General features: G+C 66.3%; 41 protein-coding genes and 2 pseudogenes. 29 read left to right on the forward strand and 14 right to left on the reverse strand.

Annotation, left to right across the window (positions count from 1 at the left end; genetic code table 11):
- Together F1599_RS18255 and F1599_RS18260 are read right to left on the reverse strand one after the other, a co-directional pair.
- Positions 1 to 355: pseudogene (locus tag F1599_RS18255) on the reverse strand (ATP-binding protein); the annotation flags it as partial.
- Between the two features lie 3 nt (positions 356 to 358).
- Positions 359 to 2,389, reverse strand: coding sequence for a hypothetical protein (locus F1599_RS18260; protein WP_190286402.1), 2,031 nt, complete (start codon positions 2,387 to 2,389; stop codon positions 359 to 361).
- A 298-nt stretch (positions 2,390 to 2,687) separates the two neighbouring features.
- Between F1599_RS18260 and F1599_RS18265 the strand changes: the two genes are divergently transcribed.
- The gene (locus F1599_RS18265) at positions 2,688 to 3,092 is read left to right on the forward strand and encodes an alpha/beta fold hydrolase (RefSeq protein ID WP_190286403.1); all 405 of its coding nucleotides are present in this window, start codon (positions 2,688 to 2,690) and stop codon (positions 3,090 to 3,092) included.
- A 150-nt stretch (positions 3,093 to 3,242) separates the two neighbouring features.
- Positions 3,243 to 3,605, forward strand: coding sequence for a cation:proton antiporter (locus F1599_RS18270; RefSeq protein ID WP_150084056.1), 363 nt, complete (start codon positions 3,243 to 3,245; stop codon positions 3,603 to 3,605).
- A 315-nt stretch (positions 3,606 to 3,920) separates the two neighbouring features.
- Here F1599_RS18270 and F1599_RS18275 read toward each other — a convergent pair whose 3' ends face one another.
- Positions 3,921 to 4,496 (reverse strand): TetR/AcrR family transcriptional regulator, encoded by a 576-nt coding sequence (locus tag F1599_RS18275; RefSeq protein WP_150084084.1) that lies wholly within the window; start codon positions 4,494 to 4,496, stop codon positions 3,921 to 3,923.
- Positions 4,497 to 4,693: 197 nt separating this feature from the next.
- Here F1599_RS18275 and F1599_RS18280 point away from each other — a divergent pair, with 197 nt between their 5' ends.
- From F1599_RS18280 to F1599_RS18310, 7 genes are all read left to right on the forward strand, one after another.
- Positions 4,694 to 5,398, forward strand: coding sequence for a glutathione S-transferase (locus F1599_RS18280; RefSeq protein ID WP_150084085.1), 705 nt, complete (start codon positions 4,694 to 4,696; stop codon positions 5,396 to 5,398).
- A 140-nt stretch (positions 5,399 to 5,538) separates the two neighbouring features.
- Positions 5,539 to 5,961, forward strand: coding sequence for a hypothetical protein (locus tag F1599_RS18285; protein ID WP_223819743.1), 423 nt, complete (start codon positions 5,539 to 5,541; stop codon positions 5,959 to 5,961).
- A gap of 92 nt (positions 5,962 to 6,053) precedes the next feature.
- The gene (locus F1599_RS18290) at positions 6,054 to 7,520 is read left to right on the forward strand and encodes an LVIVD repeat-containing protein (protein WP_150084058.1); all 1,467 of its coding nucleotides are present in this window, start codon (positions 6,054 to 6,056) and stop codon (positions 7,518 to 7,520) included.
- 22 nt (positions 7,521 to 7,542) lie between these two features.
- Positions 7,543 to 9,057 carry a hypothetical protein gene (locus F1599_RS18295; RefSeq protein ID WP_150084059.1) on the forward strand — a complete coding sequence of 505 codons (1,515 nt, stop codon included), beginning with the start codon at positions 7,543 to 7,545 and terminating at the stop codon, positions 9,055 to 9,057.
- A 40-nt stretch (positions 9,058 to 9,097) separates the two neighbouring features.
- Positions 9,098 to 10,729, forward strand: a complete 1,632-nt coding sequence (locus tag F1599_RS18300) for an LVIVD repeat-containing protein (protein ID WP_150084060.1) — start codon at positions 9,098 to 9,100, stop codon at positions 10,727 to 10,729.
- Between the two features lie 104 nt (positions 10,730 to 10,833).
- A complete protein-coding gene (locus F1599_RS18305) occupies positions 10,834 to 12,189 on the forward strand; it encodes a DUF6765 family protein (RefSeq protein WP_223819744.1) in 1,356 nt (451 codons plus the stop codon).
- 11 nt (positions 12,190 to 12,200) lie between these two features.
- Complete coding sequence (locus F1599_RS18310; RefSeq protein WP_150084061.1) at positions 12,201 to 13,673, forward strand: hypothetical protein; 1,473 nt, start codon at positions 12,201 to 12,203, stop codon at positions 13,671 to 13,673.
- On the opposite strand, the gene F1599_RS18315 is transcribed toward F1599_RS18310, so the two are convergent.
- A complete protein-coding gene (locus tag F1599_RS18315) occupies positions 13,636 to 14,553 on the reverse strand; it encodes a helix-turn-helix domain-containing protein (protein ID WP_190286404.1) in 918 nt (305 codons plus the stop codon). The two genes, F1599_RS18310 and F1599_RS18315, sit on opposite strands and share 38 nt — an antisense overlap.
- A 263-nt stretch (positions 14,554 to 14,816) precedes the next feature.
- Between F1599_RS18315 and F1599_RS18320 the strand changes: the two genes are divergently transcribed.
- Positions 14,817 to 15,692 (forward strand): sensor domain-containing diguanylate cyclase, encoded by an 876-nt coding sequence (locus F1599_RS18320; RefSeq protein ID WP_150084062.1) that lies wholly within the window; start codon positions 14,817 to 14,819, stop codon positions 15,690 to 15,692.
- A gap of 98 nt (positions 15,693 to 15,790) precedes the next feature.
- Here F1599_RS18320 and F1599_RS18325 read toward each other — a convergent pair whose 3' ends face one another.
- Complete coding sequence (locus tag F1599_RS18325) at positions 15,791 to 17,407, reverse strand: amidase (RefSeq protein ID WP_223819746.1); 1,617 nt, start codon at positions 17,405 to 17,407, stop codon at positions 15,791 to 15,793.
- Between the two features lie 97 nt (positions 17,408 to 17,504).
- Between F1599_RS18325 and F1599_RS18330 the strand changes: the two genes are divergently transcribed.
- Positions 17,505 to 18,410: a LysR substrate-binding domain-containing protein gene (locus F1599_RS18330; protein WP_150084064.1), complete on the forward strand. Its 906-nt coding sequence runs from the start codon at positions 17,505 to 17,507 to the stop codon at positions 18,408 to 18,410.
- Positions 18,411 to 18,421: 11 nt separating this feature from the next.
- Here the strand turns inward: F1599_RS18330 and F1599_RS18335 are convergent, their stop codons facing one another.
- Positions 18,422 to 19,879, reverse strand: coding sequence for an N-acyl-D-amino-acid deacylase family protein (locus F1599_RS18335; protein ID WP_150084065.1), 1,458 nt, complete (start codon positions 19,877 to 19,879; stop codon positions 18,422 to 18,424).
- A gap of 11 nt (positions 19,880 to 19,890) precedes the next feature.
- Complete coding sequence (locus F1599_RS18340; RefSeq protein ID WP_223819747.1) at positions 19,891 to 20,856, reverse strand: Bug family tripartite tricarboxylate transporter substrate binding protein; 966 nt, start codon at positions 20,854 to 20,856, stop codon at positions 19,891 to 19,893.
- 389 nt (positions 20,857 to 21,245) lie between these two features.
- On the opposite strand from F1599_RS18340, the gene trpS reads away from it, so the two are divergent.
- Positions 21,246 to 22,262: a tryptophan--tRNA ligase gene (gene trpS / locus F1599_RS18345; RefSeq protein ID WP_150084066.1), complete on the forward strand. Its 1,017-nt coding sequence runs from the start codon at positions 21,246 to 21,248 to the stop codon at positions 22,260 to 22,262.
- 183 nt (positions 22,263 to 22,445) lie between these two features.
- On the opposite strand, the gene F1599_RS18350 is transcribed toward trpS, so the two are convergent.
- Complete coding sequence (locus F1599_RS18350; RefSeq protein ID WP_150084067.1) at positions 22,446 to 22,826, reverse strand: hypothetical protein; 381 nt, start codon at positions 22,824 to 22,826, stop codon at positions 22,446 to 22,448.
- 168 nt (positions 22,827 to 22,994) lie between these two features.
- Complete coding sequence (locus tag F1599_RS18355) at positions 22,995 to 23,393, reverse strand: hypothetical protein (RefSeq protein WP_149320234.1); 399 nt, start codon at positions 23,391 to 23,393, stop codon at positions 22,995 to 22,997.
- Between F1599_RS18355 and F1599_RS18360 the strand changes: the two genes are divergently transcribed.
- The 5 genes and pseudogenes from F1599_RS18360 (at position 23,380) to arsH (ending at position 26,662) form a co-directional block, all read left to right on the forward strand.
- On the forward strand, positions 23,380 to 23,889 hold the full coding sequence (locus F1599_RS18360; protein WP_150084068.1) for a hemerythrin domain-containing protein: 510 nt from the start codon (positions 23,380 to 23,382) through the stop codon (positions 23,887 to 23,889). The genes F1599_RS18355 and F1599_RS18360 overlap by 14 nt on opposite strands.
- A 70-nt stretch (positions 23,890 to 23,959) precedes the next feature.
- A pseudogene (locus F1599_RS18365) lies at positions 23,960 to 24,286 on the forward strand (ArsR/SmtB family transcription factor); the annotation flags it as partial.
- A gap of 65 nt (positions 24,287 to 24,351) precedes the next feature.
- Positions 24,352 to 25,452, forward strand: a complete 1,101-nt coding sequence (gene arsB, locus F1599_RS18370; protein ID WP_223819748.1) for an ACR3 family arsenite efflux transporter — start codon at positions 24,352 to 24,354, stop codon at positions 25,450 to 25,452.
- 20 nt (positions 25,453 to 25,472) lie between these two features.
- Complete coding sequence (gene arsC / locus F1599_RS18375) at positions 25,473 to 25,901, forward strand: arsenate reductase (glutaredoxin) (protein ID WP_150084069.1); 429 nt, start codon at positions 25,473 to 25,475, stop codon at positions 25,899 to 25,901.
- Positions 25,898 to 26,662 carry an arsenical resistance protein ArsH gene (gene arsH / locus F1599_RS18380; RefSeq protein WP_150084070.1) on the forward strand — a complete coding sequence of 255 codons (765 nt, stop codon included), beginning with the start codon at positions 25,898 to 25,900 and terminating at the stop codon, positions 26,660 to 26,662. Before arsC ends, arsH begins: the two co-directional genes overlap by 4 nt.
- Positions 26,663 to 26,736: 74 nt before the next feature.
- On the opposite strand, the gene F1599_RS18385 is transcribed toward arsH, so the two are convergent.
- The 3 genes from F1599_RS18385 to F1599_RS18395 are packed head-to-tail and all read right to left on the reverse strand — an operon-like array spanning position 26,737 to position 28,334.
- Entirely contained in the window at positions 26,737 to 27,381 is a 645-nt protein-coding gene (locus tag F1599_RS18385; RefSeq protein ID WP_150084071.1) for an HD domain-containing protein, read from the reverse strand.
- 45 nt (positions 27,382 to 27,426) lie between these two features.
- Positions 27,427 to 27,882: a carboxymuconolactone decarboxylase family protein gene (locus F1599_RS18390; protein WP_149320229.1), complete on the reverse strand. Its 456-nt coding sequence runs from the start codon at positions 27,880 to 27,882 to the stop codon at positions 27,427 to 27,429.
- Positions 27,879 to 28,334, reverse strand: coding sequence for a cupin domain-containing protein (locus F1599_RS18395; RefSeq protein WP_150084072.1), 456 nt, complete (start codon positions 28,332 to 28,334; stop codon positions 27,879 to 27,881). Before F1599_RS18395 ends, F1599_RS18390 begins: the two co-directional genes overlap by 4 nt.
- 165 nt (positions 28,335 to 28,499) lie before the next feature.
- Between F1599_RS18395 and pdxR the strand changes: the two genes are divergently transcribed.
- The 4 genes from pdxR to F1599_RS18415 all read left to right on the forward strand — a co-directional run bounded on the left by pdxR (position 28,500) and on the right by F1599_RS18415 (position 34,956).
- A complete protein-coding gene (gene pdxR, locus F1599_RS18400; RefSeq protein ID WP_150084073.1) occupies positions 28,500 to 29,915 on the forward strand; it encodes a MocR-like pyridoxine biosynthesis transcription factor PdxR in 1,416 nt (471 codons plus the stop codon).
- A gap of 302 nt (positions 29,916 to 30,217) precedes the next feature.
- Positions 30,218 to 32,647: a DUF3772 domain-containing protein gene (locus tag F1599_RS18405; protein ID WP_150084074.1), complete on the forward strand. Its 2,430-nt coding sequence runs from the start codon at positions 30,218 to 30,220 to the stop codon at positions 32,645 to 32,647.
- A gap of 231 nt (positions 32,648 to 32,878) precedes the next feature.
- Entirely contained in the window at positions 32,879 to 33,802 is a 924-nt protein-coding gene (locus tag F1599_RS18410) for an alpha/beta fold hydrolase (protein ID WP_223819750.1), read from the forward strand.
- A gap of 179 nt (positions 33,803 to 33,981) precedes the next feature.
- Complete coding sequence (locus F1599_RS18415; RefSeq protein ID WP_150084076.1) at positions 33,982 to 34,956, forward strand: Bug family tripartite tricarboxylate transporter substrate binding protein; 975 nt, start codon at positions 33,982 to 33,984, stop codon at positions 34,954 to 34,956.
- A 307-nt stretch (positions 34,957 to 35,263) separates the two neighbouring features.
- On the opposite strand, the gene F1599_RS25950 is transcribed toward F1599_RS18415, so the two are convergent.
- The gene (locus tag F1599_RS25950; protein ID WP_190286405.1) at positions 35,264 to 36,052 is read right to left on the reverse strand and encodes a hypothetical protein; all 789 of its coding nucleotides are present in this window, start codon (positions 36,050 to 36,052) and stop codon (positions 35,264 to 35,266) included.
- A gap of 205 nt (positions 36,053 to 36,257) precedes the next feature.
- On the opposite strand from F1599_RS25950, the gene F1599_RS18430 reads away from it, so the two are divergent.
- Together F1599_RS18430 and F1599_RS18435 are read left to right on the forward strand one after the other, a co-directional pair.
- Positions 36,258 to 37,151 carry a c-type cytochrome gene (locus tag F1599_RS18430; protein ID WP_150084079.1) on the forward strand — a complete coding sequence of 298 codons (894 nt, stop codon included), beginning with the start codon at positions 36,258 to 36,260 and terminating at the stop codon, positions 37,149 to 37,151.
- Positions 37,152 to 37,492: 341 nt separating this feature from the next.
- Entirely contained in the window at positions 37,493 to 38,449 is a 957-nt protein-coding gene (locus F1599_RS18435) for a manganese catalase family protein (protein WP_150084080.1), read from the forward strand.
- A gap of 109 nt (positions 38,450 to 38,558) precedes the next feature.
- Here the strand turns inward: F1599_RS18435 and F1599_RS18440 are convergent, their stop codons facing one another.
- Entirely contained in the window at positions 38,559 to 39,884 is a 1,326-nt protein-coding gene (locus F1599_RS18440; protein WP_223819751.1) for an Nramp family divalent metal transporter, read from the reverse strand.
- Positions 39,885 to 40,341: 457 nt separating this feature from the next.
- On the opposite strand from F1599_RS18440, the gene F1599_RS18445 reads away from it, so the two are divergent.
- The 6 genes from F1599_RS18445 (at position 40,342) to F1599_RS18470 (ending at position 44,317) form a co-directional block, all read left to right on the forward strand.
- Positions 40,342 to 41,655: an RNA polymerase sigma factor gene (locus F1599_RS18445; protein WP_150084082.1), complete on the forward strand. Its 1,314-nt coding sequence runs from the start codon at positions 40,342 to 40,344 to the stop codon at positions 41,653 to 41,655.
- Positions 41,656 to 41,912: 257 nt separating this feature from the next.
- Complete coding sequence (locus tag F1599_RS18450) at positions 41,913 to 42,278, forward strand: YciI family protein (protein WP_149320218.1); 366 nt, start codon at positions 41,913 to 41,915, stop codon at positions 42,276 to 42,278.
- Between the two features lie 92 nt (positions 42,279 to 42,370).
- Complete coding sequence (locus F1599_RS18455) at positions 42,371 to 42,745, forward strand: YciI family protein (RefSeq protein ID WP_150084083.1); 375 nt, start codon at positions 42,371 to 42,373, stop codon at positions 42,743 to 42,745.
- A gap of 67 nt (positions 42,746 to 42,812) precedes the next feature.
- Positions 42,813 to 43,259, forward strand: coding sequence for a YybH family protein (locus F1599_RS18460; RefSeq protein WP_149320216.1), 447 nt, complete (start codon positions 42,813 to 42,815; stop codon positions 43,257 to 43,259).
- Between the two features lie 46 nt (positions 43,260 to 43,305).
- Positions 43,306 to 43,740 carry a YciI family protein gene (locus F1599_RS18465; RefSeq protein ID WP_149320215.1) on the forward strand — a complete coding sequence of 145 codons (435 nt, stop codon included), beginning with the start codon at positions 43,306 to 43,308 and terminating at the stop codon, positions 43,738 to 43,740.
- 106 nt (positions 43,741 to 43,846) lie between these two features.
- On the forward strand, positions 43,847 to 44,317 hold the full coding sequence (locus F1599_RS18470) for a VOC family protein (RefSeq protein WP_149320214.1): 471 nt from the start codon (positions 43,847 to 43,849) through the stop codon (positions 44,315 to 44,317).
- Positions 44,318 to 44,535: the final 218 nt, after the last annotated feature.

Raw genomic sequence — 44,535 nt, forward strand, 5'->3', positions numbered from 1 at the left:
AGGCCGCCTCGACCCGCTTGGGCACCTTGGCCGGGTTGACGAACTCGAAGTGCGACGCCATCAGAATCTGATGCCAGAACGCCGCTTCGTTGGAATGACTGTCGGGGCGTCGGCTCCATACCACCAGAGGCACGACGGCGCTAAATCGCTCCTCCAGCACCTTGCCGACATACCACTGCACGCAACGCGACTTGCCGAGCCGCGACGCACCATAGATATAGCCGCCCGGGCGCTGCTGATCGATCCACTCGCCTATCTGCTCGATCATGGCATGCATCGGCGGCGTGTAGACCGCATACTGCTTGGTCACAATGCAGTGACGCGGATCGATGCGCTCAGGCAGCGAGAACGACACGTTCTACTCCGTTCGCGCCATGCGCCGCGGGGGAAGCTCACCCTTCCGATCCGTGCCCAGGTCACCGGTTGTGTGAGCCCGTGTCACGACCGGCGCGACCTCGGGCGCCTGCCCACCTCGGGATGACCCGCCGCGACCGCGCTCCAGCGCGGCATCAAGCATCACGGCACCAATGGAAAGCTGGGAGGCCGCCGCCAGGATGCGCCTGGCTTCCAGGTACGCCGGATGAACCGGGAGCTTCTTGTGCGGCTGCATCTCGACGTACTGGATGAAGGCTTCGATCGCATCGCCGCCGGGGGAAATCGCAAACTGGCCTCTGGCACAAGCGCGGCAGATGGCCGCGCGTACCGCCAGGCTATGCGGCGATAGGTGCCATGGCGGCGCCGCGCGCAGCACCCCCAGGGGCACTCCATCGAGCGTCGAGGCGAGGGCTACGCGGCAATCGTCCTCTTCATGGCAGATCACCCAGATCTCGGTGCCCACCAGATCCTGCCGGTTGTGCAGTACCTCGTTGCTGTAGCGGCCATAATGGAAGTTCACGTACGGTGCCCGCCCCACCGCCGCGCCGCCCCTGACCACACAACGCCTTCTCACGCTAAACAAGCCTTGCATGGCGGCGGCATCCACCCGGCGCCACGTCTCGCCGCCATGCCGATGCAGGAAGGCCGCATACTGCAAGGGCGTCCGGTTGCCAATGCCGCGGTGAGGGGTAGCGTTATAGTTGGCGATCAGCACGCCCAACAGCTCTTCGGCATATTCGTATTGGAAGCGGCTGGCCAGCGCCACGCCGTCTGGCTCACGGCCCTGCCGATCTTGCGGCTTCGCCCCGGTCGTGTTGGTCAAGCGCTGAAAGCCACGTCCGGCGAGGTTGCGGAAAAACGACTCAATGAACGGGCGATCGTCTTTGCTCCGTCGCGCGGCGAACGAATTGCGCGGCTCCAGCAGGGTCGAACCCACGGCCTGTTGGAGCGCAGCGCGAACGTGCTGACAGGTTTCCGCCAGTGCGCCGTCGACGCTGGTTTCATCCCAACACAGCCCCACAAACTCCTCGCCGAGCGAGCCAAGCAGCCCTGCGCCAGGCAAGTATGGGGTGTCGGAAAAGGTCACGGGACGCAGCTTCGGCCGGCTCAGTCCGGTCTTGATCGCCCGCAGGACATCGTCTTTGGAGACTTCTCGCCCGGTGCTGAAGTAGTAGCCAACCACCGCGCGCGAGACCACCTCGAGGATCACAATCACCCAGAGCCGGTGCACGATCTTCTCCGTGAAGCCCCCGCCGGCGAGCGGCAGCGACACGCAGAAACGACCGTCCAGTTTGTGCGCGTCCATTTCGACCCGCTGCATGAACCGCAGGGCCGGCCGGCCGGACCCATCGCCGGCCTTGAGCTTGCGCACCAGATCGGCTCCCCCGATGCTGGCCGCGAGCGATTTCGGGTCCGAGGACAGCACCTGTTCAACGAAGCGACAGATCGTAAAGTAAGCGCGCGTCGATGTATTGAACGGCCAGTCGCCGCGCGCCTCATAGCCGCGCTCGCGCAGTTGGTCAAGAAACCACAGCCAATGCCGTCGGGGCGATCGCCTGGCCTCGGATAACCGTTTGGACGATGGGCTGGAGCGGATGCGAGATTCAAACGACAGGCGCAGTTCCGGGTGCGCATCTAGTGTGGCTTGCAGCGCTCCGGCTGCCCCGCCGCCGAACCGGTCGACACGGATTTTCGTGCGGCGGCGGTATGGCCGTACTCTTAGCCACGGCACCAACCCACGCCACCCATACGGCCGGCCATCTGGATGCGCCTGAAGACAACGCTCGGAAATCAAACGATAAACTTGCTTGTCGCTGAACGAGGTCAGACGCTTGATGGTGTGGGCGTCGGCGCCGGAAAGATAGAGCTGGACCGCGTGTTTTCTGGAAAAGTACAAGGCGCGCCGCAGATCGTCGAGCGCGCCCTCGTCCGGCGTTGGCCAATCCGACGTGTCGACGCGTTGGCCACGGAGGACTCGCCCGCTGCCGTAATGTTCATCGTTGCCTGGATCCACGAACCGGTCCTCGACTTGGCAGGACGGGCGACATTGCCTAGGAAAACGTTTGAACGATAGAAGGCTTACGCGAGAATGCAAGCGACGCGTGGGGTCAGGGCCCGACGGTCGCGCCCGAGGCTGGCGAACTTCTTCAGGACACCCACGACCAAGCGCCGCGCCGTCCACTGGACAACCCCGGCGTACACCAAAAGAACATAGTTAGTTGAACCGTTCGACGGAGTAACAATTTTCTGCAAAATTCTTTCAACTAAATTTGTTACTCCGCAACCGACAAGCTGTGTCACGCCGTCAGTGCATGAGTAACAAAATTACGCAAAACAACGGCTCAGGCGTCATGCTGCCCGCCTTTCGTGATCATCGCGCCGGCCTGCGGCTGTGCTTTCCCACGCAGCAGGATGCGCCAACGATGGAGCGATTGCTGGCCAATGCGGCAATGGCTTCGTGGACGATGACACGCGCGACGCCGTCGATGACGGTGGCCGTCGCGGAAGGACTGCCCAAGGCGCAGGTGCCGATCCTGCTGTTGTATGGGGCCGGGGACGCCTTGGTCATGCCCCAACCGGCCATTGCACGTGCCCGGGCGCTCAACCCGCGCGTTCGAGTGAGCCTGTACGATAATTCAGGCCATGCGCCCTTTCTCGAAGAGCCGCAGCGATTCACCCGCGATCTGGCGGGCTTTGTCTCCGCGGCAAATCGCTAGCCGGGCCAGGTCGAACGCGAGGAGAACCCGAACAGGTCGCCGGAAGAAGTCCTCGGCGCCCTTCCGGCAAAGGGACTCGAACAGATCGCCACGCACGAGAACAAGGCTGCCGCGTATCTGACGCAGACCGTTTCCGAGTTCTCCTTCGATGTGGAGCGGCTGGCCGAACTGTGCGTCACCCTGCTGATCGGCACCATGCTGACGAGGGCAACGTTCAGCGTTCCAGCCCTGGGCACTGCCCTGCTGCTCATCCTGCTGATCCGCCCGCTCTCCGTCTATTTGTCCACCATCGGCATGCGCTTGCGGCCGGCGCAACGCCGGCTCACCGCATGGTTCGGCATTCGCGGCATCGGCTCCCTGTACTACCTGGCCTATTCGCTGGCACATGCACCCGATATGGCCCATGCCGACCTGCTGCTTCAGATCACCCTGTGCACGGTCGTGGTGTCCATCGTGCTGCATGGTTCGACCGCTACACCGCTGATGGCAAGGTACCGGCGGATCCGGCAGTGACCGCCTGGCCGGTCGGTGCCTGGCGCGCCTGTCGCGTCGCCTCAACGCCAACGACAGGAGGTCCGCGACGTGGCCGACGCGCTATCGGCCGGCCGGTGGCTCCGCTCGCACGAATTTCAGTACGGCCTGCGCTACCTCCGACAGACTCTCTCGAGCACGAAGTGACCAGCGCCGGAAATTGTCAGGCGTACCAACTCTGTCGCCATCCCGGAATGAGAAGGATCGGATCGCCCTTTTGCCTCCGTTCCGCCTTCCACGTAATGCAGCCTGGCCAGTGTCTGCGGCGGATCGGAGTTCGTCCGGCTTGGCGGCTTGCTAGGCCGGCAAAAGGCCGGCCTTCCGATAGCTTTCGATCAGCGAGTCGTAGACCGAGATGTCGGACTGGCTCCTGGCAATGAGCTGGGCGCCGGCGATCGCGGCAAAGATCGCGCGAGCCCGCGCTCGCCCTTCCTTGCCCGAGGCCACGCCTGCCGCGGCCAGCACCTTGGTCAGCCAGGCAATATTGACGTCGACAAAGGTCCGGACCTCCTTCCTGACCACCTCGGGCAGATCGTCGGTTTCCGCGGCCATGAAGCTGCACAGGCAGATGCGATTGCTGCTCTGGAGCGCCTTGCGGAACATGTCGGGATAACGATGCAGGCTGTCCAGGGGGCTCTTCGATTTGGCCAGCGAGGCGTCCAGGTGCGCCGCCGCGGTTTCCCAATAGCGCCGGGCTACCGCCGCGCCGAGATCGGCCTTGCTGTCGAAATGGTGGTAGATGCTGGCGGCCCGGATGCCGACCGCCTCGGCCAGATCGCGAAAATTCAGCCCGCCATAGCCATGGGCCTGCGCAATGGTCGTGGCGGCCGCAAGGATTTTCTCTCTGGAGTTCTGTCTCGCGTCACTGGTCATGGCTTCCACCTCTGGGACCGGAATGGATGTTGACACCCCGTATTGTACCTTGTACGTTTACCCTAACGAACGTTAGGTAGGCGAGCGAATTAGATGAACGTACATGACGATCGCCCTGACTCCGTTCCACTTCCACCGACCGAGGAACTACACGAATGAACGCCAATGGCAGTGTCCAGACAATCCAGCCGCCCACCATGACGATCCATGACTTTCCGACGGGGCCCTATCCGACCCGCGTCCGCATCGCGCTGGCGGAAAAGAACCTGCAATCGCGCGTGCGATTCGTCACGGTCGATCTCTACAAGGGCGAGCACAAGGACCCCGAATTTCTCGCCAACAAGAACTATTCCGGCACGCTGCCGGTGCTCGAACTGGAGGATGGAACCTGCATCGCGGAATGCACGGCCATTACCGAGTATCTCGACGCGCTGGACGGCGCGCCGATCCTCACCGGTCGCACCGCGCGGGAAAAAGGCGTGATCCACATGATGAGCAAGCGCGCCGAACTGGAGCTGCTCGATCCCATCAGTGTCTATTTCCACCACGGCACGCCGGGATTGGGTCCCAAGGTCGAGATCTATCAGAACCCTGAGTGGGGCGCCCGGCAACGCGACAAGGCACTGCGAGGCATGCGGTACTTCGATGCCGTTCTGCGTCAACAACCGCATGTCGCCGGCGAATCGTTTTCGATGGCCGATATCACGGTCATCGGCGGATTGATCTTTGCGTCGCTGGTAAAGCTGCCGGTGCCCGCGGAATGCGAGGCTCTTGCAGCCTGGTACCGGCGCATGCTCGAGCGCGACAGCGTGAGGCACCAACCGGTGTTTCGGCTCATCGCCTGGAACGACAGGCACACCGCGTTGGCACGTCGCCTTCCGCAACCGCAACGCAGGCCCTAGGGTTAGTCAGTACGCAATATTTTGACAGTCAGCAAAAAGCAGATATCGCCGCCTCGCGCCGGACACTAGCATCCATCTATCCCACGCCCCGCCTCCGTAGCGGGCCGAGATGAGAGCTGGATGAACTGGCGCGAGAGCTGATGGAACAGAGCACCTGCACGGAGCAAGTCAAGCCGCGGCGGCGACGTCCCTACGTCGCGCTGACTGCCATCGCGGCGGCGCTGATGCTCACGTACGGTGTCGCACGGCATCTCGCATGGGCGGCCTCGACGCCCGGCGATCCGCAGCAATTCACCGTTCACGTCGATCGGGACAAGGCACCCTGGCAGCGTCCCGTGATCACGCTTCGCGAAGGCGTGCCCGCGCATATCCAGGTGCAGACGCAGCTGTCCGGCGTCCTGATGGTCCACGAAATCCCTGGCGCCTTTGCCGCCTGCGGCTCCGGGAATACGCAGTCCCTGGACATCTTCCCCGTCGACATCACGGGTCGTTTCTCGCTTCATTTCCACAGCAACGACGGCGACCAGATCGAGGTCGCAACCATCGAAATCTATCCGCGATGACGAGGACCAACGTCCTGGCATCGGAGCAGCAACAAGGTTCTTTTCGTTGTGACAACTAAAACAATGGAGCCACGACTCCTGGGAGACAGTTCATGCGACATGTTCCGGCGCTGATGGCCGCCCTGATGGCTGCTGCCTGCCTCGCCGCTTGCGGCGGCGATGGGAACAATCATGCTGCGCCGCTTGCGGCCGACGATCTGCCCGAAACCGGGCTGCAAGGCCAGGTCCCCATTGCCGATCAGAACAGCGGCCGCTCCATGGCCGGCTATCGCAAAGGCGTGACGCTGGTCGGGCGCTCGACCTTGATGGATCGCGGCGGCAATATGCAATTGGCCTGGTACAAGCACTGCGCCTATGTCGGCAACGGTTCCGCGGGCGACCATCCGCTCGAGGGACTGGCGGTGGTGGACGTCAGCGACGCGAAGAAGCCTTCGCTGGTCAAGATTCTCTCCAGCCCCACCGGGCGCAATAGTTGGGAAGGGCTGGAGGTCGGTTCCGCCACCGGGGTGCTGGTGGCGTTCGCAACATCGCGCACGCAACCCTTGTACGTCGACATTTTTGGCACGGACAATCCCAGCAACAACGCCATCGCCGCGGATGCGCTGGACATCTATGACGTCTCGCAAGACTGTCGCAATCCGGTTCGCGTTGCCACGCTGAGCACGCGGGAACTGTTTCCGGGCGGCATGCACGGCCTGAAGATTTCTCCCGACGGCAAGACCGCCTACATTTCGACGATCAAGGCTGGCGCGGCCCCCGCATCGCAAGCCACGCTTGCTGCCGTCGATATTTCGGTGCCCTCCTCCCCGAAGATCATCGGGACCTGGAACTGGAACGACGATCCCGAGAACACGGGGGCCGAGGCCTGGCACGACGGCGAGATCAGCCCGGACGGCAACACCCTCTACTGGGGAACGGTTGCCAGCTTCTCCAATGGACCCGTCAAGCATACCGGGGTTCGCGCGTTCGACGTCAGCGCGATCCAGAATCGCGCCGCCAATGCTTCTTTCAAGCTGCTCGGCAAAGTCGACTGGACGGACTGTGGAGACTCGCAAGGGCATACGGTCCAGTTTGCGAACATCAACGCCAAACCGTACATCTTCGCGGGCGCCGAGTGCCCGGGCGTTCAATTCCACGTGATTCCCGTCAGCGATCCCGCGCGCCTGACGGTGGCCGCGACCTACACGACCGAGGCCAGCGATCCGAAGAACGCGGCGGCGGTGGCCAAGGACAACGTCATGTACTGGGGCCACTACACCGGTGTCGACAGCGTATCGAATACCACGACGCTGTTTGTCACATGGTACGGCTCGGGCTTGCGTCTGCTGGACGTTCGCGATCCATTGCGCATCAAGGAGTTCGCCTACTACAACCCGCCGGCGCACCCGAACCATGTCTTCTGCGGCCTGATGTGCGCGTCCAAGAACGAGTACCTGATGAGCGATGTTCGCTACGACGCGGACACGGGAAACATATGGTTCGCTGGCGTAAACGGTGGCTTCTATGTGACGCATCTCACCGCGTCCGCCGGTCCCAACGGGCTGACGTCCGCACCCTGATCCGCCGGCCGCAATGCGCCCCATGCCAGGTTCGAAACGGAAGCAACGCCAGTGGCGCGAATGCCTGAAGGGCGTCTGCGCGCTGTCATGCGTTGTCCCGTTGACGGCCCATGCGCACGCGTTCGGCGCGACCTATACCCTGCCCTTGCCGCTGTGGTTGTACCTGTATGGCTGTGTCGCCGCGCTGGTCGCGTCGTTCGCCGTGGCCATTGTCGTGGGACAGGACGGGCGCTGGCTGTTCTTGCGGCTCTGCGGCCGGCATGGCGCTCTGCAGCCTGCCGATCGCCTCGTTGGCCGCCGCTCCCCTCTTCCCTGGCTTCGCGCCGCCTGGGTCGCAGCCTTGCTGATTTGCGTGGTGAGCGGCCTGCTCGGTTCACCGGTCGCCAGCGCCAATATCTGCATGACGGCGTTCTGGATACTGTTCGTCCTTGGTTTCCAATACCTCTGCGCATGCTTCGGCAATCTTTACCACGCCGTCAATCCGTGGAGAACGATGGCGCACGCCATCGGCATGGGCATCGACATCGACGAGCACCGAGACAATGCGGCACGCCACGGTGACGCACGCGGGTACTACGTCGCGTTTGCCGGCATGTACGGATGGATCTGCATCGAACTGTTCGGGACGGGCAGTCCGCGGGAACTGGGCATCGCCCTGCTTGCCTACACGGCAATCAGCTTGTTGGGCGCATACGTTGTGGGTGCACGTGCCTGGTTCAGGAGCTTCGAGGCATTCGAAGTCCTCTTCAACATGGTCGGCTCGCTTTCCCTTTTGCGCCCCGGCAAACGCCGTCTTGAAATCGTCGAGCCGATCGTGGTGCCGCGTGCCGACGGCGGTGTGTTGCGCGCGCCCCCGGCCGGCCTTGTGCTGTGCATTCTGTTTCTGCTGTCGTCGACGGCGTTCGACGGCTTCCGCGACACGCGCGTCTTTGCCGACCTCTACTGGGTTCACCTGTATGGGCTGCTGACGCCGTTGGTGGGTTCTGACATCACGCAATCGTTTCCGCTGTTGCAGGCGGGCTACCACGCCTTGCAGTACATCGCGTTGTTGCTGTCCCCGCTGCCTTTTGCCCTGGTGCTTTGGCTGGCTTGCCTGTGCGGCAAGGCGGTGCTGCGCACGGACATCTCTGCCGTCGTGCTTTCCCACGCCTTCGCGCCGGCAATCATTCCGGTGGCCGTGGGATACAACGTGGCCCACTACTTCACGCTGGTCGTGTCGCACGGGCCCGGCATCGTCAGGCTCCTGTCGGACCCGATGGGAAGAGGCTGGAATCTGTTCGGCACCGCACACCATCATTCGTCTGCGTGGACCTTGCCGGCGGAGGTCGTCTGGCATATCCAGGTGGCCGCGATCCTGCTTGGCCACGTGGTCGGCATCGTTGCCGCACATCGCATCGCGTTGCAGTTGTTCGGCACCGGAAAGCGGGCCGCGCTCAGCCAGTTTCCGACGCTGGTTGTGATGCTGATCTACACCACGTTCGGACTCTGGCTGCTGTCTGCGCCGTTCGCGGGCGGCGGCCTGGCGGTCGTTCGATAGCAAGACAAAACCTTCACGTTGAAAACAAGAGGAGACAACCATGCCATTCCCGATTCGGGCAACGATTGCGATATCGCTCGGTACGCTGGCGCTCGCTGGCTGCGGCGGCGACTCTGATGAGACTCCGGTCGTGACGCCCGGCGTATCCGTGGCGGACTACGTCGTGCCCAAGCCTCAAGGCTGCGGGCCGGGCGACAAGCCCGAAACCGCGCTGCAAGGCCAGGTGCCCGCGGCGCTTCGCCAGTCCGGTTTTGGCGGTTTCAACTGCAATCTGAAACTGGTCAGCCAGCTGCAGGGCGAAGGCGCATCGTGGTCTTCCGCCACCTACACCGACAAGCGCGGGCAGACCTGCTTCTATCACTCGACGATGGGAAGCCCGGCGTTCAACAACCCCGCCGCACCGCCACGCGTGAACCCTGGGGTGCCGGTGATCAATATTTCGAACCCCTCGCAACCCGTGCGGGTGACTTCGTTGACGTCCGCATCGATGATCGACCCGTGGGAGTCGCTGCGTGTCAACGTCGCGCGCGGCATCCTCGCTGCGGATAACGGCATCAATGGGGCCGGCGGCTCCGAGATCGACCTGTATGACATTTCTGCGGATTGCACCGCGCCACAACTGCTTGCCAGCGTTCCCGTGGGAACGGGAACGGACGGTGGCATCGTTGCCACCACGAAGCCATTGGGCCACGAGGGCGGTTTCTCGCCGGATGGCCTGACCTACTACATCGGTGCAAGCGTCTCGAAGGCTTACTACGCAATCGATCTGACCATACCGACGCGGCCCAGGATGATCTCGCAGATCAACATGGCCGATCTGGGATTCAGCACGGTTCCACACGGCTTGTCCGTCAGCCGGGATGGCAACCGCGCCTACTTCGTGGGCGGCGGAAATGGCGGCGCCGTGGCTGGAATGGGCGAGCCGCCACTGAACAACCCGAACGCAACCGGAGACAACGGGTTCTTCGTGATCGATACCAGTGAAGTGCAGAGCCGGCGCCCCAATGCGCGGATGCACAGGATTTCGACGGTACCGATTCGAAACGGCAGCGTTGCGCAACATACGGTCTCGTTTTCCGTGGGTGGCAAGCCCTATGTGCTCCATGTCGATGAAGGGGGAGCTGGCGGGCTTCAGGATCCCGGCGCAACGGGCGTCAAGGCTGCCTGCAATGCCGGTATGACGCCGTTTCCCCTCGGGCACATCTACGACATGGCGGATGAGGCCAAGCCCCGGCTCATTTCGGAGCTGCGGCTCGAGACACATGTGGCCGACAACTGCAGCAAGGTCATCCCCGATATCCTTGGTCTTGCCACCTTCACGTATGGCTCGCATTACTGCAGCGTGGACAACCGGGAGAACGCGACCGCGCTCGCCTGCAGTTACTTCAACTCCGGCGTCCGCGTATTCGATATCCGGGACCCGGCCAAGCCCAAGGAAATCGCATACTACAACCCACCTTCGGTCGCATCGCCCGGGGCCGGGTCAGCGCATATGATGTTCGGTCAGCATCGTGCCGGCGGCCCCGACTGGTGCGCTTCGCGCCTGGACTTCGACTTCGATCGCCGCCTGCTGACCACGGCATGCCAGGACAACGGCATGCTGGTTCTCGCGTTCGAGAACGGCGTGTGGCCGTTCCCTGAAAGCACCAAGGCGACGGGGATCGGCAATTGAAGCACGGTACCCACGCAGCCCTCGCGTCGTGGCGCGAGGGGGACAGAGGCCACACAGGCCACACAGGCGACACAGGTGGCACAGGTGGCACAGGCGACACGGCCATGATGCCAGCCCACGCACGGCGTAAGCGCGGCCTTTCCACGTGGCTGGTCCTTGCCGCGCTTGCCGTTCCGCTGACCTGCAGCGCGTTCGAGGCGGACGTGCATTTCGGCCTCACGTACTGGCTGGCCACGCAGGCGGGCTTCGCCCCGCGGGAGGCCGAGGCCATGGCCCTGGCGAATCAGCGCCTCGATGCGGGGTCGATCGAATACATGACGTCGCCCCTGCAGTTCGCGTGTCTGTCGCGCTTTCCGCCAGCCGCCATGGACAGCCAGGCCTATCACTATCCGAGCGAAAGGAAAACGCCGTCGCACGCGCAGGCCCGGCCAGTCCTTGCAGGCGGGCCGGCGTCGCAGACGCTGGTCGATGCCGCGCTGAAGCGCGCCGGCGGCGGCAAGGCACCCTTCATGCTGGGCGCGTTCGGGCGGGCGCTCCATGCGCTGCAGGACTCGTGGGCGCATCGGGGAACGCCTTCCATTCCGGACTGGAGCCGCTACGGCATCGAGTGCGACGCCGAGTTGTCCATGGCCGCGCCGCTCGACCGCGGCACGCCGCAGGGCCACGCCGCGGAACTGACCTGGCGTTGGCCCGCGGACGTCGAGGAGATGGCAAAAGCCACCTACGCCCAGATGCAGAAGTACCCAACCATCCATGGCGTGCGCAGGACCGCCTTGCCCTGGGAGCAGCTGAAGCCCGCGCTGGCCGACTTTATCGGTGCGCGGACGAAGCGTGCCAAGGCGGACTGGTTCGCGTCGAACGGCGTGGCCGACTCGTCGTTCCTCGATGGAACGAGCCTGCCGGACGGCCCGGGTTGGAAGGCGGTCCGCTGGAACGGCCGCCGCGATATTCCGACGCCCGCGCCGCCGACAGCGCTGTCCGGCGTCAGCCAGGAGCTCGTCGATTTCTATGCGGGATTCTTCAACGACTGGCTGACAACGTTGCCGGTGGACAAACGCTGGCTCCCGGCACTCGCATCGGGACGAACCGGTCAGCCCGACGACGCACTGGTCAATCAGCTGATCGGATGGCGGCTGCGGGATCACGGAAGCTACCTCGCACTGGAGGCGCAGCGGCAAGTGGCTCACGGTTCGTCGCCACGGCTTCGCCAGCGCGCGTCGTTCGAGGTGTTCAAGTCCTTGAATGACGCCGTGCTTCCGCTGATCGTGGAAGGCGACAAGCCATCGCCGATCCAGCCTTTCCTGGTGTTCGCCCTGCCCGGCTCGCGAGACGGCACACAACGCGCCGTGGCCCTGATCAAGCTGCTCGATTCCCCCTACGATACCCTCGGCGTCCTGTCCGAGAAGCAGCATGGGCGGGGCTGGAGAATCACCGGATTGATCTCGTCCAGAGACTATTGAAGACGCATTCCATGAGCCTCCAGATCGCTGATTTGTCGTGCGGAGAAAGACGACGGGCGCTCGTCGCCGCACTCGCCCTGGCCTGCATGCCGACGTCGGCCCAGGCGCATGCCTGGAACATTCCGTACTTCCTGCCGGTGCCCTTGTGGCTGTACGCCTACGCGGCTACGGGAACGCTGATCATCTCCTTCATGATCCTGATGTTCGCGCCGAGTGCCCGAATGCCCGCCATCGGGCCCCGGCCGGCTGCGCGCAAGGCGCTGAGAATTCCCGCCGGGGCGCTCCACGCGGGCCAGATCGCCATTGCGCTTTTCCTGGCGCTGTTGGCCGTTGCCGGCATGGCGGGCACGCAGAACCCATTCCAGAACATCAGCATGTCGGGATTCTGGATCTGGTTCTATCTGGGGTCGATCTATGTCAGTGCCGTCTTCGGAGACCTCTATGCCTTTGTCAATCCATTCTGCTGGATGCTGCGAATCGCGGCACGGATCTTTCCCGCCATCGAGATCGGGCGGTATCGCTACGATCGACGTCTTGCCTTCTATCCGGCGCTGGCCGCCTACGGTGCGCTGATCGCGCTGGAATTGTTCGGCATCGGCAAGCCAGGCGAAGTCAGCCTGTTTCTGCTCGCGTATGCGGCTTATGCAGTGGCCGTGTCGGTCTGCTTTGGCCGCGAAGTCTGGGTCAAATACTTCGATGCGCTTGGCCTGCTGTGCAGGCTGTGCGCAAAACTGTCTCCGCTCAAATGGCTTCCGCTAAAGGGCGGCGATGTGGCCATCCAGTTCAGAAATCCGATTGCCGACATGGCGCGAGACGACCGCTCGCCTATCAGCATCGCCGCGTTCCTGTCCTTCATGCTGGCCTCGACCGCCTACGATGCACTACGAGACACCGTGCCCTGGAATCGCTTCTTCTGGGGCAGCATCTACCCGCACGTCGTTCGCCATGTTCCTGCCCTCGGAACGAACTACGCGCACTCTGGTGACGCGCTGCTGATCTGGCAATGGACGGCATTCGCCGCAACGGCGGCGGCGTATTACCTTTTCTTCCGGTTGATTTGTTCGCTGCAAGCGCGCCAGTCACAGTCGTCGCTGAATGGCAAGGCGCTCGCGCGGAAGTTCTGCGTCACGCTGCTTCCCATTGCGCTGTTTTATAACGTGTCGCATTACTTCACGCTGTTTATCGGCCAGGGGCGGCAATTGCTCGCACTGGTGTCGGATCCGCTCGGACTCGGGTGGCGGCTGCTGCCAACCGTGCCGTCGGGCGACACGGCAGCGCCTGTCATCAACATGGGGTATATCTGGCACGCGCAGGTGCTGTTGATTCTGGCCGGCCATGTCCTGAGCGTCTATGTCACGCACGTCATCACCACCCGGGACCGCGACCTGGTCCGGGATGGCGTGATCGCCCAGCTCCCGCTGCTGGTGCTGACCATCGCCTTGACGATCAGTGGCCTTTGGATTCTGTCGCTTCCTCTCGCGTGAAGGGAGTGGAAGGCGGCTTGAGTTGGGACGGCGAGATGCCCCAGCGCTTGCGGAAGGTGGCCGAAAAATGGCTGGCGGTCGAGAAGCCGCAGGCGAGCGCGGCATTGGTCACGTCGCATTGCCCCTGTGCGATCAGGTTGCGGGCGGCCTGCAGGCGCTTTTCGATGATGTACTGATGCGGCGTCATGCCGACGGCCTTCTTGAAGCTTCGAATGAAGGAATAGAGATCGCCGGGATAGTCGACGGCGTTGGCAATCATCGCGATCGAGAGTTCTTCCCTGAATTGCTCGTGGATGTATTCGACCGCTCTCTGCATGATCGGCGTGTGAGCGTATACCTTCGCGCGCGGCCTCGATTCCAGGTACGCCATGCGACGAAGGGCGGCTGCGCCCAGCGCTTCCGCGTACATGGGCCCCAGCGGCATCCCTGCCAGCGCATCCTCATGGATGCTCCTGACGATCTGCATCAGCAGGTCGTCGCTGACATCAAGGCGCAGCGGCCCGGTGGCGAACTGCCCGCCCGTTTCCAGACCCGAACGCGCCAGCCATGACGGCTTGAAGTAGACCGTTACCCACTCCAGTTCCTGCGACCATCGGCTGGAAAAGGACAAGCCGGCTTGCACATAGATCAACGGCGTCCGTAAACGCTTGTGCGCCCATGGATTGCCGTTCGTTCGCAGCTCCAGCGTTGTCGGCTCCCGCAGGTACAGCGCGAACATCGTGCCGGTGGTTTCCAGATCGACGATTTCCGATTCGCCCGCCACGCAGTGGTCGATCGTGACCGGCGACAGCGAGGACGTAATGGACCGCCTCTTCCACTTCGGTGGCGGCTTCCAGCGCACGAGGCTCCCGTCGGCGGCCATCGTGCTGACGCCGCTCATCACGCAATGGCTTCCCCCTCCGTCATCCGGTCCCATAGGCATTCCCGAGAATGTGTTCGTGCTGCTGCCCAGTCCTCCGCTCGGCCGACTGTAGGCGCGCATCCTTACTCGATGCTTACCCGGAGGTCGGCTTTCCCCCGGGACAGCGCGTATCCGCCCGTTGCGGCGCCGGGGGGCGGGACGTCGATAACACGAGTTGAACCGATTGCCGGTCCCGACGCTACAATCGGGCCCAATCAAGAACAACACGTGCGGCGCGGGAAATGAGAAGACATTTGCTCGGGCGAAGCCGGCGAGGCCGAGACATGTCGAAGAGCGCCGTGTTTTCTCCGATTCTGCGCGGCAGCCACGGCACGTTTGTCGGCACCACGCCCATCGACGGCGTGCGCCGGCTCTACAGCTATCACCGCACGCCCGGATTCCCGTTGGTCGTGGTGGTCGGACGCGCCATGACCGATGTACTGGCGCCCTGGTACCGCCGGGTGTGGGCATTCGGCGGAATCATTGCCGCGGTCGACCTGTTGATCATTGCGCTGGCAGCCATGCTGGCGCGTCAATGGCGCCGGCGGCAAGCGATCGAGGACCATCTGCGCCACATGGTGGGAACGGACGGGCTGACCGGCATGGGCAGCCGGCGGGCGCTGGACGACGCTACCGATCGGGAATGGCGGCGTGCCCACCGCGAAAGGCAGCCACTGTCGCTGCTGATGCTCGATGTCGACCATTTCAAGCAGTTCAACGACCAGTACGGTCACATGGCCGGCGACGATGCGCTGGCCGCTGTCGGCAGCTGCATCCAGCAGCAAATCCGCCGTCCCGGCGACTATGCGGGCCGCTATGGCGGAGAGGAGTTTGCGGTACTGCTGCCCGGCACCGATGCAGCGGGCGCTGCGCTGATCGCCGAGAACATCCGCAAGGCAGCGGAGCGGCTGCACCTCGCCCATGCCGGCAGCCCGCTCGGCAACCTGACGGTCAGCATCGGTACCGTGACGGACGGCGCCGACTGGAACGGTGGCCGCCATTTTCCGGATGTGCGCGCCTTCCTGCGCGCCGGTGACGAGGCGCTTTACCAGGCCAAACGCTCCGGCCGCAACCGCGTGGTCGGTTCCGGTACCCTGGCGACGGCCACGGCGACATGAGGCGCCGCCGGACTCGCCCCGCCACGAGGCGTCGGGCGACGCGGGCCTGATCGCCCGCACTACCCGCACTACCCGCGCCGTCCGCGCTACCCACGGCCTCAGGCGTCGGGCGTTGGCAACTGACCGACCCCACCCAGCGCCGGTGCTCGACGATGCCGCGTCGCCGCCTCGTAATCGCGGGCGATGCCGAGCAGCAGGCGCTCGTCGCCGGGGCGGCCCAGCAAGGACAGTCCCGCGGGCACACCGGCCTCGGTCCAGCCCATCGGCACACTGATCTCCGGAAAACCCGCGGCGCTGGCCATGTGCATCGGCGCCAGCGGATTGGAAACCCGGCAGCGGTAGCTGGGGTCGTCCAGATCGAAGCGCGGCGACGCCGGACACGCCAGCGTGGGAAACACCAGCGCGGCGCAGCGGTTGGCCTGCATCAGGCCGACAAGCGCGGCGCCGAACGCGCGCGCCGCGGACAGGCCCGGGCGTGCGGGCTCGTCGCGGGTTGCCACCGCATGGCGCAGCGCGGCAATCGTCAGCGGATTCGGCAAGCGCCCTGCTCCAGCGCCCGAACCAACACGCAGTCCATCGCCGAATCCATCGCGAAATTCATCGCGAAATTCATCGCGAAATTCATCGCCCAACACATCGCCAAACCGCGCCTCGATGCGCGCCAATAGTGCCGCGGAATCCCTCGGGCAAGACGGCGGCATCGCCGCCAGATAGCGGTCGAGCTGCACCGCCCATTCGCTGCGGGCGATATCGCCCAGCACCCGCTCGTACAGGCGTCGCGCATCGGCCGGCAACGCGACCGGCACCGTCTGTGCACCGGCGTCGGCCAGGTCCAGGCACGCCCGCGAAAACAGCGCGTCGATCTCGTCATTGCCACCGTGGAAGTCCATCACGATGCCAAGACGGCGGCCGGCAAGGCGTTCCTTCGGGCCATCGATGCCCGCCGCCGGCGCCAGCGCCGCCAGCACCAGCGCCGCGTCGTCCACCGTGCGCGCCAGCGGCCCGACCGTGTCGAAGGACTGGGCCAGCGGCAGCACCCCGGCCGCGTCGAGCAAGCCGTGGGTCGGCCTGACACCGACGAGGGCATGCACGCAGGCCGGGCCGCGCACCGAGCCGAACGAATCGGTGCCGAGTCCGAACACCGCGAAACCGGCCGCCACCGCCGCCCCCGTGCCGCTGCTTGACCCGCTGGCATTGCGGGAGAGCCGGTAAGGATTCAGGGTCAGGCCGCTTGCCGAGCTGTAGCCGAAGCGCCCATTGGACGCGGCGAGCTCCGACATATTGGCCTTGCCGAGCACGATCGCGCCCGCGGCGCGCAAGCGCGCCACCACGGGCGCGTCGGCGGCGGGCAGCGCGTCGCGCAGTGCGGCGCAACCGGCCGTGGTCGGCAATCCCACGGTGTCGATATTGTCCTTGACCACCATCGGCATGCCGTGCAGCGGCCCCCTCGGCCCATGCCGCCGCCGTTCGCGGTCGAGCCGCATCGCCTCATGCAGCGCGTCGGGATGCAACTGGCTGACCGCGTTGATCGACGGGCCGGAACGGTCGAACGCCTCGATACGAGCAAGATGCCCCGCGACCAGTTCCTCGGCCGTCAGCGTGCCGGCGTCCATGCGGCGCGCCAGTTCGGCGATCGGCAGTTCGAACATATCGGATGCCGCCTCGCCCGCGCCGACTGGCGCTGCCGCAGCGGGCTTGTTCATACGATCGATCATCGCGTTGCTTTCCCTCACGGAATACATGAACGACAATGGCGCACGCAGTGCCTGCGGCCACCATACCGTGTCCCGCCGCCCGCCCGAGGATCTCCCGATGAAAAGCACCACCAGCCGGAACCTGCCCGCCCTTGCCAATCTGGTCGCGCTCGAAGCCACCGTGCGCAAGGGAAGCCTGACCGAAGCGGCCGACGAACTGTGCCTGACGCAGAGCGCCGTCAGCAAGCAATTGACGGAACTGGAGACCTTTCTCGGCGTGCGGCTGCTGGACCGGCGCAAGGGTGGCGTAGTCGCGACGGCGACCGGCACGGAATACCTGAAGCGCGTCCGGCCAGTGCTGAATCTCCTCGAGGAAGCCACGCTGGAAGTCCTCACGGGCCGCGGGTCCGGCGGACGCCTCGATCTGTCGGTGCCGGTCTCGCTGGGCAACATCTGGCTGCTGCCGCGCATGCTGCAATTTGCCAAGCAGCATCCGCAGATCCAGCTGAACATCACCACCAAGGTCGGCCCGGTGGACCTGCCCCACAGCGACCTGGACGCGGCCATCATGTACTGCGGCGGGCCGCCGCCGGGGCACTTCGGCGTCGAAGTCATGCCGCTCGAACTGTTCCCCGTCTGCGCGCCGGACAGGCTGCCGCGTGGCGGGTCGCTTTCCCAGGCCCTGCGGCAGCTGCCCCTGCTCCATCAGCATACGGCGCTGGACGCATGGCCGGCCTATCTCGCGCAGATCGGGGCCAAGGTGGCCAGGCCCGGCGACGGCCCCCGCTACGGCCTGCTGACCATGGGCCTGCAGGCCGCCATCAGCGGCATGGGCGTGGCGCTGCTGCCCGACTATGTGGCCGGCGATGACCTGCGGGCCGGCCGGCTGGTACGGCTGTCCGATACGAGCTATCTGTCGCCGAAGTCCTATTACTTCGTCTGCCTCGAAGAGAAGCGCGCCAACCCGACGCTGGTGACCTTCGTCGACTGGCTGCTGCAAACCGCCAATGCCGACGCCGGCTGACCGGCATGGCCTCACGCCGCCGCGCGTGATCTGACCAGGGTCGAGGTCACGAAGCGTCCGGGCCGATTGCCGGTCGGCGTGCCGCCGCGCAGCGTGGCCTGTCCGGCGACGAACACGTCGCGCACGCCGACCGAGGGCTGCGTGGGCGCATCGAAGGTGGCGCAATCGCGGATGGTCGCCGGGTCGAACACCGTGATATCCGCGACCTTGCCCACCGCGAGAAGCCCCCTTCCCTCGAGCCCGAAGCGCTGCGCGGGCAGGCCGGTCATCTTGTGGACGGCGCGCTCGAGCGGAAACAGGCCCAGGTCGCGCGAGTACAGGCCCAGCACGCGCGGAAAGGTGCCCCACAGGCGAGGATGCGGCGTTTCGTCGGACGGAATGCCGTCGGAGCCGATCATCGTGTCCGGGTAGTCGAGGATGTCGCGCACATCGCCCTCATCCATGATGAAGTACACCGCGCCGCCCGGCAGCAAGGCCTCGGCCACCTCGCGCCGCGAACGCTGCCACTCCTGCGCCAGGTCCTCGAGATAGCGGCCCGCCGCTTCCGGATGCGAGGCCGACCACGTGATCAGGATGCGGTCGCACTGGTCCACGCGCTCCGGACGCAGCATGGTCGACGACGCCGCGTACGGATAGCAGTCCAGGCAAAGCGGCATGGTGCGCGACAGCTCCCGCACCTGCGCCAGCGTCTCGCGGCTGCGGCCGTGATTGCGCTTGCCGACCAGCTTGTGATGCGAAATCACGGTCGGCACGTTGAGCGCCTTGCCCAGGCGCGCCGTCTCGTCGATCGCCTCGGCGACCTTGTCGCTTTCGTCGCGCATATGCGAAACCAGCACGCCGCCCAGCCGCTGCATCGGCTCGCACATGCGCAGGATCTCCTGCTCCGATGCCGCCGCCGATGGCGGATAGAAGGTACCGGTGGAGACGCCGATGGCGCCTTCCAGCAGGGCCTGCTCCACGTCGCGCCGCATGCTGTCGATCTCGTGGTCGCTCGCGGCGCGTCCCAGCTCCGCGACACGGCGCGCGCGCAGCGTCGATTGCCCGACGAGCACCGACACGTTGACGGTGGCGGGCCTCGCGGCGAACGCTTCCCGGTAGGCCCGCACCGATTCGAACACGAAGCCGCCGCGCATGATGTCGAGCGGCGCGGGCGGGATGGTGTCGGTGACGAGCGGGAAGAGGCTGATGCCGCAGTTGCCCGCGATGATGGTGGTGACCCCCTGCGTGACCTTGGGCAGCATCTGCGGGGACTGGAACACCATCCAGTCGTCGTGCGTATGGGTGTCGATGAAGCCCGGCGCGACCACCATGCCGGTGGCGTCGATGACTTCGTCGGCAGTGGCGTCCGGGCCGATGCCGATGGCGGCGATCACGCCGTCGCGCACCGCCACGTCGGCGGCGCGCCGCGGCGCGCCGCTGCCGTCGATCACGTCGCCGTGGCGGATGATCAGATCGAAATGCGATGACATGCCGTGCGCCCTCAATCGACCTTGGCGCCGCTCTTGCGCACCAGTTCGCCGAACTTCACGGTCTCGGATGTCACCAGCGCCTGGAAGTCGCGCGGCGATCCGCCCAGCGGCTCGAAGGAAAGCCGGTCCAGCTGCGCACGGAAGCCGGGGTCGCGGATCACCGCGTTGACCTCGCGATTGAGCCGGTCCACCACCTCGGCCGGAATCCCCGGCGCGCCGACCAGTCCGGCCCACGCGGTCAGTTCGTAGTCCTTGAGGCCGGCTTCGTCCATCGTCGGCACCTGGGGGAAATGCGGCGAGCGCCGGGTCGATGTCACGGCCAGCGCGCGGACCTTGTTGCTGCTGACGTAAGGTCCGATCGACGGCACGTTGTCGAACATCAGCTGCACGTTGTTGCCGACCAGGTCCTGCAGCGCCGGGGTACTGCCCTTGTACGGCACGTGCTCGATGTTCAGATGGGCCAGCGTCTTGAACAGCTCGCCGCCCAGATGGCTGGTCGTGCCGTTGCCGGCCGAGCCCATCGACAGCTTGCCGGGATTGGCCTGCGCGTAGGCGATCAGTTCGCGCACGGATTTGACCGGCAGCGCGTTGTTGACCGCGAGGATATTGAAGGTGGTCACCAGCCCCACGATGGGGACCAGCTTGTCGGGATCGTACGGCAGCCGGCTGTAGAGGAAGCGGTTGGTCGCCAGCGTGGCGTTGTTGCCATAGGCGATCGTGTAGCCGTCGGCGGGGGCCTGCAGCAATGCCTGCATGCCGATATTGCCGCCGGCGCCGGGCCGGTTTTCCACCACGATGGCCTGGCCCAGCCGCTTGGACAGCGCATCGCCGAACAGCCGCGCCACGATGTCGGGCGCGCCTCCGGCCGCCGTGGGAACGATCAGCTTGATCGGCTTTTCCGGCCACGCCGCCCGTGCCGACGGCATCGACATGCCGATCGCGCCCGCCATCAATACCCATGCCAATGCCTGTCTCATGGTGCTTCTCCCCGATCGCTGCGGTTCAATGATGAAGCGAGTATGGAGGAGCGCACCGCGCGCGGCGTGAAGTTTTTTCGGCGAAGTATTCCAGGATGGAATGTATCGTCCGGAGCGAGCCGCCCCGGTCCGGAGCGTTGGCAGGCGCGATGCCCCTCGGCCCCCCAGCGCGCCCCTGCGCTATACTCGCCCCTCATGGACACGAAGCCCAACTCGCCGACCCGGCAATATTGGTGGCGCGCCTGACGCAGGCGGCCCGTTTCCACACGCACCTCGAAAACGCGATGCCGCCAGCCTCCTGGCGGCATTTTCGTTTCTGCGCTCAGTGGCTGGTGGTATCGGTAACCGGAACACGAACACCGGACAACCGGTAAACCAGAACACCATCCATGACCAACGCAACCCAGCCCATCATCCTGACCGGCGACCGCACCACCGGTCCGCTTCACCTCGGCCACTACATCGGCTCGCTGCGCTCGCGCGTGCAGCTGCAACACGAAGCGAAGCAGTTTCTGCTGCTGGCCGATACGCAGGCGATGACGGACAACGTCGGCCGCCATCAGAAGGTCACCGAGAACGTCGTCGAGGTCGCACTCGACTATCTCGCCGTCGGCATCGATCCAGACAAGTCGACGATCTTCATCCAGTCGCAGGTGCCCGAGCTCGCGGAACTGACGCAATATCTGCTGAACCTGGTGACGGTCTCGCGCCTGGAGCGCAATCCGACCATCAAGGAGGAAATCCGGCTGCGCGGGTTCGAGCGCGACATCCCGGCCGGCTTTCTGACCTATCCGGTGAGCCAGGCCGCCGATATCACGGCGTTCAAGGCGACGCTGGTGCCGGTCGGGGACGACCAGCAGCCGATGATCGAGCAGACCAACGAACTGGTGCGACGCTTCAACCTGACGGTCGGACGCGAGGTGCTGGTCGAATGCGTGGCGGTGCTGTCGCACGTGCCGCGCCTGCCCGGCATCGATGGCAAGGCGAAGATGAGCAAGTCGCTCGGCAACGCGATCACGCTGGGCGCCACGCCGGACGAAATCTCGAAGGCGGTCCATGACATGTACACCGATCCGAATCATCTGCGCGTCAGCGATCCGGGCCAGGTCGAAGGCAATGTCGTGTTCATGTTCCTCGATGCCTTCGATCCCGACACGGCGGCCGTGGACGAGATGAAGGCCCACTATCGCCGTGGCGGCCTCGGCGACAGCGTCGTCAAGCGCCGCCTCAACGAGCGTTTGCAGGCGCTGATCGCGCCGATTCGCGAGCGGCGCATGCAGTTCGAGCGCGACCGCGCCGGCGTGCTCGAGATCCTGCGGCAAGGAACGATGCGCGCGCGGGAAGCCGCGGGCGCGACGCTGAGCGAGGTCAAGGGCGCGCTGGGGCTGAACTACTTCGGCAGCTGAGCGCGGCGCCAGCCGGACCGTCATGCCGACAGCGCCGTCGCGGATCGGATGCGCCGGCCCGCTGGCGCGTATCCTGGGGATCGCGGCGGCGCGCATGGCGCGAGCGTCGATCCAAAGACCGTGCACTTGGCCGCCTGCGCAGCCCACGTCCTCGCATTGAGAGACTGCGGCGACCACACCCGATCAGCGTGGGGAATCGTCCGCGGAAACGGCGGAAAGCAGCCGCACGGCCGTCTCCTCGTCGATGTCGAGGCGATACTTCGTGGCCAGGTAGTGCCCCAGATGGGCAATGCGCGCGGGCGTGCTTTGCCCGGCTTGCAGTTGCGCCCGGTAGGCCTCCACCTCGCAGGCCAGCCGATAGGCCTTCGACAGCAGATAGCGCGGGCCGTGCGTGAACGGCCGCCGCCAGAACTGGCGCACGTGAACCAGTTCATGCGCGATCAGCCCGGCCGATACCCCGGGTCGAAGCAGCACGATCGGGCCAAGGCTGATGCCGTCGAAATGCCGCGGGACAAACCAGCGGCTTTCCAGCAGCAGGCACCGGGGGTTGCGCAACGCCTTCATCGGGATCGGGAAAGTACGGTAATACGGCCAGCCTTGGAGAATGGAGCCTTGCGCTGATGTGCCGATTCGCTGTGGTCGCAACGACGGCGGCGCGAGCGCCCCACAATGTCGCAGATAGACATTGCCGCTGCCGCCAAAGTTCGAGGCCCGGCCCCCGCGCCGGCTCGATCAGCCTTGCGGACCCGACCCCGAATCGTGATCCAGCACGTCCCGGATCAAGGCACGCCCCTTCGGCGGCGCGGCCAGATAGGCCAGATAGAGCGAGGCGGCCAGGGCCACTCCTGCCACGGCAAAGGCGATAAACGTCGTACCGGCAATACCAAGTTTTCCGTCGGACATATTGGTCTCCCGTGAAGGTGTCAAAGGCAATGGAATGGACCGGAATCCAATCACGCCAAGCAAGCCTTGCGCCATCGCGGGAAATGCGGTGACATCGGCCCCGCGAGCCGGATCTGGCGCCAGACCGCGATAAAGGGCGGTAAAGATTGCCGGCCGCCCCAAAAAATGGCGCTCGATCACGAGGGCCAGCGGACCGCGCGATAATGGGCACGCCATGTTGCCCAACACGCCCACCATTCCTTCCTTTGAATCCCCGATCGAACTGCTGACCGCCTGCCACGACAAGGTCCGCCGTTTTGCCTCGCTGTGCGGCCGCCTCGCCGAACACACCGCCCGGCATGGCGCCGACGACCAGGCGCGCACCGCGGCGGCCGGCATCGTGCGGTACTTCACGATTGCCGCGCCCTTGCATCACGAGGATGAAGAAGCGGACCTGTTCCCCGCCCTGCGCGCGCTCGGCGACGAGACGCTGACGGCCGCGATGCAGGCCCTGGAGGACGATCACGACACGCTCGATGCGCTGTGGGAGCAGGCCCGGCCATGGCTGCAGGCGGTGCAGCAGGGCTCCGCCGACGCCCCGCCGGAAGCCCTCGCGCAGTTCGCCGCGCACTACCTGCGGCATGTCGAGCGCGAGGAGCGCGAGGTCTTTCCCTTCGCGACCCGCCTGCCCGAGCCGACCTTGCGGGCCATCGGCCAACGGATGGCGCAGCGCCGCGGGGCCTGAAGCACCTCGTTCCTTCGAGCCGCATATCACACCGCTTGCCACAATTCCATGTTTCTACTATATTCGAAACATGGAAACCGATACCGCCCTCGAAGCGCTGTCCGCCCTCGCCCATTCCGTTCGGCTGGCCGTCTTCCGCATGCTCGTCCAGGCCGGCCCGGAAGGCCTGCCGGCGGGGCGGATTGCCGAACTGATGGAAATGCCGGCCTCGTCGCTGTCCTTCCACCTGAAGGAGCTGCATCGCGCCGGCCTGCTGCGCAGCCGCCAGGACGGCCGCTCGATCATCTATATGGCCCGCTTCGAGACCATGAACGCATTGCTCGGCTATCTGACGGAGAACTGCTGCGGCGGCAATCCGTGCTCCCCTGTGTCCGGTTGTACCACCGGATCCGAGTCGTCCCGACGCAATGCGAACCGGAAGGAAACACGCGCGATCGGCGAGCAGGCGATGGAGCCCAAGGCATGACGGCGGCGGAACAGACCGCGAAACAAGCGGCGAAACAAGCGGCCAAACAAGCAACAACGATTTCGCCGGCCGGCGGCATCGGCTTCTTCGAGCGCTATCTGACCATCTGGGTCGCGCTGTGCATCGTGGCCGGGATCCTGCTCGGCCAGTGGTTTCCCGGCGTCTTCCAGGCGATCGGCGCGATGGAGGTCGCGCAGGTCAATCTGCCGGTCGGGCTGCTGATCTGGGTGATGATCATCCCGATGCTGATCAAGATCGACTTCGGCGCGATGGGCCAGGTCGCGGGGCACTGGCGCGGCATCGGCGTGACGCTGTTGGTCAACTGGCTGGTCAAGCCGTTCTCGATGGCGCTGCTGGCGTGGATCTTCGTGCGGCATGTATTCGCGCCGTGGCTGCCGGCCGAGCAGCTCGACAGCTACGTCGCCGGCCTGATCCTGCTGGCCGCGGCGCCCTGCACCGCGATGGTCTTTGTCTGGTCGCAGCTGTGCAAGGGCGATCCGTATTTCACGCTGTCGCAGGTGGCCGTCAACGACGCCATCATGGTGGTGGCGTTCGCGCCGGTGGTCGGGCTGCTGCTCGGGCTGTCGTCGATCACGGTGCCGTGGGACACGCTGATCGTCTCGGTGGTGCTGTACATCGTGATCCCGGTGGCGATCGCGCAGGCCATCCGCAAGCTGCTGCTGGCGCGCGGCGAGGCGACGTACCGGCGCGTGACCGGCGCGCTGGGCCCGTATGCGATCGCCGCGCTGCTGGCGACGCTGGTGCTGCTGTTCGGCTTCCAGGGCAACGCGATCGTCGAGCAGCCGCTGATCATCCTGCTGCTGGCGGTGCCGATCCTGATCCAGGTCGTGCTGAATTCGGGCCTGGCCTATTACCTGAACCGCAAGCTGGGCGTGGCGCATTGCGTGGCCGGCCCGTCCGCGCTGATCGGCGCCAGCAACTTCTTCGAGCTGGCCGTCGCCACGGCGATCAGCCTGTTCGGCTTCGAATCCGGCGCGGCGCTGGCCACCGTGGTCGGCGTGCTGATCGAGGTGCCGATCATGCTGCTGGTGGTCGGCGTGGTCAATCGCTCGCAACGTTGGTACGAAGCCTCCTGAAACCCGTCATACCCGCCGTCATGTCCACTGTCACGATCTACCACAACCCCGCCTGCGGCACGTCCCGCAACACGCTGGCGATGATTCGCAACGCCGGCATCGAACCGACGGTCATCGAGTACCTGAAGACGCCGCCGACTCGCGGCGAGCTCGAAGGCATGATCCGGCAGGCCGGCTTGCGCGTGCGCGAAGCGATTCGCGAGAAAGGCACGCCCTATGCCGAGCTGGGCCTCGACGACCCGTCGCTGACCGATGACCAGCTGCTCGACGCGATGATGGCGCATCCGATCCTGATCAACCGCCCGTTCGTCGTCACCGCGCTCGGCGTGCGGCTGTGCCGGCCGTCGGAGGTTGTGCTGGACATCCTGCCTGCGCCGCAGCAAGGCCCGTTTGCCAAGGAGGATGGCGAGCTCGTCATCGACGCCGACGGCCGGAGGGTCTTGCGATGAGCGCCGACCTGCCCAACCTGATTCCGTCGCTGCTCGACGTCCCCGATCCGCACAAGCTGGAGCCGGCGAAGACCAGCACCCACCCGCCCCGCATCCTGCTGCTCTACGGCTCGCTGCGCCCGACCTCGTACAGCCGGCTGCTGACGCTGGAGGCCGAACGCATCCTCAAACGCCTCGGCGCGGAAACGCGCGTGTTCGATCCGCACGAACTGCCGATCGCCGACAGCGTGCCGGCGGACCACCCCAAGGTGGCCGAGCTGCGCAAATTGTCGGAATGGTCCGAGGGACAGGTCTGGTGCAGCCCGGAGCGGCACGGCACGCTCACTGCCGTCTTGAAGAACCAGATCGACTGGCTGCCGCTGGAGAGCGGCGGCATTCGGCCGACCCAGGGCCGCACGCTGGCGGTGATGCAGGTCTGCGGCGGCTCGCAGTCGTTCAACGCGGTCAATGCGCTGCGCGTGCTGGGCCGCTGGATGCGGATGATCACGATCCCGAACCAGTCGTCGGTACCGAAGGCGTATCAGGAATTCGACGCGAATGGCCGCATGAAGCCGTCGTCGTATTACGACCGCGTGGTCGACGTGATGGAGGAACTGGTCAAGTTCACGCTGCTGACGCGCGACCGCTCGGACTACCTGACCGACCGCTACAGCGAGCGCAAGGAGTCCGCGCCGCCGGTAGCGACGACGCTGACCGCCGCGGCAATGCGCCACGAGCAGGACGCCAAGGTCGGCGACACCGACGACGGCGAGGTCGAATAGAGGCGGCGCGGTCCCGGCCGGGCCGCCGCGCCTTGGGGCCACGCCGCGCGCCATGCGCGGCGTCGGCACCTGTTTCAGTCCGGCCAGCGCGAGGCGAGGATGATGCTGCAGAGGTCGGCGCGCTTGAAGTTCGGATCTTTGAACGCGAGCACATCGTCGTTGAAGGTGCCGAAGGTGGTGTCGGGCCGGTGCTTCATGCCCTCGTAGAAGGCGTCGATGATGCCGTGCTTGAAGTCGTGGCCGCGCGGATGGGCAGCGATCACGGCTTCGCGCTCGTCATCGCCGAGGTCCTGATAGCCGCGCCCGGCCACGTCCATTCCCGCCCCGGCCTGGATCAGCGCGATCTCCGGATGCATGTGTTCCGGAATGCCCGGCGTCGTATGCAAGGCAATGGCGGCCCACACCGTCGCGATATCGCTCTCGGCCACGCCGCGGCTGCGCAGGAAGTCGCGCGCGGCATTGGCGCCGTCGACCTCGAAGCGCAGCTGACTCTGCTGATAGCGAGAGGTCAGCCCCAGATCGTGGAACATCGACGCGATGTACAGCAGCTCCGGATCGAAACGCAGCTGCCGCCGGCGTCCGAGCAGACTGCCCCAGAAATAGACGCGAACGGAGTGGTGATACAGCAGGTCGCTCTCGGTATCGCGGATCAGCTCGGTGGCCTCGCGGGCCAGCTTGCTGTCGGGAATCGTGATGCCTGCAATGACGTCGGTGGCCATGGCGGTACTCCTCGGGGATAGGCCGGAAGTGGCTCGATAAAACGACTACTGCGCCAGCGCGGCCTGCGGCGTATTGCGGAAGCTGATCGCCATGCGGTTGTACAGGTTCATCACGCCGATCGCGATGGTCAGGTCGACCAGCTCCCGTTCGTCGAACACCGCCCTCGCCGCCTGGTAGTCGGCGTCCGGCACGCCGGTCTGCGCCACGCGCGTCACCGATTCCGCCCACGCCAGCGCGGCACGCTCGCGCTCGTCGAACAGATCCCCGGCCTCGGCCCAGGCCTGGACAAGCGCGAGCTTTTCGACCTTCACGCCCTTCTTCAGCAGGTCGCGGGTATGCATGTCGAGGCAGTAGGCGCAATTGTTGATCTGCGACACGCGCAGGTAGACCAGGTCGACCAGCACCGGCGACAGGTTGGACTGCATCACGTAGCCATAGGCGCCGCCCAGGGCCTTCATGCCGGCGGGCGCAATCTGGTTGTAGTCGAGACGTTTGCTCATTGCATGGACTCCTTCTTCGCGGAGGAATGGACAGGGGTGGTCAGTTCCTTGTCGTCGGTGTCGACGACGAACACGGCCAGCAGCTTGGCCGGCTTGGTGGCGCTGGCATTGCGGCTGACCGGATGGCGCGAGCCCGGCGACTCGCTGAAGCTCTCGCCGGCACGGTAGACGCGTTTCGGCCCGTCGTTGACTTGCGACTCGATGGCGCCCGAGACGACGTAGCCGTAGATGAAGGCGGATTTCGCATGCACATGCGAGGGCGAGGCGGCGCCGGGCGCGTAGTCGACCACGACGGCAACCAGCGACTTGCCCGGAATGTTGGGGATCGGTTGATTGAAATTGGGGGTGACCTTCTCCCCGGCTGCGTGGCCGAAGGCCGGCATGGCCCAGGCGATGGCGGCGGCGGCATAAGTGGCGGCGCAGGCGACGCCAATCACGGATCGAATGTTCATGAGGCTCTCCAGATGGGTGTTCCCATTCTGGTCTTGCGCTGGTACAAATAAAAGAACCAAGAATCATCGATTTTTATGTACCAGGCCGGCCGGCGTTAACGTGCCCGTGCCCGTGCCCGTGCCCGTGCCCGTGCCCGTGCCCGATGACCACACCATGACCCAGCCATGACGCAGCGCCTGCAACTCTCCCTGGACCGGACCGCCCGGACGCCGCTGGCCGAACAGATCCGCTGCGGCATCACCACCGCCATCGAAAAGGGCGTGCTGGCACCCGGCGCGCGGCTGCCGTCCTGGCAGGACCTTGCCACCCAGCTCGGCGTCGCGCGCGGCACCGTCAAGACAGCCTATGAAAAGCTGGCCGATGCGCAGCTGGTCGTTGCATCGCGCGCCAACGGCACCCGGGTCGCAGAACGTCCCGCGCTGCGCGCCGGCGCCGACGAGCGGCCCGATCCCGGCTCGTTCATGGACCGGTATCTCGAATTCATGGCCGGGCCGGCCATCTTCCAGATGGGCGTGCCCGCGCAGGAGAGCCTGCCCGCCAGGCTGTTCTCGCGGGTGCGCGCCCACGCGGCCCGCGCGGAACTCGGCGCCGCCTCGCTCTATCCCGACCCGCGCGGCGAGCCGGCGCTGCGGCGCGAAATCGCTGCCTACCTCGCCATCGCGCGTGGCATCCAGTGTTCGCCGTCGCAGATCCTGATCACCGGCGGGTTCGCCGGCGGGCTGGGGCTGGCCTTGCGGGCGCTCGGCCCGGACGGGCGCAAGGTCTGGACCGAAGACCCCGGCTTTCCGTACACGCGGCGCGGGCTGGAACTGGCGGGGTTGTCGCCGGTGCCGGTGCCGGTGGACGCCGACGGTCTCGATGTCGACTACGGCCTGAGGCACGCCCCCGATGCGGCACTGGTGGTGCTGACGCCCGGGCAGCAGGCTCCGCTCGGCGGCACGCTGTCGCTGCCGCGGCGCCTGCAGCTGCTCGATTGGGCCGCGGCGCAAGGCGCCTGGGTCATCGAAGACGACTACCTCAGCGAGCTGCGGCTCGAGGGCCGGGCGGCGCCCGCCCTCGCCTCGCTGGACCGCGCCGGACGCGTGATCCATATCGGCTCCTTCAGCAAGACCATCAGCCCGGCGCTGCGCCTGGGCTTCGTGGTCGTGCCCCCATCGCTGGTGTCCCGGTTTGCCGAGATGGCGGCGTGCCTCGCGCCCGCCCCGGCCCCGTCGATCCAGCTCGCCACCGCCGAGTTCATGCACGATGGCCATTACCTGCGGCACCTGCGGCGCACCAAGCGGCTCTATGCGTCGCAGCGCGATGGGCTGCTGGCCTGCCTGCGTCCGCGCGTCGGCGCGGCGGCGGATCCGACCGGGCTGGCGGTGCTGCTGCGGCTGCCGGACGGCACCTACGACGTGTCGATCGTGAAGGAAACGGCGAGCTTCGGCATCGCGCCCTCGCCGCTGTCGGTCTGGTATGCGTCCGCCGCGAGCGCGAAGTCCGGATTGTTGCTCGGCATTGCGACCGCGCCGCCGATGCAGGTGGCGGCGTCCTGCGATCGCCTGCTCGAGGTCGTGGAGCGCTTCCGGCCGAGATAGTGCGACGGCGACCCGGCGACGGCGAATTGGCGACGGCCATTGGCGACGGCGATTTGGCGACGGCCGCCAAGCCCGATGTCGCGACACGATAGCGGCTAATTAGCCACTTTTGAAATCGCGTTCGCCGACGTATGTATAATTCCGGGCTTTCCGGTGCCGGCGGCGTCCACTCGCGTTGGCTGCGACGCCCCGTCATGGCCCTGCCCACTTCCCCGCGGCATGGCGCGACGCCCGGCACGCATCGGATGACTCCACGGCAACGTCCGGCGCCCGCAGGCGCCGGCTCGAAAGGTGCTCCCCTCATGCGTCGATTTCCCGGAATGGCGTTCAGCCTGCTGCTGATCGTCTTTTTGCATCTGTTACCCGCCGCGGCACCCGCGGCCTTTGGCGCGGACGAACCGTCCCAGACCGCGGACAAGCCCGCCGCCCCGTTCTCCGCCGCCGCGGCCAGCGCGGAGTTGAAACGGCTGCAGACCGAGCAGGACCGCATCAAGCAGCAGGCCTCCAAGGACACCACCGGCAACCAGCTGACCGAGCTCGACGATGCCGTGCACCGGCTGCTGGCGGACGTCGACACGCTGACCGGCACGCTGGTGGCCGAGCGCGCCAAGGTGCAGGCACAGATCGATCTGCTGGGCCCGCCGCCGGCCGACGGCAGCGCGTCGGAGGCGCCCGCCGTCGCCCGCCAGCGCGCAGACTTGAACGGGCGCGCCAAGGCGCTCGACGAGCAGTTGAAGAAGGCCGAAGAAGACAAGGAAAGCCTCGGCAATCTGGCCGATCAGATCGGCAAGCTGCAGCGCGGCCATCTGAAGGACCAGGTCGCCCTGCGCTCCAACAGCATCCTCAGCGGCGACTTCTGGATGCCGGCATTCGACCCGAGCCCGCAGGACCGCCAGCGCTTCGAATCGCTGCGCTCGCTGGTCACGCCGATGGCGAAACAGGCCTGGGACGCCGACCACCGGACCGGCACGGTGATGCTGCTGGCGCTGGCCTTTGCCATCTGGTCGCTGGGCCGCCGGCTGATCGAGCGCGGCATGGCCTGGGTTTGCCTGCACCGGCTGCCGGAGCACCGGCTGCGGCGCAGCGCGCTGGCGTTGTCGACCGCGCTGGCTACGGTGCTGACCACCGCGCTGGCCGTGCGCATCGTGCTGTTCGCCTTCACGCGCGACTACGAGCTGTCCGAGCCGATGCGCGATCTGGCGGACGAGCTGATCAAGCTGACGATGACCAGCGCGCTGATCGCGGGCCTGGGCCGGGCGCTGCTCTGCACGCGCCATCCGACCTGGCGCCTGCCGTCGCTGCACGACGACATCGCCCGCGCGCTGCGGCCCTTCCCCATCGTGCTGGCTGGCCTGCTGTTGCTGGCCGGCACCGTCGAGCAGCTGAACCGGACCATCGATACCAGCGTCCAGGTCACGCTGTTCGGGCGCGGCCTGGTGTCGCTGGTGGTCACGCTGACGATCGGCGCCGGGCTGCTGCGGGCCAACCGCGTGCGCGCCGCGCTGGTCGCCGCCGGCGAGCGGCCGGGCAGCGGCTCGACGCTGACCGGCATCGTGCTGGCCGGCCTGACCGCCACCATCGTGGTGACGCTGGTGGCCCTGGTGACCGGCTATATCACCTTCGCGCGCTTCCTGACCTACGAGATCGTCTGGTTCGACATCGTGCTATGCAGCCTGTATCTGCTGACCAAGCTGACGCGCGATGCCTGCGAGAGCCTGTTCTCGGTCCACTATTCGAGCGGCCGCATCATCAAGCAGCTGTTCGGGCTCGGCGACAGCCATCTCGATCAGGTGTCGACCGTGCTGTCGGGGCTGGGCTCGAGCCTGCTGTTGCTGCTGGCGGTGATCGCGCTGCTGACCGGCGGCTTCGGCACCACGCCCAAGGACCTGCTCGACAGCCTGCTGATGGTGCTGGGCGGCGAGCGGCTGCGGGCGATGAACATCATGCCGGAGCGCATCCTGAACGCGGTGATCGCCACCGGCGTGGGCGTCTATATCCTGCGCTCGGTGCGCCGCTGGCTCGATGCGGACCTGCTGCCCAAGACCGGCATGGAGCCGGGCATGCGCGCCTCCCTGGTGACGCTGTTCAGCAATATCGGCTACGTGCTGCTGGTGCTGATGACGCTGTCGCTGCTGGGCGTGCGCTGGGACAACCTGGCCTGGATCGTCAGCGCGCTGTCGGTCGGCATCGGCTTCGGCCTGCAGGAGATCGTCAAGAACTTCATCTCGGGGCTGATCCTGCTGACCGAGCGGCCGGTCAAGGTCGGCGACATGGTCAATATCGGCGGCGTCGAGGGCGATATCCGCCGCATCAGCGTGCGCGCCACCGAGATCCAGCTGGGCGACCGCTCGACGATGATCGTGCCGAACTCGCAGCTGATCTCGCAGAGCGTGCGCAATGTCACGATGAACAACAGCACGCTCGGCGTGGCCTCGCTGACGCTGACCTTCCCGCTGAACATCGACCCGGAGGAAGTGCGCGACATGCTGCTGGCCGCCTACGCGGACAACCAGGCCATCCTCGACCATCCCGCGCCGTCGGTGACCTTCAGCCAGCTGGCGCCGAACGGCATCACGCTGACGGTGACGGGCTTCGTCTCCAGCCCGCGCATTGCCGGCGGCACCAAGAGCGATCTGCTGTTCGACATCCTGAAGCGGCTGCGCGCGGCGGAGATTCCGCTGACGCATCCGCAGACGCTGCGGCTGGTCAATTCGGAGGTGCTGGCGGCCTGATGGCGCGGCTGCGGCGGCTGGCGCGCGGCAGCGGCGGCTGCTCCTGCGGCTAGGGCTCCAGCTGCGGCTCGGCAGTGGCTGCGACTGACGCTGACGCTGAGCCTGTGGCACGGCTGCGGCCGGGCGCGGGGCGGCGGCGCCGTTATGCCGGCGGGGGTCGGCCGTTATTTCCTGCCAGTTAGCCTTGTGTTGCCTGGCAGGCGCCCAATGCCCCGGTGCCGACGCACTAGAATGGCGCGATTCCCGTTCGGAGATCGCGCCGTGGACCTTTCCCTCTTTCCGCAATTCCGCAGCATCGACGTCGAGACCGACAGCGAGGTCACGATCCATGCCGTCGTCGGCGGCGACGGGCCGCCGCTATTGCTGCTGCATGGCCATCCGCAGACCCATGCGATCTGGCACAAGGTCGCGCCGGCACTGGCGCAGCGGTTCACCGTGGTGGCCTGCGACCTGCGCGGCTATGGCGATTCGTCCAAGCCGGCCGGCACCGGCGACCACGGCAACTACAGCAAGCGGACGATGGCGCGCGACGCGCTGCGCGTGATGCAGTCGCTGGGCTTCGAGCGCTTTCGCGTGCTGGCGCACGACCGTGGCGCGCGCGTGGCCCATCGGCTCGGCATGGACCATCCCGCCGCGGTCGAGCGGATGGTGCTGCTCGATATCGCGCCGACGCTGGCCATGTACGAGCAGACCACCGAGGCCTTCGCCCGCGCGTACTGGCACTGGTTCTTCCTGATCCAGCCGGCGCCGCTGCCCGAGCGGCTGATCGAGGCCGATCCGTCGCGCTATATCCGTGACCTGATGGGCGGCCGCAGCGCGGGTCTGAGCCCCTTCGATCCGCGCGCGCTGCGCGAGTACGAACGCTGCGCTGCCCTGCCCGGCGCCGCGCATGGCGTCTGCGAGGACTATCGCGCCGCGGCCGGCATCGATCTCGAACACGACCGCGCCGACCGAGAGGCCGGCAAGCAGCTGACGATGCCGCTGCTGGTGCTGTGGGGCGAACAGGGCGTGGTCCATCGCTGCTTCCAGCCGCTGCAGGAATGGCAGCGGGTGGCCGAGGATGTCGATGGCGGGCCGTTGCCGTGCGGGCACTACATTGCCGAGGAAGCGCCTGACGCTCTGTTGGCGCGGGCGCTGCCGTTCCTGGAGCAATAAGGTCGGCGGCCAATGCTGCGCCATGCTGCGATAAGCGGCGCTTATGGCCGTAGTCGCAGATTGAATTTCCCGCCGGGGTTCTCCTTCGGTAAAGTCGCTCGCGCATTGGACGGGGCCGATGGCGTTTGCCGCCGCGCCCCGCCTGCGTGACAGCAACGCGACAACAAGGAGGAGATCTCATGCAAGGCATTCGCCAGGCCCTGGCCTGCGCCGTATCCGCGGTGGCATTGCTCGGCGCCACGCCGGCCAAGGCCGACAACTGGCCCAGCAAGCCGATTCAGATGATCGTGCCGCAGGCACCGGGCGGGACCAACGACATCGTGGCCAGGCTGGTGGCAGCCGACCTGTCGCAACGACTCGGCCAGCAGGTCGTGGTCGAGAACCGGCCCGGCGCCGGCGGCAATATCGGCACGCAGTTCGCGGCGCGCGCGACGCCGAACGGCTACACGCTGCTGATGACCATCAGCAGCACGCAGGCGATCAACCCGTCGCTGTACCGCCAGGTTCCGTTCGATCCGATCAAGGACTTCGAGCCGATCGCACTGGTTGCGACCGTGCCGAACGTGCTGGTGGTCAATCCTGCCTTCCCGGCGAAGACGCTGCCCGAACTGATCGCAATGGCGAAGGCCAAGCCCGGCCAGTATCGCTTTGCCTCGGCCGGCAACGGCACGCTGAACCATCTGCTGGGCGAAATGCTGAACAGCATGGCCGGCATCCAGCTGGAGCATGTCCCGTACAAGGGCGTGGCGCCGGCCCTCAATGACGTGCTCGGCAACCAGGTGCCGATGGCGTTCGCCAGCCTGCCCTCGGTGCTGCCGCACATCAAGGCGGGCAAGGTCCGCGCGCTGGGCGTCAGCTCGGCCAGGCGCTCGCCGTTCGCGCCGGACATTCCGGCCATCGGCGAGACGGTGCCGGGTTATAGCGGCGATCTGTGGGTCGGCCTGTTCGCGGTCAAGGGCACGCCGAAGGAGATCACGCAGAAGCTTGCCCAGACCATGCAGGCCGCGCTGGCCGACCCTGCGCTGCGCGAGAAGCTCGGTGCGCAAGGTGCCGAAGCGCTGTCGGCCACGCCGCAGCAGTTCGCCACGCAGCTCAAGGGCGATATCGACAAGTGGGCGCGCATCGTCAAGTCGTCCGGCGCGCAGGTGGATTGAAGCGGGTGGATTAAAGCGGGTACGTTAAAGCGGGTACGCTAAAGCGGGTGGATTAGACGGGTGGATTAGACGGGTGCATTAATCGCAGGTGGACTGAAAGGAAACCGGCCCGCCCCGCATATCGCGCTGGACGGGCCAGTTGGTGGCGCCTCTGGGCGCCTGCGGTCTCTACCGCCTGGTGGGCTGCTTATTGGGCTGCTTATTGGGCTGCTTATTGGGCTGCTTATTGGGCTGCTTATTGGGCTGCTTATTGGGCTGCTTATTGGGCTGCTTATTGGGCAACTTATTGGGCAGCATTCTGGGCAGCTCAGTGGACAGCCGACCCGGCGGTGGCCTGTTCGGCCTGAGCCTGCATGAACTCCCTGGCAGCGCCGACGGCCTGCATCGCCTCCTGACTGCCGCCCTTGTCGGGATGGGCCTTCAGCGATGCCGCCCGGAACGCCTTGCCGATCTTCGCCAGATCCGTCTCGCCGGCATTCAGCCCCAGGATTTCGTGCGGCAGACGGTCATAGCTCCATCCGTCGGGCGCGTAAGGGTTTGCTGAAGCGGCGGGTTTCTGCGGCGGCGGCGCGCTGTGCGTGGATTCCGGGCCATGCGGCGGGGGCGCGCTATACGTGGGTTCGGGCCGCGGCGGCGGGGGCGCGCCGTACGTGGGTTCGGGCCCCTGCGGCGGCGCGCTGTACGCGGGTTCGGGCCGGTGCCGCGGCGGCGCGCTGTGCGCGGGTTCTGGCCGTTGCCGCGGCGGCGCGCTGTACGCCGGCTCGGGCCGATGATGCTGCTGTTTGGCGCGCTCGCTTTGCCGATCATCGCGATGCGTCGGTTCGGGCTCGGGATTGCGCGTCGGCCACAGCACCACGATCGCCGCCGACAGCCTGCCGGCCTGGTCGACCAGCACGATCGCATTGATCTGGAGCGGCGCCGATCTCCGCGGCGCGAAGGCGTTGGCGCTCAGGTTGGCGAGCAGCAGGTTCATCAGCAGCGCATTGGCGGCATCCTCCGGCGACATCGAGAACCGCAGGTCGGGGGACTTCGCCTGCGGCATTGGCGGCGGGATGTCGATGGGCCGCTGGGCGGGGACGAAAGAAACGAACGGCATGGCAACTCCTTGAGGTCATGGGGGCTGCCATCTTTGCCCGCTGACCGCAAAGCCGCTACCGCTGAAACCAACTGGTTTTCGCTTTTGCATCACGTCACGCGCCGCACGGCCTATCGTGCCCGCATCGCTCTCGGTGCGCTCACGCACATACCGCCACCATCGGCATCGCCGCAAAATCGCCTTTTCCGCATCGACAGGGGCGACGATGAAGCGCGTGATCCGTATTGCGGGTTGGACGATCGCCGGGCTGATCGTCGCCGCCGGCCTGGTCCTGGCGACCGGCATCCTGCTCGCCGAACGCAAGGCCCAACGGCAGGTGCACGTGCCCGCAGTTCCCGTCGCCTATCGCGATGACGCGCAAGCCCTCGCGCGCGGCAAGTATCTCTACGAGTCGCGCGGCTGCATGGAATGCCACGGCGCCGACGGCCGCGGCCGCGTGATGATCAACGACCCGTCCGGCATGTTCGTGCGCACGCCGAACGTGACGGCCGGCAATCCCGATATCGCGCGCTACCGCGAACGGGACTGGGTCCTGGCGATCCGTCACGGCGTCGCGCCATCGGGCCGGCCGCTGATGATCATGCCGAGCGAGGACTACAACCAGCTCAGCGACGAAGACCTGTCCGCGCTGGTCGCCTATATGCGCAGCCTGCCGCCGCTGCTCAGCGGGATGACCGAGATCCGCCTGCCGCTGATGGCGCGCGTGCTCTACGGCTTCGGCATGATCCAGGACGCGGCGGCCAAGATCGACCACGCCCGCCCGCCGTCGCCGCCGCTGCAGCCGGCGCCGACCGCCGCCTATGGCGCCTATGTCGCCAATGCCTGCATCGGCTGCCACGGCGCCGATCTGGCCGGCGGCAAGATTCCCGGCGCGCCGCCGGACTGGCCCCCGGCCGCCGACCTGCGCCCGGGCGCCGTGATGCTGCGCTACCGCACGCCGGAGCGCTTTATCGAGATGATGCGCAACGGCGTGCGGCCGGACGGCACCGAGGTCAGCAAGGTGATGCCGTTCGAAAGCCTGCGCAAGATGAGCGATACCGACCTGACCGCGCTCTATCTCCATCTGAAGGCGTTGCCGGTGACGCAGGCCGCGCGGTGAGCGGGTTGGCGTTGCGGTGGTCGGCACTGCCCGATGCCCGATGCGCGGCGTGCGGTTCCCCGATGCGCGTTGCACGCCTGCGACATCCCTCCGACCGGTCCGGCGTCATAAGCGAAAGTTTTACACGTTTGCCTAATTTCACTGCACGCCGACTACGATAGGACCCCGTCTCCTTCCCCGCTCTCGCGCCGCCTCTTCCGGCGGCAGGCACTCACGACCGCGTTTCGTCCCACCGATCCTTGCTCCGGGCATGGGCATTGCAGCGCAACCCACGCCCATGCGGAGTGAAGTACCGCTTGAGTCCCTGCTTGAGTTCCGTTGACCGAGATCGGAGGATCCCCATGTTCATGCACAACAAACGATTGCAGTACACCGTACGCGTATCACGGCCTGATCCCGGTCTGGCCAATCTGTTGCTGGAGCAGTTCGGCGGTCCGCAGGGCGAATTGGCGGCCGCACTGCGCTATTTCACGCAGGCGCTGGCCGAGGACGATCCGGGCCGCAAGGACATGCTGCTGGATATCGCAACCGAGGAACTGAGCCATCTGGAGGTGATCGGCTCGATCGTCGCGATGCTCAACAAGGGGGCCAAGGGCCAGCTTGCCGAGGGCATCGAACAGGAAGCCGAGCTGTATCGCTCGCTGTCCGGCCCCGGCAACGACAGCCACGTAACCCAACTGCTGTATGGCGGCGGCCCGCCGCTGACCAATTCGGGCGGCGTGCCCTGGACCGCGGCCTATATCGACACGATCGGCGAGCCCACCGCGGACCTGCGCTCCAATATCGCCGCCGAGGCGCGCGCCAAGATCATCTACGAGCGGCTGATCAACGTTACCGATGACCCCGGCGTGCAGGAAGCCCTGGGCTTTCTGATGACGCGCGAGGTGTCGCACCAGAAGTCGTTCGAGAAGGCGCTGTATTCGATCCAGCCCAGCTTCCCCCCGGGCAAGGCGCCGCCGATGCCCGAGTTCGCCAGCGTCTACTACAAGATGTCGCAGGGCGACGCGCTGCGCGGTCCCTGGAATTCGGATTCGACCTTCGAGTTCGTCGAGAGTCCGACGCCGGCGGTCGATGGCGGCAGCGGCATGCCCGAAGTCCAGCTCGAGCCCAACCAGGCCAGCGCGGTGGAAGCGGCGGCGATGCGCACCGAATCGGACGTCAACAGCGATCCGGTGACGGGAGCGGACTTGGGCAGCGTCGATGAGGCCGAGCTGCCGACCGACCCCGGCGCGCCCGGCGCGAGCGGCGCGGGTGGCGCAGCATCGGGGGCGCCAAAGGTGCCGCCGGGCAAGGCTTGATCGGCCGTCTGCCGCGGATGTGTGGTGATGAGAAACGAGGCGGCCGCAATGGCCGCCTCTTTTTATGGACGCTGCGGCGGGCGCTACCGCGCGGGTCTGGTCCCGCCGGCTATGGCAACACGGTCGTCGCCAGCAGCGTCACGTTCATGCCGATGATCAGCGTCACCGCGATCACCGCCAATACCGTGACCCACGGCTTGTTGACGTAGGCGCCCATCACGGAGCGGCGGCTGGTCAGCCAGATCAGCGGCACCACCGCGAACGGCAATTGGAGGCTCAGGATGACCTGGCTGAGCACCAGCAGCTGGCCGATGCCCGCTTCGCCATAGGCCAGCGCAACGAACATCGCCGGCACCACCGCGATGCCGCGCGTCAGCAGCCGCCGCGCCCACGCCGGCAGCCGCAGCCTGACGAAGCCCTCCATCACGATCTGCCCGGCCAGCGTCGCCGTCACCGCGGAGCTTTGTCCCGACGCGAGCAGCGCGACCCCGAACAGCACGCTGGCGATCGCGGTGCCAGTCAGCGGCCCGAGCAGCTGGTAGGCGGCGCGCAGGTCGTTGACCTCGTGCATGCCGCCGGTATGGAACACGGCGCCGGCGGTCACCAGGATGGCGGCGTTGATGAAGAAGGCGATCACCAGCGCCAGCATGATGTCGACCGTGTAATAGGCGAGCGTGGTGGCGATACTCTCGTGTCCGCGCCGGATCCGCTGCGGTCCGACCATCGACGAATGCAGATACAGGTTGTGCGGCATCACTGTCGCGCCGACGATGCCGATCGCGATGTACAGCATGTTGGTGTCGGTCAGCACCCGCGTGCTCGGCACGAAGCCGCGCGCGACGTCGCCCCATTGCGGCTGCACCAGTACCAGGTTGATCGCAAAGCAGAGGAACACCACCGCGAGCAGCGCGATGACCACCGCTTCCAGTTGCCGGTAGCCGCGCTGCTGCAGCGCGAGGATCAGCAGCACGTCGAGCACCGTCGCGGCCACGCCCCAGGTCAGCGGAATGCCGAACAGCAGGTTCAGCGCGATCGCGGTGCCGATGACCTCGGCCAGGTCGGTGGCGCAGATCGCCAGCTCGCACAGCAGCCATTGCGCCAGCGCCGAGCGCTTGCTCGAATGCTGCCGGCAGGCCTGCGCCAGGTCCATGCCGGACACCACCCCGAGCCGCGCCGCCAGCGTCTGCAGCAGCATCGCGATCAGGCTGGACATCAGCACGATCCACAGCAGCGCGTAGCCGTAGCCCGAACCGGCGGCGAGATCGGTGGCCCAGTTGCCGGGGTCCATATAGCCGACCGCGACTAGGTAGCCGGGCCCCAGGAAGGCCAGCAGACGGCGCCAATGCAGCTTGCCGCCCGGCGGGCGGCGCCAGGTGCCAAGCGGCCCCGCGGCCTGCGCGTCGGCATCCGGCGGCGGGGTCGTGTCAGGCGGCATGGCGCCTCCCATGCCGGCCGCGCCGGAGCCGCCGTTCAGACATCGGCGAGCAGCCGGGTCAGCAGCACCGCCAGGCCGCCGCCGTTGATGGTCAGGCCGAGCAGCAGCCGGACAGGATGGTCACGCCAGTCGCGCCGGATTCGTTCCATGGCTTCGCGTCTCCTCGTTTTCGCGCGCGCTCGGCTCGGCGCGCGGCCGCCATATCAAGCACGAGCCATGCCCGCGCGGTTTGAACACGACAGGCGTCCGAATGGAGCCCGATTGCGGTTCCATTCGGGTCACCGGCACGCCTTGTTCGACTGGCGCTTCTCCGGCGCACCGCCCTGCCCTCTGGCACTTTGTTACAACGGCCCGGCTCGCCTTGCCATCGGCACTCATCCGCCGCAGAATCGGCATGCCCGTGCGCCAGCGCACGCCTGCCGGCCGCGGTCCGCGGCGGCTTCGCCGACAACGACCGATGCCAGATCCCATCGCCGCACCGTCCGAAACTCCCGCCACACCGTCGGAAAGACACGCCCCTGCGGCGTCGGAGGCCACCGTCGGCGAGATCTATCGCGCCGAATCGCGCCGCGTGCTGGCCACGCTGATCCGCCTGCTGGGCGACTTCGATCTGGCCGAGGAAGCCCTGCACGACGCCTTCAAGGCAGCCCTCGAACAATGGCCGCGCGACGGCGTGCCGGCCAATCCCTGCGCATGGCTGATTTCGGCGGGCCGCTTCAAGGCCATCGACGGCATCCGCCGCCACGCGCGCTTTCGCCCGCTCGACGACGTCACCGAACAGGTCGAAGCGATCGTCGACGAGAGCGCGACGCGCGCCTTCGACGAGCTCTTCGACGACACCTGTCTGGAAGACGACCGGCTGCGCCTGATCTTTACCTGCTGCCACCCCGCGCTGGCGCCCGACGCCCAGGTCGCGCTGACGCTGCGCGAGGTCTGCGGCCTGACCACCGAGGATATCGCCCACGCCTTCCTGACCGCGCCGTCGACGCTGGCCCAGCGCATCGTGCGCGCCAAGGCCAAGATCCGTGACGCGCGCATTCCCTATCAGGTGCCCGACCGCCAGGACCTGCCGGAGCGGCTCGACAGCGTGCTGCGCGTGGTCTACCTGGTCTTCAACGAGGGCTATTCGGCCAGTTCCGGCGATCAGCTGACCCGCCACGACCTGTCCGGCGAGGCGATCCGGCTGGCGCGGCTGCTGCTCGAGCTGCTGCCCGAGCCCGAGGTCATGGGACTGCTGGCGCTGATGCTGCTGCACGAGTCGCGCCGGGCCGCGCGCACCTCGCCCGACGGCGAACTGGTGCTGCTCGACGAGCAGGACCGCAGCCGCTGGGATCGCGCGCTGATCGCCGAGGGCACCGCGCTGGTCGAGCGGGCGCTGTCGTCGCGCCGCTTCGGGCCGTATTCGCTGCAGGCCGCGATTTCGGCGGTCCACGCCGAAGCGGACAGCGCTGCGTCGACCGACTGGCCGCAGATCGTCGCGCTCTATGACGTGTTGCTGGCGCTGCAACCCTCGCCCGTGGTCGAACTGAACCGTGCGGTCGCCGTGGCGATGCGGGACGGTCCCGAGGCGGGACTGCAGCTGGTCGACGCGATCCTGGCCCGTGGCGATCTGGGCGATTACCATCTGGCCCATGCCGCCCGGGCGGATCTGTGCCGGCGCCTGGGCCGCTACGCCGATGCCCGGGACGCGTATCGGACCGTGCTCGAACTGGTCCGCCAGGGCCCGGAGCGGCGCTTCATCGAACGCCGACTTGCTGCACTGCCGCAATAGAGGGGGCGAGCGCGACTGCGGCAGGCTCGTCTGCCGTCGATGGCCTCTGCCGATGGTTTCTTTCGATTCCCTCTGTTGGACGCCTCTGTCGATTTCGCCCGATCCCGAACGACTATCCACTGACAGGGCCATGGCCCTGCCGGCGTCATGGCGTCGTCGCCGGCGCCGTCTATGCTGATTTTCCGTGCCGTTTCGTTGCTGTTTCGTTGCCGCGCCGCTTGCTGGCCCGCCAACACCACCCTACCGAGGAGCCCCAGATGAAATATCTCTGCCTGATTTATTACCAGGAGAAGCAGGTCTACAGCATGCCGCCCGACGAATGGGATTCGCTGGTCGGCGAATGCCTGCGCTTCGGCGACAAGGTGCGCAGCAGCGGCCACTACATCGGCGGCGAGGCGCTGCAGCCGGTCGAGACCGCCAAGACGCTGCGCGTGCGCGACGGCAAGGTGACCGTCACCGACGGGCCGTTCGCCGAGACCAAGGAGCAGCTGGCCGGCTTCTATCTGATGGAGGCCGCCGACCTGAACGAGGCGATCCAGGTCGCCTCGAAGATCCCGCCGGCGCGGCATGGCAGCGTCGAGATCCGGCCGATCCGCGAATTGCCTGGCGCAAGCGGGACGTAAATTTTTTTGCGGGGCATTGTCGATCGGCGCGTTCGCCGTACGACTAGGTAACAGGAAGTCCGAACAGCCACCGAATCCGAGGAGCGGCGACGATGAAATACCTGTGCCTGATCTATACCGACGAGCGTGTCCTGCAAGCGATGCCCGAGCCGGAATGGCGCAGCCTGGTGGAACAGTGCCTTCGCTTGCGCGCCACGCTCGAGCGCGACGGCATGTACCTGGCCGGCGAAGCGCTGGAAAGCGCGACGACGGCCACCACGCTGCGGGTCCGCGCCGGCAAGGTATCGTTCACCGACGGGCCGTTCGCGGAAACCAAGGAACAGCTGGCGGGCTTCTATCTGATCGAGGCCGAAGGCCTGCACGAGGCGCTGCACGCGGCGGCGGGGATTCCCGCCGCACGGCTGGGCAGCATCGAAGTGCGGCCGGTGATGTCGCTGGCGGTCGGCAGTACGCCGCCCGCGCAGTGACGGCCGGACCCGACCACGACCTCGCATCTCCAACCCGCTATCGCCCTTTCCTTTCAGGAGACTCAAGATGAGCAACGCCCCGCAATCCCAGACCGCCGCCGAGACCCAGATCCGCGCCATGCTGTCGGCCTGGCGAGACGCCGCGGTCGCCCGCGACGTGCCGCGCATCGTGTCGCACTACACGCCGGACATCGTCGCCTTCGATGCCGTGATGCAGCTGCAGTTCAAGGGCGTCGACGCCTACGGCAAGCACTGGGCCGCATGCATGGAGATGTGCCCCGGGCCGATGGTGTTCGAGATGAACCAGCTGCAATTGTTCGTCGATCAGCAGTTTGGCTACGGCCACTATCTGCTGCGCTGCGGGCATGAAGAAAACGGCACCGAAAAGAGCTCGTGGATGCGAGTCACCGTCGGGCTGCGCAATACCGGCGACGGCTGGAAGATCGCCCACGAACATTTCTCGGCGCCCTTCGACGTGGAGAGCGGCAAGGCGCTGTTCGAACTGCAGCCCTGAGCGGCGTCGCAACGCCTAGACTGATCTACCGACAGGAGATACCGCAATGCGCTTCATGATTCTGGTCCGAGCCACGCAAAAGACCGAGAGCGGCGTGATGCCGGAGGAGGCCCTCATCAGCGAGATGGCCGCCTATCACGAGGAGCTGGCCAAGGCCGGCGTCCTGGTCGATGCGTCCGGGCTGCAACCCAGCGCCAAGGGCTGGCGAATTCGCTATCAGGGCCAGCAACGGACCGTCACCGACGGGCCGTTCGCGGAGACCAAGGAGCTGATCGCCGGTTACACGATCATCCAGGTCAAGTCGCGCGAGGAAGCGCTCGAATGGACCCGGCGCTTTCCGAATCCGCAAACCGACGATAACCACTGCGAGATCGAGGTGCGGCAGCTGTACGATCTCGAGGACTTTCCGCCGAGCGAGGGCATCGAGCGCTTCCGCGAATTGGAACCCATCCAGCAGCGACAGCAGTCCCAATCGCAATAACGATGCAATAACGACGCGATCACGCGCAAAAAGACGGTCGAAGACAGTTGGAACAGTTCGAAGAGTTCAAACAGTACGAGCAATACGATTAGACAGGAGAACCAAGATGGCACAAACGCAAGTCAAGCCGATTCCCGATGGGATGCCCACGCTGACGCCGCATATCGTCTGCGCCAACGCGCTGGAAGCGATCGAGTTCTACAAGCGCGCGTTCGGCGCGGTCGAGGAATTCCGGCTCACCACGCCGCAAGGCCAACTGATGCACGCGATGCTGCGCATCGGCAATTCGCCGGTGATGATGGCCGAGGAAATGCCCGAATGGCAGAGCCTGGGACCGAAGGCATTGAAGGGAACGCCGGTGGTGCTGCACCTGTACGTCGAGGATGTTGACGCGGCGGTGGCCCGGGCCGTCGACGCCGGCGCCAAGGTCACGATGCCGGTGCAGGACATGTTCTGGGGCGACCGCTACGGCCAGCTCGAAGATCCGTACGGGCATCGCTGGTCGGTGGCCACGCATGTGCGCGACGTACCGCCCGAAGAGCTGGCCAAGGCAGCTGAGCATGGCTGCGGCGCCTGATCAGGCGGTAGATGGCATGAAAGCGGCCCGTGTGGCCGCTTTTTTTATGGCTTTTTAAGTCGGCCCGGAGCGAATTTCGTCGGAGCCGTCGCCGCCGCCGCAAAGCAAAACACCCCAGACCTTGGGAGATCTGGGGTGTCTTGGGGATGGAGAGCCTGGCGATGACCTACTTTCACACGGGTAGTCCGCACTATCATCGGCGCGAAGTCGTTTCACGG

Origin of the sequence: Cupriavidus cauae (assembly GCF_008632125.1) — a bacterium.
Classification (GTDB): Bacteria; Pseudomonadota; Gammaproteobacteria; order Burkholderiales; family Burkholderiaceae; genus Cupriavidus; species Cupriavidus cauae.

What these genes read in the sequence shown, in the direction of transcription:
- F1599_RS18455 (WP_150084083.1), top strand. Translation starts at nt 42,371, where the DNA reads ATGAAATACCTGTGCCTGATCTATACCGACGAGCGTGTCCTGCAAGCG.
- F1599_RS25950 (WP_190286405.1), bottom strand. Translation starts at nt 36,052, where the DNA reads ATGCCGTTCGTTTCTTTCGTCCCCGCCCAGCGGCCCATCGACATCCCG.
- F1599_RS18295 (WP_150084059.1), top strand. Translation starts at nt 7,543, where the DNA reads ATGCCAGGTTCGAAACGGAAGCAACGCCAGTGGCGCGAATGCCTGAAG.
- F1599_RS18390 (WP_149320229.1), bottom strand. Translation starts at nt 27,882, where the DNA reads ATGAGCAAACGTCTCGACTACAACCAGATTGCGCCCGCCGGCATGAAG.
- F1599_RS18445 (WP_150084082.1), top strand. Translation starts at nt 40,342, where the DNA reads ATGCCAGATCCCATCGCCGCACCGTCCGAAACTCCCGCCACACCGTCG.
- F1599_RS18460 (WP_149320216.1), top strand. Translation starts at nt 42,813, where the DNA reads ATGAGCAACGCCCCGCAATCCCAGACCGCCGCCGAGACCCAGATCCGC.
- F1599_RS18325 (WP_223819746.1), bottom strand. Translation starts at nt 17,407, where the DNA reads ATGATCGATCGTATGAACAAGCCCGCTGCGGCAGCGCCAGTCGGCGCG.
- F1599_RS18300 (WP_150084060.1), top strand. Translation starts at nt 9,098, where the DNA reads ATGCCATTCCCGATTCGGGCAACGATTGCGATATCGCTCGGTACGCTG.
- F1599_RS18465 (WP_149320215.1), top strand. Translation starts at nt 43,306, where the DNA reads ATGCGCTTCATGATTCTGGTCCGAGCCACGCAAAAGACCGAGAGCGGC.
- F1599_RS18350 (WP_150084067.1), bottom strand. Translation starts at nt 22,826, where the DNA reads ATGAAGGCGTTGCGCAACCCCCGGTGCCTGCTGCTGGAAAGCCGCTGG.
- trpS (WP_150084066.1), top strand. Translation starts at nt 21,246, where the DNA reads ATGACCAACGCAACCCAGCCCATCATCCTGACCGGCGACCGCACCACC.
- F1599_RS18310 (WP_150084061.1), top strand. Translation starts at nt 12,201, where the DNA reads ATGAGCCTCCAGATCGCTGATTTGTCGTGCGGAGAAAGACGACGGGCG.
- F1599_RS18335 (WP_150084065.1), bottom strand. Translation starts at nt 19,879, where the DNA reads ATGTCATCGCATTTCGATCTGATCATCCGCCACGGCGACGTGATCGAC.
- F1599_RS18315 (WP_190286404.1), bottom strand. Translation starts at nt 14,553, where the DNA reads ATGAGCGGCGTCAGCACGATGGCCGCCGACGGGAGCCTCGTGCGCTGG.
- F1599_RS18305 (WP_223819744.1), top strand. Translation starts at nt 10,834, where the DNA reads ATGATGCCAGCCCACGCACGGCGTAAGCGCGGCCTTTCCACGTGGCTG.
- F1599_RS18435 (WP_150084080.1), top strand. Translation starts at nt 37,493, where the DNA reads ATGTTCATGCACAACAAACGATTGCAGTACACCGTACGCGTATCACGG.
- arsC (WP_150084069.1), top strand. Translation starts at nt 25,473, where the DNA reads ATGTCCACTGTCACGATCTACCACAACCCCGCCTGCGGCACGTCCCGC.
- F1599_RS18440 (WP_223819751.1), bottom strand. Translation starts at nt 39,884, where the DNA reads ATGCCGCCTGACACGACCCCGCCGCCGGATGCCGACGCGCAGGCCGCG.
- F1599_RS18470 (WP_149320214.1), top strand. Translation starts at nt 43,847, where the DNA reads ATGGCACAAACGCAAGTCAAGCCGATTCCCGATGGGATGCCCACGCTG.
- arsB (WP_223819748.1), top strand. Translation starts at nt 24,352, where the DNA reads ATGACGGCGGCGGAACAGACCGCGAAACAAGCGGCGAAACAAGCGGCC.
- F1599_RS18385 (WP_150084071.1), bottom strand. Translation starts at nt 27,381, where the DNA reads ATGGCCACCGACGTCATTGCAGGCATCACGATTCCCGACAGCAAGCTG.
- F1599_RS18360 (WP_150084068.1), top strand. Translation starts at nt 23,380, where the DNA reads ATGTTGCCCAACACGCCCACCATTCCTTCCTTTGAATCCCCGATCGAA.
- F1599_RS18395 (WP_150084072.1), bottom strand. Translation starts at nt 28,334, where the DNA reads ATGAACATTCGATCCGTGATTGGCGTCGCCTGCGCCGCCACTTATGCC.
- F1599_RS18265 (WP_190286403.1), top strand. Translation starts at nt 2,688, where the DNA reads ATGAGTAACAAAATTACGCAAAACAACGGCTCAGGCGTCATGCTGCCC.
- pdxR (WP_150084073.1), top strand. Translation starts at nt 28,500, where the DNA reads ATGACGCAGCGCCTGCAACTCTCCCTGGACCGGACCGCCCGGACGCCG.
- arsH (WP_150084070.1), top strand. Translation starts at nt 25,898, where the DNA reads ATGAGCGCCGACCTGCCCAACCTGATTCCGTCGCTGCTCGACGTCCCC.
- F1599_RS18275 (WP_150084084.1), bottom strand. Translation starts at nt 4,496, where the DNA reads ATGACCAGTGACGCGAGACAGAACTCCAGAGAGAAAATCCTTGCGGCC.
- F1599_RS18415 (WP_150084076.1), top strand. Translation starts at nt 33,982, where the DNA reads ATGCAAGGCATTCGCCAGGCCCTGGCCTGCGCCGTATCCGCGGTGGCA.
- F1599_RS18430 (WP_150084079.1), top strand. Translation starts at nt 36,258, where the DNA reads ATGAAGCGCGTGATCCGTATTGCGGGTTGGACGATCGCCGGGCTGATC.
- F1599_RS18405 (WP_150084074.1), top strand. Translation starts at nt 30,218, where the DNA reads ATGCGTCGATTTCCCGGAATGGCGTTCAGCCTGCTGCTGATCGTCTTT.
- F1599_RS18340 (WP_223819747.1), bottom strand. Translation starts at nt 20,856, where the DNA reads ATGAGACAGGCATTGGCATGGGTATTGATGGCGGGCGCGATCGGCATG.
- F1599_RS18330 (WP_150084064.1), top strand. Translation starts at nt 17,505, where the DNA reads ATGAAAAGCACCACCAGCCGGAACCTGCCCGCCCTTGCCAATCTGGTC.
- F1599_RS18450 (WP_149320218.1), top strand. Translation starts at nt 41,913, where the DNA reads ATGAAATATCTCTGCCTGATTTATTACCAGGAGAAGCAGGTCTACAGC.
- F1599_RS18410 (WP_223819750.1), top strand. Translation starts at nt 32,879, where the DNA reads ATGGCGCGATTCCCGTTCGGAGATCGCGCCGTGGACCTTTCCCTCTTT.
- F1599_RS18320 (WP_150084062.1), top strand. Translation starts at nt 14,817, where the DNA reads ATGAGAAGACATTTGCTCGGGCGAAGCCGGCGAGGCCGAGACATGTCG.
- F1599_RS18290 (WP_150084058.1), top strand. Translation starts at nt 6,054, where the DNA reads ATGCGACATGTTCCGGCGCTGATGGCCGCCCTGATGGCTGCTGCCTGC.
- F1599_RS18280 (WP_150084085.1), top strand. Translation starts at nt 4,694, where the DNA reads ATGACGATCCATGACTTTCCGACGGGGCCCTATCCGACCCGCGTCCGC.
- F1599_RS18285 (WP_223819743.1), top strand. Translation starts at nt 5,539, where the DNA reads ATGGAACAGAGCACCTGCACGGAGCAAGTCAAGCCGCGGCGGCGACGT.